The organism is Streptomyces sp. NPDC056160, from assembly GCF_042268205.1.
GTDB lineage: Bacteria > Actinomycetota > Actinomycetes > Streptomycetales > Streptomycetaceae > Streptomyces.
In genome coordinates this window covers 1-56196 of sequence record NZ_JBHJUW010000024.1, presented here as the reverse complement: position 1 = coordinate 56196, position 56196 = coordinate 1, and the positions used below count along the sequence as shown (strand labels likewise).

The 56196-nt window shown below is 74.1% G+C and carries 51 protein-coding genes and 1 pseudogene (1 of these 52 only partly in view); 24 read left to right on the top strand and 28 right to left on the bottom strand.

Annotation, left to right across the window (positions count from 1 at the left end; genetic code table 11):
• From ACFC02_RS11775 to ACFC02_RS11765, 3 genes and pseudogenes are all read left to right on the top strand, one after another.
• Positions 1-395, top strand: a pseudogene (locus ACFC02_RS11775) (hypothetical protein) (it extends 430 nt beyond the left edge of the window).
• A gap of 456 nt (positions 396-851) precedes the next feature.
• Entirely contained in the window at positions 852-1664 is an 813-nt protein-coding gene (locus ACFC02_RS11770; protein WP_376355483.1) for an SAM-dependent methyltransferase, read from the top strand.
• Positions 1661-3802, top strand: coding sequence for a putative bifunctional diguanylate cyclase/phosphodiesterase (locus tag ACFC02_RS11765; RefSeq protein ID WP_376355481.1), 2142 nt, complete (start codon positions 1661-1663; stop codon positions 3800-3802). Before ACFC02_RS11770 ends, ACFC02_RS11765 begins: the two co-directional genes overlap by 4 nt.
• A 160-nt stretch (positions 3803-3962) precedes the next feature.
• On the opposite strand, the gene ACFC02_RS11760 is transcribed toward ACFC02_RS11765, so the two are convergent.
• Positions 3963-4856, bottom strand: coding sequence for a LysR family transcriptional regulator (locus ACFC02_RS11760; protein ID WP_376355532.1), 894 nt, complete (start codon positions 4854-4856; stop codon positions 3963-3965).
• Positions 4857-5042: 186 nt separating this feature from the next.
• Between ACFC02_RS11760 and ACFC02_RS11755 the strand changes: the two genes are divergently transcribed.
• Complete coding sequence (locus tag ACFC02_RS11755) at positions 5043-5936, top strand: NAD(P)H-binding protein (protein ID WP_376355479.1); 894 nt, start codon at positions 5043-5045, stop codon at positions 5934-5936.
• A gap of 183 nt (positions 5937-6119) precedes the next feature.
• Here ACFC02_RS11755 and ACFC02_RS11750 read toward each other — a convergent pair whose 3' ends face one another.
• Entirely contained in the window at positions 6120-7007 is an 888-nt protein-coding gene (locus ACFC02_RS11750; RefSeq protein WP_376355477.1) for a LysR family transcriptional regulator, read from the bottom strand.
• A gap of 119 nt (positions 7008-7126) precedes the next feature.
• On the opposite strand from ACFC02_RS11750, the gene ACFC02_RS11745 reads away from it, so the two are divergent.
• From ACFC02_RS11745 to ACFC02_RS11725, 5 genes are all read left to right on the top strand, one after another.
• Complete coding sequence (locus ACFC02_RS11745; RefSeq protein ID WP_376355530.1) at positions 7127-7798, top strand: succinate dehydrogenase; 672 nt, start codon at positions 7127-7129, stop codon at positions 7796-7798.
• A gap of 1 nt (position 7799) precedes the next feature.
• Positions 7800-9746 (top strand): fumarate reductase/succinate dehydrogenase flavoprotein subunit, encoded by a 1947-nt coding sequence (locus ACFC02_RS11740; protein ID WP_376355475.1) that lies wholly within the window; start codon positions 7800-7802, stop codon positions 9744-9746.
• Positions 9743-10492 (top strand): succinate dehydrogenase/fumarate reductase iron-sulfur subunit, encoded by a 750-nt coding sequence (locus tag ACFC02_RS11735; protein ID WP_376355473.1) that lies wholly within the window; start codon positions 9743-9745, stop codon positions 10490-10492. Before ACFC02_RS11740 ends, ACFC02_RS11735 begins: the two co-directional genes overlap by 4 nt.
• A gap of 222 nt (positions 10493-10714) precedes the next feature.
• Positions 10715-11488 (top strand): GNAT family N-acetyltransferase, encoded by a 774-nt coding sequence (locus ACFC02_RS11730; protein ID WP_376355471.1) that lies wholly within the window; start codon positions 10715-10717, stop codon positions 11486-11488.
• On the top strand, positions 11485-12336 hold the full coding sequence (locus tag ACFC02_RS11725; RefSeq protein WP_376355469.1) for a lysophospholipid acyltransferase family protein: 852 nt from the start codon (positions 11485-11487) through the stop codon (positions 12334-12336). Before ACFC02_RS11730 ends, ACFC02_RS11725 begins: the two co-directional genes overlap by 4 nt.
• Here the strand turns inward: ACFC02_RS11725 and ACFC02_RS11720 are convergent.
• The 4 genes from ACFC02_RS11720 to ACFC02_RS11705 form a co-directional block, all read right to left on the bottom strand.
• The gene (locus ACFC02_RS11720; protein ID WP_376355467.1) at positions 12300-14069 is read right to left on the bottom strand and encodes a hypothetical protein; all 1770 of its coding nucleotides are present in this window, start codon (positions 14067-14069) and stop codon (positions 12300-12302) included. The genes ACFC02_RS11725 and ACFC02_RS11720 overlap by 37 nt on opposite strands.
• Before the next feature lie 130 nt (positions 14070-14199).
• The gene (locus ACFC02_RS11715) at positions 14200-16566 is read right to left on the bottom strand and encodes an ATP-binding cassette domain-containing protein (protein WP_376355466.1); all 2367 of its coding nucleotides are present in this window, start codon (positions 16564-16566) and stop codon (positions 14200-14202) included.
• Positions 16567-16655: 89 nt separating this feature from the next.
• The gene (locus ACFC02_RS11710; protein ID WP_376355464.1) at positions 16656-16850 is read right to left on the bottom strand and encodes a DUF397 domain-containing protein; all 195 of its coding nucleotides are present in this window, start codon (positions 16848-16850) and stop codon (positions 16656-16658) included.
• Positions 16847-17617: a Scr1 family TA system antitoxin-like transcriptional regulator gene (locus ACFC02_RS11705; RefSeq protein ID WP_376355462.1), complete on the bottom strand. Its 771-nt coding sequence runs from the start codon at positions 17615-17617 to the stop codon at positions 16847-16849. Before ACFC02_RS11705 ends, ACFC02_RS11710 begins: the two co-directional genes overlap by 4 nt.
• A 356-nt stretch (positions 17618-17973) precedes the next feature.
• On the opposite strand from ACFC02_RS11705, the gene ACFC02_RS11700 reads away from it, so the two are divergent.
• Positions 17974-18483 (top strand): hypothetical protein, encoded by a 510-nt coding sequence (locus tag ACFC02_RS11700; protein ID WP_376355460.1) that lies wholly within the window; start codon positions 17974-17976, stop codon positions 18481-18483.
• A gap of 130 nt (positions 18484-18613) precedes the next feature.
• On the opposite strand, the gene ACFC02_RS11695 is transcribed toward ACFC02_RS11700, so the two are convergent.
• The 3 genes from ACFC02_RS11695 to ACFC02_RS11685 are packed head-to-tail and all read right to left on the bottom strand — an operon-like array spanning position 18614 to position 21020.
• Positions 18614-19717: a MerR family transcriptional regulator gene (locus tag ACFC02_RS11695; RefSeq protein ID WP_376355458.1), complete on the bottom strand. Its 1104-nt coding sequence runs from the start codon at positions 19715-19717 to the stop codon at positions 18614-18616.
• A 33-nt stretch (positions 19718-19750) separates the two neighbouring features.
• Positions 19751-20749, bottom strand: coding sequence for an LLM class flavin-dependent oxidoreductase (locus ACFC02_RS11690; protein ID WP_376355456.1), 999 nt, complete (start codon positions 20747-20749; stop codon positions 19751-19753).
• Between the two features lie 37 nt (positions 20750-20786).
• Positions 20787-21020 carry a hypothetical protein gene (locus tag ACFC02_RS11685; RefSeq protein WP_360971511.1) on the bottom strand — a complete coding sequence of 78 codons (234 nt, stop codon included), beginning with the start codon at positions 21018-21020 and terminating at the stop codon, positions 20787-20789.
• 93 nt (positions 21021-21113) lie between these two features.
• Here ACFC02_RS11685 and ACFC02_RS11680 point away from each other — a divergent pair, with 93 nt between their 5' ends.
• A complete protein-coding gene (locus tag ACFC02_RS11680) occupies positions 21114-21605 on the top strand; it encodes a hypothetical protein (protein WP_376355453.1) in 492 nt (163 codons plus the stop codon).
• Positions 21606-21627: 22 nt separating this feature from the next.
• Here the strand turns inward: ACFC02_RS11680 and ACFC02_RS11675 are convergent, their stop codons facing one another.
• A complete protein-coding gene (locus tag ACFC02_RS11675) occupies positions 21628-21843 on the bottom strand; it encodes a dodecin (protein WP_037859267.1) in 216 nt (71 codons plus the stop codon).
• A 271-nt stretch (positions 21844-22114) separates the two neighbouring features.
• Here ACFC02_RS11675 and ACFC02_RS11670 point away from each other — a divergent pair, with 271 nt between their 5' ends.
• Positions 22115-23377: an extracellular solute-binding protein gene (locus ACFC02_RS11670; RefSeq protein WP_376355450.1), complete on the top strand. Its 1263-nt coding sequence runs from the start codon at positions 22115-22117 to the stop codon at positions 23375-23377.
• A 208-nt stretch (positions 23378-23585) separates the two neighbouring features.
• Here the strand turns inward: ACFC02_RS11670 and egtD are convergent, their stop codons facing one another.
• Genes egtD through egtA form a run of 4 tightly spaced genes read right to left on the bottom strand, consistent with a single transcriptional unit; the run spans position 23586 to position 28091 of the window.
• Positions 23586-24548 carry an L-histidine N(alpha)-methyltransferase gene (egtD, locus tag ACFC02_RS11665; RefSeq protein ID WP_376355448.1) on the bottom strand — a complete coding sequence of 321 codons (963 nt, stop codon included), beginning with the start codon at positions 24546-24548 and terminating at the stop codon, positions 23586-23588.
• Positions 24545-25420 (bottom strand): ergothioneine biosynthesis protein EgtC, encoded by an 876-nt coding sequence (egtC, locus tag ACFC02_RS11660; protein WP_376355446.1) that lies wholly within the window; start codon positions 25418-25420, stop codon positions 24545-24547. Before egtC ends, egtD begins: the two co-directional genes overlap by 4 nt.
• Complete coding sequence (gene egtB / locus ACFC02_RS11655; RefSeq protein ID WP_376355444.1) at positions 25420-26793, bottom strand: ergothioneine biosynthesis protein EgtB; 1374 nt, start codon at positions 26791-26793, stop codon at positions 25420-25422. Before egtB ends, egtC begins: the two co-directional genes overlap by 1 nt.
• Positions 26790-28091 (bottom strand): ergothioneine biosynthesis glutamate--cysteine ligase EgtA, encoded by a 1302-nt coding sequence (egtA, locus tag ACFC02_RS11650; RefSeq protein ID WP_376355442.1) that lies wholly within the window; start codon positions 28089-28091, stop codon positions 26790-26792. The genes egtB and egtA overlap by 4 nt, the downstream gene beginning before the upstream one ends.
• Before the next feature lie 315 nt (positions 28092-28406).
• Between egtA and ACFC02_RS11645 the strand changes: the two genes are divergently transcribed.
• Positions 28407-29213: a TIGR02452 family protein gene (locus ACFC02_RS11645; protein WP_376355440.1), complete on the top strand. Its 807-nt coding sequence runs from the start codon at positions 28407-28409 to the stop codon at positions 29211-29213.
• A 48-nt stretch (positions 29214-29261) separates the two neighbouring features.
• On the opposite strand, the gene ACFC02_RS11640 is transcribed toward ACFC02_RS11645, so the two are convergent.
• Complete coding sequence (locus ACFC02_RS11640; RefSeq protein ID WP_376355438.1) at positions 29262-29747, bottom strand: type II toxin-antitoxin system PemK/MazF family toxin; 486 nt, start codon at positions 29745-29747, stop codon at positions 29262-29264.
• A gap of 44 nt (positions 29748-29791) precedes the next feature.
• Positions 29792-30208, bottom strand: coding sequence for a cupin domain-containing protein (locus ACFC02_RS11635; RefSeq protein WP_376355436.1), 417 nt, complete (start codon positions 30206-30208; stop codon positions 29792-29794).
• 111 nt (positions 30209-30319) lie between these two features.
• Between ACFC02_RS11635 and ACFC02_RS11630 the strand changes: the two genes are divergently transcribed.
• The 3 genes from ACFC02_RS11630 (at position 30320) to ACFC02_RS11620 (ending at position 32150) form a co-directional block, all read left to right on the top strand.
• Positions 30320-31069: a helix-turn-helix transcriptional regulator gene (locus tag ACFC02_RS11630; RefSeq protein WP_376355434.1), complete on the top strand. Its 750-nt coding sequence runs from the start codon at positions 30320-30322 to the stop codon at positions 31067-31069.
• A 48-nt stretch (positions 31070-31117) separates the two neighbouring features.
• On the top strand, positions 31118-31555 hold the full coding sequence (locus ACFC02_RS11625) for a hypothetical protein (RefSeq protein WP_376355432.1): 438 nt from the start codon (positions 31118-31120) through the stop codon (positions 31553-31555).
• Between the two features lie 124 nt (positions 31556-31679).
• Positions 31680-32150: a CU044_2847 family protein gene (locus tag ACFC02_RS11620; protein ID WP_376355430.1), complete on the top strand. Its 471-nt coding sequence runs from the start codon at positions 31680-31682 to the stop codon at positions 32148-32150.
• On the opposite strand, the gene ACFC02_RS11615 is transcribed toward ACFC02_RS11620, so the two are convergent.
• Positions 32122-33606 carry a chloride channel protein gene (locus tag ACFC02_RS11615; protein WP_376355429.1) on the bottom strand — a complete coding sequence of 495 codons (1485 nt, stop codon included), beginning with the start codon at positions 33604-33606 and terminating at the stop codon, positions 32122-32124. The genes ACFC02_RS11620 and ACFC02_RS11615 overlap by 29 nt on opposite strands.
• Positions 33607-33977: 371 nt before the next feature.
• On the opposite strand from ACFC02_RS11615, the gene fxsA reads away from it, so the two are divergent.
• The 3 genes from fxsA to ACFC02_RS11600 are packed head-to-tail and all read left to right on the top strand — an operon-like array spanning position 33978 to position 36621.
• A complete protein-coding gene (gene fxsA / locus ACFC02_RS11610; RefSeq protein WP_360971472.1) occupies positions 33978-34157 on the top strand; it encodes an FxSxx-COOH cyclophane-containing RiPP peptide in 180 nt (59 codons plus the stop codon).
• A complete protein-coding gene (locus ACFC02_RS11605; protein ID WP_376355426.1) occupies positions 34154-35383 on the top strand; it encodes an FxsB family cyclophane-forming radical SAM/SPASM peptide maturase in 1230 nt (409 codons plus the stop codon). The genes fxsA and ACFC02_RS11605 overlap by 4 nt, the downstream gene beginning before the upstream one ends.
• Positions 35380-36621: an HEXXH motif-containing putative peptide modification protein gene (locus tag ACFC02_RS11600; RefSeq protein WP_376355424.1), complete on the top strand. Its 1242-nt coding sequence runs from the start codon at positions 35380-35382 to the stop codon at positions 36619-36621. The genes ACFC02_RS11605 and ACFC02_RS11600 overlap by 4 nt, the downstream gene beginning before the upstream one ends.
• 211 nt (positions 36622-36832) lie before the next feature.
• Here ACFC02_RS11600 and fxsT read toward each other — a convergent pair whose 3' ends face one another.
• From fxsT to ACFC02_RS11570, 6 genes are all read right to left on the bottom strand, one after another.
• On the bottom strand, positions 36833-41335 hold the full coding sequence (fxsT, locus tag ACFC02_RS11595) for an FxSxx-COOH system tetratricopeptide repeat protein (protein WP_376355422.1): 4503 nt from the start codon (positions 41333-41335) through the stop codon (positions 36833-36835).
• On the bottom strand, positions 41332-42408 hold the full coding sequence (locus tag ACFC02_RS11590) for an AAA family ATPase (RefSeq protein ID WP_376355420.1): 1077 nt from the start codon (positions 42406-42408) through the stop codon (positions 41332-41334). The genes fxsT and ACFC02_RS11590 overlap by 4 nt, the downstream gene beginning before the upstream one ends.
• Positions 42405-43910, bottom strand: a complete 1506-nt coding sequence (locus tag ACFC02_RS11585; protein WP_376355418.1) for a hypothetical protein — start codon at positions 43908-43910, stop codon at positions 42405-42407. Before ACFC02_RS11585 ends, ACFC02_RS11590 begins: the two co-directional genes overlap by 4 nt.
• Positions 43907-44833: a trypsin-like peptidase domain-containing protein gene (locus tag ACFC02_RS11580; protein ID WP_376355416.1), complete on the bottom strand. Its 927-nt coding sequence runs from the start codon at positions 44831-44833 to the stop codon at positions 43907-43909. The genes ACFC02_RS11585 and ACFC02_RS11580 overlap by 4 nt, the downstream gene beginning before the upstream one ends.
• A gap of 422 nt (positions 44834-45255) precedes the next feature.
• Complete coding sequence (locus ACFC02_RS11575) at positions 45256-46251, bottom strand: alpha/beta hydrolase (protein ID WP_376355414.1); 996 nt, start codon at positions 46249-46251, stop codon at positions 45256-45258.
• A gap of 149 nt (positions 46252-46400) precedes the next feature.
• Positions 46401-46964, bottom strand: coding sequence for an NAD(P)H-dependent oxidoreductase (locus ACFC02_RS11570; RefSeq protein WP_360962182.1), 564 nt, complete (start codon positions 46962-46964; stop codon positions 46401-46403).
• 117 nt (positions 46965-47081) lie between these two features.
• On the opposite strand from ACFC02_RS11570, the gene ACFC02_RS11565 reads away from it, so the two are divergent.
• A complete protein-coding gene (locus ACFC02_RS11565) occupies positions 47082-47744 on the top strand; it encodes a TetR/AcrR family transcriptional regulator (RefSeq protein ID WP_376355411.1) in 663 nt (220 codons plus the stop codon).
• Positions 47745-47823: 79 nt separating this feature from the next.
• Here ACFC02_RS11565 and ACFC02_RS11560 read toward each other — a convergent pair whose 3' ends face one another.
• The gene (locus ACFC02_RS11560) at positions 47824-48960 is read right to left on the bottom strand and encodes an FAD-dependent oxidoreductase (protein WP_376355528.1); all 1137 of its coding nucleotides are present in this window, start codon (positions 48958-48960) and stop codon (positions 47824-47826) included.
• A gap of 108 nt (positions 48961-49068) precedes the next feature.
• Positions 49069-49773 carry a TetR/AcrR family transcriptional regulator gene (locus tag ACFC02_RS11555; protein WP_376355409.1) on the bottom strand — a complete coding sequence of 235 codons (705 nt, stop codon included), beginning with the start codon at positions 49771-49773 and terminating at the stop codon, positions 49069-49071.
• Between the two features lie 198 nt (positions 49774-49971).
• On the opposite strand from ACFC02_RS11555, the gene ACFC02_RS11550 reads away from it, so the two are divergent.
• Positions 49972-51012, top strand: a complete 1041-nt coding sequence (locus ACFC02_RS11550; protein WP_376355407.1) for a LacI family DNA-binding transcriptional regulator — start codon at positions 49972-49974, stop codon at positions 51010-51012.
• A 294-nt stretch (positions 51013-51306) separates the two neighbouring features.
• On the opposite strand, the gene trxA is transcribed toward ACFC02_RS11550, so the two are convergent.
• Positions 51307-51693 carry a thioredoxin gene (trxA, locus tag ACFC02_RS11545; protein WP_376355405.1) on the bottom strand — a complete coding sequence of 129 codons (387 nt, stop codon included), beginning with the start codon at positions 51691-51693 and terminating at the stop codon, positions 51307-51309.
• 140 nt (positions 51694-51833) lie between these two features.
• Between trxA and ACFC02_RS11540 the strand changes: the two genes are divergently transcribed.
• Complete coding sequence (locus ACFC02_RS11540; RefSeq protein ID WP_376355403.1) at positions 51834-53264, top strand: dihydrolipoyl dehydrogenase family protein; 1431 nt, start codon at positions 51834-51836, stop codon at positions 53262-53264.
• A 159-nt stretch (positions 53265-53423) separates the two neighbouring features.
• Here ACFC02_RS11540 and ACFC02_RS11535 read toward each other — a convergent pair whose 3' ends face one another.
• Complete coding sequence (locus tag ACFC02_RS11535) at positions 53424-54074, bottom strand: peptide deformylase (RefSeq protein WP_376355401.1); 651 nt, start codon at positions 54072-54074, stop codon at positions 53424-53426.
• 64 nt (positions 54075-54138) lie between these two features.
• Here ACFC02_RS11535 and ACFC02_RS11530 point away from each other — a divergent pair, with 64 nt between their 5' ends.
• Complete coding sequence (locus ACFC02_RS11530) at positions 54139-54579, top strand: BlaI/MecI/CopY family transcriptional regulator (RefSeq protein ID WP_376355399.1); 441 nt, start codon at positions 54139-54141, stop codon at positions 54577-54579.
• Between the two features lie 32 nt (positions 54580-54611).
• Complete coding sequence (locus ACFC02_RS11525) at positions 54612-55541, top strand: M56 family metallopeptidase (RefSeq protein ID WP_376355397.1); 930 nt, start codon at positions 54612-54614, stop codon at positions 55539-55541.
• Positions 55542-55590: 49 nt separating this feature from the next.
• On the opposite strand, the gene ACFC02_RS11520 is transcribed toward ACFC02_RS11525, so the two are convergent.
• On the bottom strand, positions 55591-55956 hold the full coding sequence (locus tag ACFC02_RS11520) for a tetratricopeptide repeat protein (protein ID WP_376355395.1): 366 nt from the start codon (positions 55954-55956) through the stop codon (positions 55591-55593).
• Positions 55957-56196 lie beyond the last annotated feature (240 nt).

The window sequence follows — 56196 nt, the reverse complement described above, 5'->3', positions numbered from 1 at the left end:
CGACGGGAAGAGGGCCTCCCTGGCGAGCCTGCCGGGCCTCTGCGTGCGCAGGACCGGGCTGGGCGACAACGTCGTCGACCGGCACGGCATGAGCGTCTACCGCTTCCTGAAGGACGAGGCACGGCCGAAGTCCGTCTCGGCCTGCGCCGGAGCGTCCTCGAGAAGTGGCCGGCCGTGGCGCCGGTGCGGGCGGAGGACACCGAGGGCGTGGCGGGGAAGGGCCTGATGGGCTCCACCCGGCCGGACGGCGTCGAGCGGATGACCGTCGACTGCCGGCCGGTCTCCACCTATTCCGGCGACAAGGCGCCCGGTGACACCCACGGGCAGGGCGCGTCGGCGGCACGTGGTGCGCCGTGTCCCCCGACGGAAAGGCCGTCGGCGCGCCCAAGAAGTGACCGTACCGGCCGGAAAGCTGCCTGACCGCCCGGGAAGTGACCGTACCGGTCGGAAAGCTGCCTGACCGCACAGGAAGTTACCGTATCGGCCGGAAAGCGGCCTGACCGCCCAAGAAGTGACCGTACCGGCTGGAAAGCTGCCGTACCGCCCAGGAAGTCACCGTACCGGTCAGGATGCGGCCGTACCGGTCAGGAAGCGACGGCTCCGGCCGGCCCCGGCCGCCCCCTCCGCGCTTCACGGAGGGGCCGGTCCGGCGGGTGCCGGAGCACGCGCGCGGGAACTCTCCACCATGCCCGCACATCGGCGCAATCCACCGTGATGCGGGCGCCCGCCGGGCGCGTGCGCCGCAGGTGGTGACCGGGAACGGATGGTCAATTTCCGTTTCTGCTCGCCCCTTTGGCGGGCGATCAGTAGCCTCAGCTCGAACACCGGATCGCCTACGTTGTGGAGAGAAGATGGAGCGTCCCGCCTGGGCCCCACGGAGTATCGACATCTCGGTGCCGAGCGTCGCTCGGATCTACGACTACTACCTGGGCGGTTCGCACAACTTCGAGATCGACCGCGAAGCGGCCCGCAGGGCGATGGAGTTCATGCCGGGGCTGCCCAAGATCATGCAGGCGAACCGGGCGTTCATGCGCCGTGCCGTGCGTTTCGCGCTGGAGGAGGGCATCACCCAGTTCCTGGACGTCGGTTCCGGCATCCCGACCTTCGGCAACGTCCACGAGGTCGCCCAGAGTGCCCGCCCCGGCGCCCGCGTGGTCTACGTCGACCACGACCCGGTGGCCGTCACGCACAGCCAGTCCGTCCTCGCGGACAACGACGACGCGGACGTGGTCGCGGCGGACCTGCGCAAGCCCCATGAGATCCTCGCGAGCCCCCAGTTGCAGCGGCTGATCGACCTGAATCGGCCAGTGGCGCTGCTTCTCGTTGCCATACTTCACTTCGTGGAAGACACGGACGACCCGTACACCGCGGTCGCCGAGCTGCGCGACGCACTCGCGCCCGGCAGCCTGCTGATCCTCACGCATGCCTCGTACGAGGGAATCCCGTTGCCGCCAAAGCGGAGCGAGGGTGCGGTCGACGTATACAAGGGCATCCGCAATCCGCTGATCATGCGCTCGCGCGACGAGATCGCGCGGTTCTTCGAGGGGTACGACATGGTGGAACCCGGACTGGTGCCGATGGCGCGCTGGCGGCCTCAGACGGCGCCGGAGGACGAGGATCCTTATGCCTTCTCCGGTTTCGCCGGCGTGGGGCGTACGGCGTGATCACGCAGCCGGACGGGCCGGAGGACAGACTGCGCCGGCTGACGACGATCTGGAGCCGGGCGGTCTTCCCGGAGACCTCCACGTCGCTGACCCGCCCGGAGTTCGAGGAGCAACTGCTGCCGCTGGCCCGCCGGCTGAGCGGTGCACTGCGCGCCAGGGCCTTCGACGCGGCGGAGGGCGAGGCGGTCGGCGCCGCGCTGATCGGGGCGCACTGCACGGCGCCCGAGGCACTGAGCCGCTCCCTGGACTGCGTGGACGCCTACCTCGTGCTCTACTGCGGCGAGGACGGCGACCCGGAGGACCTGCGGGCCCGCTCCGCGCGGCTCCAGCACGCGATGGCCGCCGGGTTCGCGCGGGCGCTGCGCGAGCGCACGCTCAGCGAGCAGGAGGCCATCGCACAGGCCGCGCTGCGCGCCCAGGGCGTGGTCGCGCAGGCGCTGCACGCCAGCGAGGCCCGCTTCCGGGCCGTGTTCGAAGGCGCGGCCATAGGCATCGGGATCGCCGACCTGGACGGCAACGTCCTCCAGGTCAACGGCGCGCTGCTGCGCATGTTCGGCGGCTCCGAGCAGAACATGCGCGTGCGCAACGTCCGTGAGTGGACGCACGCCGACGACGCGCCGCAGATCTGGCGGCTGTACGAGGAACTGGTGCGCGGCGAGCGCGAGCACTACCACGTCGAGAAGGCCTTCAACCGCCCCGACGGCACGGTCCTGTGGACCAACCTGACCGTCTCCCTCCTCCGCGACCCCGACGGCAACCCCCAGTACCAGCTGGCCCTCATGGAGGACACCACCGAGCGGCGGCTGCTCAACCTGCGGCTGCGCTACGAGGCCACGCACGACGCGCTCACCGGCCTGCCCAACCGCACGCTGTTCTTCGAGCGCCTGGAGAAGGCGCTGGCCGCGGGCGAGGGCCGCCGCTTCGGCCTGTGCTACCTCGACCTGGACGGCTTCAAGACCATCAACGACAGCCTCGGCCACGCGGCCGGCGACCGGCTGCTGGTGGAGGTCGCCGACCGGCTCCAGGGGTGCGCGACCGCGCCCGGCGAGATGGTCGCCCGGCTCGGCGGAGACGAGTTCGTCGCGCTGACCACGCGCCCCGACAGCCGCAGCGAGGTCGACGACCTGGCCGCCCGCATCATGAACGCGCTGCTGGCCCCCGTCCGCATCGACGGGCGGGAGCTGACCGTGCGCGGCAGCATCGGGGTCGTCGAGGGCCCGGTGGGGGAGCGCAGCGCGGCGGAGGTGCTGCGCAGCGCCGACATCACCATGTACCGGGCCAAGTCGGCGGGCGGCAACCGCTTCGAGCTGGCCGACCCGGAGGCCGACGCCCGCGCGATCACCCGGCACGGGCTCACCACGGCGCTGCCCACCGCGCTCGACCGCGGCGAGTTCTTCATCGAGTACCAGCCACTGGTGCACCTCGGCGACGGCAGTGTGCGCGGGGCGGAGGCACTGGTGCGCTGGCTGCACCCGCAGCACGGCGTGCTCGGCCCCGACCGGTTCATCCCGCTCGCCGAGCACACCGGGCTGATCGTCCCGCTGGGCCGCTGGGTCATGGAGCAGTCGGTGCGCCAGGCCCGCGAGTGGCGGGAGTCGCACGGCGACGGAGCGGCCGGCCCGCTGCGCATCAACGTCAACCTCTCGCCGTGCCAGCTCACCCACCCCGGGCTCGTCCAGGACACCGTCGACATCCTGGAGCGCACGGGCGTGGCCCCGGACGCGCTGTGCCTGGAGGTGACCGAGTCTGCGCTGATCGGCGCGGACGACGACCTGCTCAAACCGCTGCGCAGGCTCGCCGAGATGGGCGTCGACATCGCCCTGGACGACTTCGGCACCGGCTACTCCAACCTGGCCAACCTGCGGCGGCTGCCGGTGAGCGTGCTGAAACTGGACCGCTCCTTCACCCAGGGCATGCAGCAGTTCCCGGCCGACCCCGTCGACCTCAAGATCGTCGAGGGGATCGTCGCCCTGGCCCACAGCCTGGACCTCGCCGTCACGGTGGAGGGCGTGGAGACCGGCGCTCAGGCGGAACAGCTGCGGATACTGGGCTGCGACACGGCCCAGGGCTGGTACTACGCCCGCCCCGGCCCGCCGGACCGGCTGCACGAACTGGCCCTCGCGGACGCGACGGGTTGACGAGCGGGGCGAGGGCCCGGACCGGCCCTCGCCGTCATCGCCGTACGGGTCGCGCGCGTGCCGCGCCGCCGGAGCGCAGGTCCGCGGGCGCTCCAAAGGGGGCTGCGGGACCCGGGCCTCGCGCGCTGTACCTGTACGGTCCGCTCGGTGCCGGTCGCCCTCACAACCCGACGGGGTGGACCCCGGCGGCCGGTGCCGGCTCGGCCCCGGCCTGAGCGGCGCCCAGGGCCGCGGCCAGGTCGGTGGCGATCCGGACGAGCGCGGCGGTGGCCGTCGAGCGTGACTGCTGCGGCCAGGCGATCGTCATCACGGCCGGGGGCGCGTCGGTGACGGGGCGGTAGGCGACGCCGGGGCGCGGGTAGCGCCGGGTCACGGAGGCCGGCAGGACGGCGAACAGTTCGCCGAGGCCCACCCGGGTCAGCAACTGGGCGAGATCCTGGCCGTGGCGCCGGGAGCCGTCGATGAAGCGGTCGAGGTCCCCGTCGCGCCGTCCCAGGCCCAGGTCGTCCAGCGTGAGACGGGTGCGGGCGGCGAGCGGGTGGCCGGCGGCCACGGCCGCCACCCGCTCCTCGGTGGCCAGCGGCTCGCCGTCCAGGCCGGTGCGGTCGTACGGCTCGTGGGCGAAGGCCACGTCGGCCTCGCCGCGCCGCAGCAGCACCGGGGCCTCCCCCAGGCCGCACAGGCGGACGGTGACCGGCACGGCGGCGGGGTCGGCGGCGAAGCGCTCCAGGACCGGCTCCAGCAGTCCGGCGTCGCCGTCCGCCTTCATCGCCAGGACCAGCCCGGCCTGCGGCGCGGCGGCTCGCTGGGCCCGGCGTCCGGCCGCCTGCAACGCGTCCAGCGCGATCCGTGCCTCCTTGAGCAGCACCTCGCCGGGCGGGGTCAGCGCGACGCTGTGCGTGGTCCGCTCGAACAGGGTGACGCCGAGATCCGCCTCCAGACGGCGGACGGCACGCGACAGGGGCGGCGGCGAGATACCCAGGCGCTCGGCGGCGCGGGCGAAGTTGAGTTCCTCGGCGACCGCGACGAAATAGCGCAGCGGACGGGACTCCACGGCTCCCGCGGCGCCCACGGCGTCCAGGGCTCTCATGGCATCCGGAGCTTCCACGACTCCCCCCCGATCGGTATTGCCCCCAGGGTAACAACCGAGAGCGGATCGGTCCTTCAGTTGCGGGGGCCCCGGGCGCAGGATCGAGCGAGTTCCTTCCTTCTCTCGTTCCTCCCATTTCCTGGAGTGTCCGTGATCGTCGTCACCACCCCGACCGGCCAGATCGGCCGGCAGCTCCTCGACCGCCTCCTCGACGCCCCGGACGCCGGACCGCTCAGGGTGATCGCCCGCGACCCCGCACGCCTCGCGCCGGCGGCGCGGGACCGCATCGAGGTGTTCCAGGGCTCGCACAGCGACCCCGACGTGCTCGGGGCGGCCTGCGCGGACGCCGACCGGGTGTTCTGGCTGGTGCCCCCGTCACCGGTCACCGACAGCGTCGCGGGCCACTTCCGCGCCTTCACCGAGCCGTTGTGCGAGGTGATCGAGGCGCGGGGCGTCCAGCGTGTGGTCGCCGTCTCCACCCTGGGCCGCAAGGTCGCCGAGAACGCCGGGCAGATCTCGGCGTCCCTGGCCATGGACGAGCAGATCATGGCCACCGGCGTTCACTACCGGGCGCTGTGCCCGCCGTTCCTCATGGAGAACCTGCTGGGACAGGCGCCCTCGATCCGGGACAGCGGCGTGTTCCGCATGGCGTCCGACACCGCACACGCCCACGTCCTGCGCACCTGCGCCACCGCCGACATCGCCGCCACGGCGGCCCGGCTGCTGCTCGCGGACTCCTGGACCGGGCAGGAGGACGTCCCCCTGGTGGGCCCCGACGCGCTGACACCCGAAGGCATGGCCGAGGTGGTGTCGCTGGTGCTGGGCCGGCCCGTCCGGACGGAGCGGGTCGGCATCGAGGACTACCGGAGGGCACTGCTGGGCCGCGGCGCGAGCGAGGCCGTGGCGCAGGGCATGGCCGACATGACGCGCGCCATCGATGAGCAGGGCTTCTACGGTGCCGCCGCCCCGAGCACCCCCGAGACCGCGCCCACCGCCTTCCGCCAGTGGTGCGAGGAGGTGCTCAAGCCCGCCGTCCTCGGCTGAACCCGGCCGGCCGACCGTGCACCGTCCAGGCCGCCCGGGGTCAGCCCCGGGCGGCCTGCCGCAGCAACCCCGCGTCCCCGGCTCACCGCTCCCGCACCGCTCCCCGGCCCGCCCCTCGCACTGCTTGCGCACAGTCCTGGCCCGCCCGCCGCACCGCTCCCGCACCGTCCCGTACCGCCCGGCTCACCGCTCCAGCAGCATCCGCTGCAGCTCCCTGGCCGCCCTGGGCGGAGCCACGTCGCTGCGGTGGGCCAGCGCGATCGTGCGGTGCAGGCCGGGGCGGGCCAGCGGGGTGACGCGCAGGCCGCGCCCGGAGCGGGCGGCGACCATGCGCGGGACGACCGCGACGCCCAAGCCGGCCCGTACGAAGCCCAGCACGGCGTCCATCTCGCCGCCCTCGACGGCGAAGTCCGGCTCGAAGCCCTCGGCGCGGCACGCGGCGACCGTCAGCTCCCTGAGGTCGTAGCCGTGCCGGAACATCACGAGCCGCGCCCCCTCCAGGTCCGCGATGCGCACCGTCCGCCGCCCCGGAGCGCCGGGCGGATCGGCCTCCGGCGAGGACACCACGACCAGGTCCTCGCGCAGCAGCTCCACCGTGGTCAGCGCGGGGGAGGGGGTGGGCAGCGGCAGCACGACCAGCGCCAGGTCCAGGGCGCCGCGCGCCAGCTCCCGTACCAGGTCGTGCGAGCCGCTCTCCTCCACCAGCAACCGGATGCCGGGATAGCGGTCGTGGAAGGCGCGCAGCACGTCCGGCAGCAGGCCCGTGCACAGGCTGGGCGTCGCCCCCAGCCGCACGCGGCCGCTGCGCAGCTGCACCAGCTCCTGCACCTCGTGGCGGGCCGTGTCCGCGTCGGCGAGGATCCGCCGGGCCAGCGGCAGCAGCGCCTCGCCCGCGTCGGTGAGCGTGATGTTGCCCCGCGCCCGCTGGAACAGGTCGGCGCCCAGCTCCCGCTCCAGCGCCTTGATCTGCTGGGAGAGCGAGGGCTGGGCGACGTGGACCAGGTCGGCGGCCCGGGTGAAGTGCCGCGTCTCGGCGACCGCCACGAAGTACTGGAGCTGCTGGAACTGCATGCAGCCACGATAGCCTTTCCCTATCGAAACGAGCCGTACCATGTCTTGGACCGATGGGCCTCCACGGCTCTAGCGTCATGGCCATGGCTCTGGCAACGCGGACGGACCGACGGCCGTCCATGGCGCGCACGGTGTGGCACTCGACCGTCGGCAAGAAGACCGTGATGGCGGTCAGCGGCCTGATCATGCTGCTGTACCTGGTCGCCCACATGATCGGAAACCTGAAGATCTACTTCGGGGCGGGGGAGTTCAACCACTACGCGCACTGGCTGCGCACGGTGGGCGAACCGTTCATGCACTACGAGTGGACGCTCTGGCTCATCCGGGTCGTCCTCGTCGTCGCCGTGGTCGCCCACGCGGTCTCGGCGTACCAGCTCAGCCGCCGCGACATCAGGGCCCGCCCGGCCAAGTACGTGCACGCCCGGCCCCGGGCGAGCTACGCCACCCGCACCATGCGCTGGGGCGGGATCATCCTCGGCCTGTTCATCGTCTGGCACATCCTGGACCTGACCACCGGCACCGTGCACTCCGGCGGCTTCCAGCAGGGCCACCCGTACCAGAACGTCGTGGACACCTTCTCGACCTGGTACGGCGACGTGATCTACATCGTCGCGATGCTGGCGCTCGGCCTGCACATCAGGCACGGCTTCTGGAGCGCCGCCCAGACCCTCGGCGTCGGCAGCCGGCGGCGCGACCGCGCCCTGAAGACCGTCGCCGACATCCTCGCAGTGCTGCTCACCGCCGGCTTCATCGCCGTGCCCGTGGGCGTGATGACCGGAGTGGTGAGCTGACATGACCTACGCCGACTACACGACCGGCGAGCCGGTCTCCGACACCAAGGCGCCCTCCGGCCCCGTCGAGGAACGCTGGGACAAGCGCCGCTTCGAGGCCAAGCTGGTCAACCCGGCCAACCGGCGCAGGCAGCGGATCATCGTCGTGGGCACCGGCCTCGCGGGCGGCTCCGCCGGCGCCACGCTGGCCGAACAGGGCTACCACGTCGTCCAGTTCTGCTACCAGGACTCCCCGCGCCGCGCGCACTCCATCGCCGCGCAGGGCGGCATCAACGCCGCCAAGAACTACCGCAACGACGGCGACTCGATCCACCGCCTCTTCTACGACACCGTCAAGGGCGGCGACTTCCGCTCCCGCGAGTCCAACGTGCGCCGCCTGGCCCAGATCTCGGTGGAGATCATCGACCAGTGCGTGGCCCAGGGCGTCCCCTTCGCCCGCGAGTACGGCGGCCTGCTCGACACCCGCTCCTTCGGCGGCGTCCAGGTCTCCCGCACCTTCTACGCCCGCGGCCAGACGGGCCAGCAGCTCCTGCTCGGTGCCTACCAGGCGCTGTCCCGGCAGATCGCCGCCGGGAACATCGAGATGCACCCGCGCACCGAGATGCTCGACCTGATCGTCGTGGACGGCCGGGCCCGCGGCATCGTGGCCCGCGACCTGATCACCGGGAAGATCGACACGTACTTCGCCGACGCCGTCGTCCTCGCCTCCGGCGGCTACGGCAACGTCTTCTACCTGTCGACCAACGCCATGAACTCCAACGCGACCGCCATCTGGCGGGCGCACCGGCGCGGCGCCCATTTCGCCAACCCCTGCTTCACCCAGATCCACCCCACCTGCATCCCGCGCACCGGCGACCACCAGTCCAAGCTGACGCTGATGAGCGAGTCACTGCGCAACGACGGCCGCATCTGGGTGCCGAGGGCCAAGGGCGACACCCGCCCGCCGAACGAGATCCCCGAGGACGAGCGCGACTACTACCTGGAGCGCATCTACCCGTCCTTCGGCAACCTCGTCCCGCGCGACATCGCCTCCCGCGCCGCGAAGAACGTGTGCGACGAGGGCAGGGGAGTGGGCCCCGGCGGCCAGGGCGTCTACCTCGACTTCGCGGACGCCATCGCGCGGATGGGCCGCCGGAAGGTCGAGGAGAAGTACGGCAACCTCTTCGACATGTACGAGCGGATCACCGCGGAGAACCCGTACGAGGTGCCCATGCGGATCTACCCCGCCGTGCACTACACGATGGGCGGCCTGTGGGTCGACTACGACCTCCAGACCACCGTCCCCGGCCTGTTCGCCATCGGCGAGGCCAACTTCTCCGACCACGGCGCCAACCGCCTCGGCGCCTCCGCGCTCATGCAGGGCCTGGCCGACGGCTACTTCGTCCTGCCGGCCACCATCAACGACTACCTGGCCCGCCATCCCCACAAGGACGAGGTGAGCGCCGACCACCCCGTCGTCCAGGAGGTGCTCGCCGAGACCGAGGACCGGCTCCACCTGCTCCTCGCCGTCGACGGCGACCGCACCCCCGACTCCTTCCACCGGGAACTGGGCGAACTCCTGTGGGAGCTGTGCGGCATGGCCCGCACCGAGTCCGGACTGCGCAAGGCGCTGGAGCGCATCCCGCAGATCCGCGAGGAGTTCTGGCGGCGGATCAAGGTGCCCGGCACCGGCGAGGAGTTCAACCAGTCGCTGGAGAAGGCCAACCGCATCGTCGACTACCTCGAACTGGCCGAGCTGATGTGCCTGGACGCCCTGCACCGCGCCGAGTCCTGCGGCGGCCACTTCCGCGAGGAGTCCCAGACCCCCGACGGCGAGGCCGCCCGCAGGGACGACGAGTTCGGCTACGCCGCCGCCTGGGAGTTCACCAGCACGGGCGAGGCCCCCATCCTGCACAAGGAAGACCTGGTCTTCGAGTACGTCCACCCCACCCAGCGGAGCTACGCATGAAGCTCACCCTGCGCGTCTGGCGGCAGAAGAACGCCGACGCCGACGGCACCATGTCCACCTACCAGGTGGACGGCATCTCGCCCGACATGTCCTTCCTGGAGATGCTGGACGTCCTCAACGAACAGCTCATCCTCGCCGGCGATGACCCCGTCGCCTTCGACCACGACTGCCGCGAGGGCATCTGCGGCGCGTGCAGCCTGGTCATCAACGGCGACGCGCACGGCCCCGAGCGCACCACCACCTGCCAGCTGCACATGCGGTCCTTCAGCGACGGCGACACCATCGACATCGAACCGTGGCGGGCCGCCGCCTTCCCGGTGGTCAAGGACCTGGTCGTCGACCGCTCGGCCTTCGACCGCATCATCCAGGCCGGCGGCTACATCTCCGCCCCCACCGGCGCCGCGCCCGAGGCCCATGCCACGCCTGTACCGAAGCCCGATGCGGACTTCGCCTTCGAGCACGCCGAGTGCATCGGCTGCGGCGCCTGCGTCGCCGCCTGCCCCAACGGCGCGGCGATGCTCTTCACCTCCGCCAAGATCAACCACCTCAACGTCCTGCCGCAGGGCGCGCCCGAGCGCGAGACCCGGGTCCTCGACATGGTCGCCCAGATGGACGAGGAGGGCTTCGGCGGCTGCACCCTGACCGGGGAGTGCGCCACCGCCTGCCCCAAGGGCATCCCGCTCGTGTCGATCACCGGCATGAACAAGGAGTGGCTGCGCGCCACCCGCAAGGCGGCCAGGAGGTAGGCCCGAAAGACGTTCGCCGAGGGGGCGGACGGGCGGGGCCGGGAGTGGTGCTCATCCCCGGCCCCGTCTGCTTGCCGTGCGGCACGCCGTTCAACGAGACCACATCCGCGCTCCTGCCACCGGTCACGCGCAGGCCAACCGGCATCGGAAGAACAGGACCGGCAGCCGGGACCGCCCGGCCGCCCGCACCGCCGAGCCCGGCCCGCGACCACGGAGGCAGCCATGACCGGCGTCAGCGCACTCGACCGCCCCCCGCAGCCCACGGCACCCACCCGCTACACCCTCACCCTCGCCCGCGACGAGGCCGACGTACGCGCGGCGCAGCGCCTGCGCCACGACGTCTTCGCCGCCGAGTTGGGCGCCTCGCTCACCACCCCCGAGCCGGGCCACGACATCGACGCGTTCGACGCCTACTGCGACCACCTGCTCGTGCACGACACCGTGACCGGCGGGATCGTCGGCACCTACCGGCTGCTGCCCCCGGAGCGCGCCGCGATCGCCGGACGGCTGTACGCGGAGGGCGAGTTCGACCTGAGCGCGCTCTCCGCGATCCGGTCCGCTCTGGTCGAGGTCGGCCGCTCCTGCGTGCACCCCGACCACCGCGACGGCGCCGTCATCGGCCTCATCTGGGCCGGCATCGCCCGCTACATGGCCGACCGGGGCCACGCGTGGCTCGCCGGCTGCTGCTCCGTGCCGCTCGCCGACGGCGGTGCCCTGGCCACCGCCACCTGGCAGCGGGTGGACGCCCGGCACCTGGCACCGGCCGAGTACCGGGTACGCCCCCTGCTGCCCTGGACGCCGGGTGGCGGCGCCCCCGCCGCCCGCGGTGAACTGCCCGCCCTGCTGCGCGGCTACCTCCGGCTGGGCGCCTGGGTGTGCGGCGAACCCGCCCACGACCCCGACTTCGGCGTCGCGGACTTCTACGTCCTGCTGCCGATGCGCCGGGTCGACCCGCGCTACCTGCGGCACTTCCTCGCGCTCGCACCGGCCTCATGAGCGGCCGGCTGCCCGGCGCGCCCTGCACCCCGCGGACGTGCGTGGACCCCACGGCGCCGATGGCCGCCGTACCGAGGGCCGTCCTGCGGCTCATGGCGGTCGCCGTCCTGGTGCTCGGCGGGATCGCGCTGTCGCCGCTGGGCGGGCGGATCCCGGCCGGCTGGGTCGGACGCTGGTGCCGGGCGATCGCGCGGGCGGCGGGCGTGCGGGTGCGGATCTCGGGCACGGCCGCGCCCACCGGCGGCCTGCTGCTGGTGGCCAACCACATCTCGTGGCTGGACGTCCCGCTGCTGGCCGCCGTGCGCCCGGCCCGGATGCTCGCCAAGTCGGAGGTCCGCCGGTGGCCGCTCGCGGGCCCGCTCGCCGCGCGCGGCGGCGCCCTGTTCATCGAACGGGACCGGCTGCGGGCCCTGCCCGGCACCGTCGCGCACCTCGCCGAGACGCTGCGCGCGGGCGCCGCGGTCGCGGCCTTCCCCGAGGGCAGCACCTGGTGCGGGCGCGGCCGGGGCCGTTTCCACCGGGCCGTCTTCCAGGCCGCCCTCGACGCGGACGTACCGGTGCAGCCCGTCACCATCCGCTACCGCCGCGCCGGAGGAGCGATCAGCACCGCGCCCGCCTTCGTCGGCGAGGACACGCTGGCGGCCTCCCTGTGGCGGGTGGTGCGGGCCCGCGGCCTGGTCGCCGAGGTCGCGGTGCGCCCGGTCATCGCGCCGGGCAGCCACCACGACCGGCGGGCACTGGCCGGGGCCGCGGAGCCGGCCTGGGCCGCCGGCCCCTGCCGGACGTACGACGCCTCCGGTGCGGTGCCGCCTCAGATGCGCCGGACCGTGTGCAGCGAGCGGGCGTAGGTGCCCGTGCCGTCCAGCAGGGAGGCACCGCCGAGGTCGGACATGGTGGGCCCGTCGACGGTCTTGCGACTGGACAGGAAACGGCGCCTGCCGTCCGCGTCCGTACCCAGGTGGATCCCGACGTGGTCGACGGTCACGACCTGCCCGGCGGGGTCGTCGTCGCCCGAGTCGGCGTTGAACAGCACCAGGTCGCCGGGCTGGAGCTGGGCGGCGGCGGGCGGCGCGGTGCCGTCGGTGCGGTCGACGAGGACCCCGGGCGCGTGGTCGGCGATGTCGCGGGACTTGCGCGGTATCCGCTCCCCGGAGGTGTCCGCCCCCGCCGCCATCGGCACGCCCATGTGGTAGCCGTAGACCATGCGCGTGTAGCCCGAGCAGTCCAGGTTGCCCACCTGCTTGCTCGACGGGCCCGTGTAGGCGCCGTCGGGGAAGGTCCAGCCGACGTTCATGTACTCGTGGAAGTCGGCGCCCTCGTAGCGGTAGCCGTGCGGGTCCAGGTAGCCGTAACCGGCCTCGCCCAGCACCTGCTTGCCCCGTGCGGGGCCGTCCCCGGCGGTGACCGCGGGCGCCCCGGCCAGGAACATGGCGGCGTACGCGAGGACGTCCGGCGCGGTGGACCCGGCCCAGCCGCGCACGGTCTGTTCCAGTTCCGCCGTCCAGGTCCCGTCGAAGGGCTGCGGCAGCACCCGCACCCAGTCGCCGTGGGTCACGCTCGGCGGTGCGGCCCAGTTCGCGGCGTCCACCTGGAAACGGCTCACCATCAACTTGACCGGCAGGTTCGTACAGCCCTTGTTGGCCAGGGCGCGCAGTCCCACCCGGCCCTTGCCGAAGGTCGTGTCGGTGACGTCCACGGCCCACGCGGACGGTTCCGCGGCGTCCGCCCGCCAGGCCTTGGCCCGGATCCTGGCCCCCTCGCGGCGCACCCGGACCGCCCAGTCGGTGCCCGCCGGGCTGCCGGTCGCCGCTGTGACGGCCGGGGCGAGCTGGGTGACCGTGTCGGCGACCTCCTTCTCCACCCGCAGCTCCACCGCGCCGGTGGTCAGGAAGGACAGCCGGGCCCGGTAGTTGTTGTGGGTGTCCTGGTAGCCGAAGGACAGCGCGTAGGAACAGGCCTGTCCGGTGGGCACCTTGTCGAACCGGGCCACGGACCGCACGTCGACGTCGGTGATCTCGTCGTCGCGCAGGCTCGCGTGGCGGCTGGCGTAGTCGGTGCTCAGCGCGATCACACCGGTGCCGGGCACGACCGAGTAGTCCGTGGCGTCGGGGCCGAGCGTGGACCAGCTGCCGCCGCCAGGCGAGGTTCCCCAGTAGGCGCGCTGCTCCGCCGGCAGCGACGTGTCCGGCAGCGTGCGCCCGAAGTCCTCCACGAAAGGCCGCTTGTTCTCGGCGAAGGTTCTTCGCGGGCCCGGCAGCAGTACGGTGCGGGCTCCGTGCGTCAGCAGCGCGACCCGTCTGCCCTGGGAGGTGACCTCCGTACGGGCCGGTGTCCCGGGGAGCACGGCGGTGGTGAGCGGGGCGGTGAGCGTCACCGGGGTGAACCAGGAGGCGTCCAGCGGCGGCAGGGTCACCGAGGAACGGGCCGAGGTCAGGCCGGGCGGTGCGGGCAGCGGGTCCACGGCCGCTCCCGCGGCGCCGGCGGCGGCACGGGCGGGAGCGGCGGCCAGGGCGCCCAGGGGCACGGCGGCGGCGGAGGCGGCGAGCGCGGTCAGCAGACCGCGACGGGAGGTGTGTGTCATGTCCACCATGATCGGGCACGGCACGGCGGCCGGACCCGCCAGTCCCGCCGGACCCGCCGGACCCGCCAGTCCCGCCGATCCGGCCACTCGTCCCGAATACGCGACGGACAGTGCCACTTGAGGCGGCCGATCACGTACGGTCCGCGGCCCCGGGCGGCGCCCCCGCACCGGCCGCCCGGGCCAGGTACGGCGCCGTGGCGCTGCCCTGCGCCCCGGCCACCTGCGCCGGCGTCCCCGCCGCCACGATCCGGCCGCCCGCGTCGCCGCCGCCCGGACCGAGGTCGATGACCCAGTCCGCGTCCGCGACGACGGCCATGTCGTGCTCGACGACGACCACCGTGTGCCCGGCGTCCACCAGACCGTGCAACTGCCGCATCAGCACCTCGACATCGGCCGGGTGCAGTCCCGTCGTCGGCTCGTCCAGGAGGTAGAGGGTGTGCCCCCGGCGACCGCGCTGCAGCTCGCTCGCGAGCTTGATGCGCTGCGCCTCACCGCCCGACAGCTCGGTGGCGGGCTGCCCCAGCCGCAGGTAGCCCAGCCCGACGTCGAGCAGGGTGTTCAGGCTGCGGGCGACGGGCGGGGTGTCGGCGAAGAACTGAGCCGCGCTCTCCACCGTCAGGTCCAGCACCTCGGCGATCGTGCGACCCCGGTACGTCACGCGGAGCGTCTCGGGGTTGTACCGGGCGCCGCCGCAGTCCGGGCACGGCGCGTACGTGCTCGGCAGGAACAGCAGTTCCACGCTCACGAACCCCTCGCCCTGACAGGTCTCGCAGCGCCCCCCGGCCACGTTGAACGAGAACCGCCCCACCCCGTACCCGAGTTCACGGGCCGCCTCCGTACCCGCGAACACCTTCCGCACGACGTCGAACAGGCCGGTGTAGGTCGCCAGGTTGGAGCGCGGGGTGCGCCCGATCGGCCGCTGGTCCACCGACACCAGCCGCCCGACGCCGGGCAGTTCCTCCGTGATCTCGCCGATCAGCGTCGACTTGCCTGACCCCGAGACTCCGGTGACGGCGGTGAGCACACCCAGCGGGAAGCCGGCCGTCACCGCACGCAGGTTGTGCCGGGTGACCGGCCCCACGGTCACCCAGTCGCGCGGCTGCCGCATCGGGCGCCGGGACTCGGCGCGCCCGCCGAACAGGAACCGTGCCGTGGCCGACCCGGCCACCTCCGCCAGCCCGGCCACCGGCCCGCTGTGCAGCACCCGGCCCCCGTGCTCCCCGGCCAGCGGCCCCACGTCCACGACCCAGTCCGCGCCGCGTACCACGTCCAGGTGATGCTCCACCACGAACAACGAGTTGCCCGCGTCCTTGAGCCGCTGCAACACCGTGAGCAGTGCCTCGGTGTCCGCCGGGTGCAGGCCCGCCGACGGCTCGTCGAGCACGTACACCACCCCGAACAGCCCCGACCGCAGCTGCGTGGCCAGCCGCAGCCGCTGCAGTTCCCCCGCCGAGAGGGTGGGCGTGGACCGGTCGAGGGAGAGGTAGCCGAGACCCAGCTCGACGACCGGCCCGATTCGGGACCTCAGGTCGTCGGTGAGCAGCCGGGCCGCCTCGGAGACGGCCCCCCGGAGCGTGCCGGCCAGCTCGGAAAGCGGCAGCGCGGCCAACTCGGCGATGGTGCGCCCCGCGAAGGTGACGGCGAGCGCCTCGGGCCGCAGCCTGCTGCCACCGCAGGCCGGGCAGGGCGCCGAGGTGAGGAAGCGCTCCGCCTTCGCGCGCAGCGCCGGACTCTTCGACTCGGCGAACGTCTTCATCACATACCGCCGGGCGCTCATGTACGTGCCCTGGTACGGCCGTTGGATCCGGTCGGCGTCCCGCACCGGATGCACGGTCACCACCGGCTGCTCGTCCGTGAACAGGATCCACTCCCGCTGCTCGGCGGGCAGCTCCCGCCAGGGCCGGTCCACGTCATGACCGAGCGCGTCCAGGACGTCCCGCAGGTTCTTGCCCTGCCAGGCCCCCGGCCACGCCGCGATCGCCCCCTCGCGCACGGACAGGGACGGATCGGGAACCAGCAGCTCCTCGCTCGTCCGGTGCACCCGCCCCAGCCCGTGGCACTCCGGGCAGGCCCCGGCCGCCGTGTTCGGCGAGAAGGCGTCCGAGTCCAGCCGCTCGGCACCCGGCGGATAGTCACCGGCCCGCGAGAACAGCATCCGCAGCGAGTTGGACAGGTTCGTCACGGTGCCCACCGACGACCGCGAGGTCGGCGCCGATCGCCGCTGCTGCAGCGACACGGCGGGCGGCAGCCCGCTGATCTCCCCGACCTTCGGCGCGCCCACCTGATGGATCAGCCTGCGCGCGTACGGCGCCACCGACTCGAAGTACCGCCGCTGCGCCTCCGCGTAGATCGTCCCGAACGCCAGCGACGACTTCCCCGACCCCGACACCCCGGTGAACACCACCAGCGCGTCCCGCGGCACATCGACGTCCACCCCTTGGAGATTGTGCTCGCGGGCCCCGCGGACGCGGACGTACTGATCATGGGGGCTGTGCATGGCGGGGCTCCGGCATGGAGAGGCGACAGGACGGGCTCAAACCCCGCAATTCTACGCGAACACCTCAGACCTCACCGGTCAGACGCCCTCTACTCCCCGGCGAGCGCCACGAACGCCGCCCACTCACCACGACCGACCCGCAGCACCGGCCCGCGGCCCGCGGCCTTGGTGTCCCGCACGTACACGACACCCAGACCGGCGGCCACCTCGACACAGTCGCCGCCGTTCGTTCCGCTGTAACTGCTCTTGAACCAATCCAGTCCAGCGTGCTGGTCGGTGCTCATAGCTCCCCTGCCATGCGCTCGATGAGACGAGAGGACTCCTCGGTGCTGAGGGCCTGCGTGCGCAGCATCCCATACCGCAGCCAGAATTCGCTGACCTCGTCCTCATCGGACCTGACGGACACCAGGCCCTGCGCATCGACGTAGACGTGCCGCCCACGGTCCATCGACTCCAGCAGCACCATGGGCCCGTTGAGTCCACTGTGGACACCTCGTGCGGCCGGCATCACCTGAAGCTCGATGTTGCGGAACCGCGCACTCGCCAGCAGGTGCTCCAACTGCCGGCGCATGACTGCGGTGCTGCCCACGAATCGTCGCAGTGCGCCTTCCTCCACGATGAACACGAAGACCACCGGCGGGTTCTTACGGGACAGCATCGCCTGACGGGCGAGTCGAGCCGCCACACGTTGCTCGACGACCTCCTCGTCGAGGGGCGGGAAGTGAGCTTCGAGGAGTGCCTGCGCGTAAGCCTCGGTCTGCAACAGGCCAGGAATGAGCAGGGGATCGTAGGAGAACCTGCTCAACGCCTCGACCTCCAGGAGCGCTACGTTCTGGAAGAACCGCGGCAACTTCGCCCGATCCACCTCGCCCTGCAACGCCTCCAGGACCCCGCCCGCCCCCAGCACCCGCTCCGCCGCCGCAGTGAACGCGGCCTTCGCGGGCCGCCGCCCCTGCTCCACCGAGGCGACCTGCTCCAGCGAGTACCCGATGGCCTCACCGAGCTGCTGCTGGCTCAGCCCCGCCCGCTTCCGCAGGTACTGCAACAACACTCCGTAGGCCGGCCCACACCCCCGGCAGGTCGGACCGCATGTCCTTCGTTCCCACTCCGCGATCGCTGCGCGCACCCCGTACCGCCTTCAAGCTCCCACACCCTTCCCTGCCCACGCCGCGCCCGTCGCCCGGGCCATGCCCAACGCGCCCCGCGGAAAGGGAGACACGGCATGTGATCCGTACGGCAGCCGTACAAGCCCCGTACAACCACGACCGAATCGTGCGGGGCCGCGCGCGGTGGCGACCCCGGTGCGCGATCACACCACCGTGCGCCCTGTCGCGGAGGGATGCCGGAAATATCAGATGGGCAGTGACTCAGGCGTAACTCAACCCCGTACGAGAGGATCGACTGCTCATGAGTCGACGTATGGCCCGTCCCGCCGCACTCGCCGCCTCCGCCGCGCTGCTGACCGGGGGCCTGCTGGCGGCGGCCGTTCCCACCGCCACCGCCGCACCGGCCAAGTACTCGCAGTCGGCGGCCGAGAAGGCGCTGAAGCGGGCGGGCGTCACGTGGGTGTCGTCGGGCAGGTGCAGCAACCGGAAGAACGGCAGGTGCACTTCGTTCGAACAGATCAACAGGAGCACGGTCGCCGGGGTGATCGACTTCAAGAAGACGAGCAAGTGCGCGGTGACCATCACCGCCGGCACGGAGAAGGGGCACGCCTCCGGCACATACAGCCACTGGAACGGCTACAAGGTCGACATCAAGCTGTCGTCGTGCGTGAACTCCTACATCACCCACAAGTTGAAGTACGTGGGTGAGCGCAAGGGCGACCGCGCGAAACAGTACAAGTCGCCGTCGGGCAACATCTACGCCCGCGAGGGCTCGCACTGGGACGTCACGTACTACCGCGGCAGCCGCTGACACGGCCCGGCGGCGGAGCCGGTGCCACCACCGGCCCCGCCCCGGCATGCAGTAGGGCGAGCAACTGCACCGGAAGAGCAGGCAGTAGCACGAAGCGGCAGGGGGCCTCCTGCGCCGCCCCCGGCGAGAGTCAGTCGTCCAGCCGGACCGGCATCAGCAGGGAGAACGTGTCCTCGTCGTCGGGGCGGCGGATCACGAGGGGGGCCGTGGGGGCGCTGAATTCCAGGAGCAGTTCGTCCCGGGCGCCGGCGGTGAGGGCGTGGAGCAGGAACTCGCGGTTGAAGGCGATGCGTTCGCGGGCGTCCTCGGTGTCCTCGGCGTCCTTGCAGAGGGACACCTTGCCGTCGTCCGTCATGCCGAGCACGCTGAGGTCGTAGGCCACGCCGTCCTGTTCGCGGACCTCGCTCCCGTGGACCGGGCCGGTCTCCAGCGCCTTCCGGAAGTCCGCCACGTCGACGACGGCGCGACGCCCCGCGGGCAGGTCGACGAGGCGGCGGTAGTCGGGGAAGTCGTGCTCGAGGCACTGGCCTGCCGTCTGGCGGTCGCCCGTCTCCAGCGTCAGGCGGCCCGCGTCCACGGCGAGGTGGGCGGGTTCGTCGCCGCCGAGCAGCGCCCGCATCGCGTCCACGAGCGGGAGGGGTGCGATGACCTGCGTGCGGGGGCCTTCGTGACCGGTGGTGCGTGCCTGCGCGACAGCCATCCGGTAGCGGTCGGTGGCCACGACGCGGAGCGTCGCGCCCTCGATGTCGAACAGGACTCCGCAGAGCATCGGCAGCTCCGGGTCGGTGCCGGCCGCGAAGCGGACCGCGTCCAGCGCGGCGGCCAGGTCCGGCGCGGGAAGGGCCAGCCGGACGGTGGTGGTGCGCGGCGAGGTCATCGGGTTCTCCCGGTGGTCGAGTTGGGTCCGGAGCGCGGAGAACTCGCTGCGTGCGTCGGACAGGCCTGCTTCGAGGCGGCGCAGGTGCGTCTGCAGCAGACCCCGCACCAGGTCCGTGTCGGCGCTGGACCAGCCGGCCAGCACCAGGCGGATGTCGGCGAGCGGCATGCCGGCCCGGCGCAACCGGGCCAGCACGGCGGCCTCGGCATACTGCTCGGCGGCGTACCAGCGGTAGCCGCTCACCGGGTCCACCCAGGCGGGGACCAGCACGCCGGCACGGTCGTAGAACCGCAGCGCGCTCACGCTCAGCCCACTGGTGCGGGCCATCTCCCCGATGCTGTACATGTCGTTCTCCACACGAGGACCTTCATGCCTCGACCATGTCGAGGGTCAAGCCCGCAAGAGTCCCGCCAGCCGACGGTACGAGTCGAGCAGCGCCTCGCGGTCGTACGTGCTCGTGGTGACCAGTACCTCTTGGGCGCCCGTCTCCTTCAGTACCGTCTCCAGCTCGTCCTCGACCTGGTCCGCCGTGCCGGCGAGGTGCCCGGTCAGACCGGTCTCGTAGTAGCCGCGCTCCTTGGCGGTCATCCGGGCTGCCTCGACGCGTTCGGCGGGCGGCAGGGGCGGGAACGTCCCGTGGGTGCGGGCGTGGGCCATCGACCAGGCCTCCGGGAGCAGGAGCCGGCGGGCATCCGCTTCGGTGGCGGCCACCGCGATCGCGCCGGAGATGACGACGTACGGCTCCGGCGCCCAGGGGGAGGGGCGGAAGTCGGTGCGGTAGCGGTCGATGCCGCGCAGCATCTTCTCGCGGTCGCGCAGGTCGCCGATGACCATGGGCAGGCCCGCGCGGGCGGCGATCCCGGCGCCCTCGCCCATGGCCAGCACGAACGGCGGCACCCGCAGACCCTCGGCGGGCCGGGCGTGCGCCCCCGTCGCGGACGTGCCCTCGAACCAGCCGAGCAGTTCAACCAACTGGGCCGCGAAGTCCTCCGCGTCGTCCTTGTCGCGGCCCAGCGCCCGGCGTACGCCGTCCGTGAAGCCGACGGAACGGCCGAGGCCCATGTCGACGCGGCCGGGGTACAGCGACTCCAGGACGCCGAACTGTTCGGCGACGACCAGGGGGCGGTGGTTGGGGAGCATCACCCCGCCGGTGCCGACCCGGATCGTGCGGGTCGCGGCGGCCACGGCGGCGGCCAGGACGGTCGGCGCGGAACCGGCGACGCCCGGCACGCCGTGGTGCTCCGAGACCCAGAACCGGTGGTAGCCGAGCCGCTCCGCCTCCTGCGCCAGGCGCACGGTGTCCCGCAGGGCCTCGGCGGCCGGACGGCCCTCCCGGGTGCGGGAGCGGTCCAGGACGGAGAAACGGGTGGACTCGATCAGGGCATTCACATTCGGTTCAACGCGGCAGAGCGCCCGTGATTCCCGCTCAGCCGGGCGGGGCTCCAGGCTCCGGGCCCCAGTACTCCGGACCGACCCCGCGCCAGTCGATCAGCGGGGAGACCGAGACCTCCACGGGGTCGACGTCGAGACCGGCACGGCGCAGGAACTCGGCGACGTCCGCGACGCTGTACGCCAGCCCCAGGATCTCGCCGTTGACACGGACGCGCCGCCCGCCCGTGGGGGAGGGCGGGTGCACGGTCACGGGCAGTGCTCCGGACATGTACCCAGCATCGGGTGCGAGGCGCGGGCCCGCATCCGGACCGGTCCGTCCGACCCCTCCACGTTCCGCCGGGAAGACCCTAGGGTGAACGGCGTGACGGACACCAGCAAGCGGCCCCTGGCCGTGTTCGACCTGGACAACACCCTCGCCGACACGGCGCACCGGCAGCGCTTCCTGCAGCGGCGGCCCCGGGACTGGGACGCCTTCTTCGCCGCCGCGACCGAGGACCCGCCGATCGCCGAGGGCGTGCGGCTGGCCCGGGACAGCGCGGACGAGTGCGAGGTCGTCTACCTCACCGGACGGCCCGAGCGGTGCCGCCGGGACACGCTCGACTGGCTCGCCGCCCACGGACTGCCCGAAGGGGACCTCCACATGCGGCGTGACGACGACCGCAGGCCCGCCCGCAGCACCAAGCTGGAGATCCTGCGGCGGCTGGCCCGGGACCGGGAGATCCGGGTGCTCGTGGACGACGACGAACTGGTGTGCCAGGACGCCGAACAGGCGGGTTTCCGGGTCCAGCTCGCCCGGTGGACGGCTCCCTCGGCCGAGCTGGCGGACGCGCAGGAGCGGGAGGGGCGGACCTGAGACCGGGTGTGGGGCCTCGGCCTCAGCCCGCCTCCTCGATCCGGAAGCCGACCTTCAGGCCCACCTGGTAGTGCTCGATCTGCCCGTTCTCGATCTGGCCCCTGACCTGCGTGACCTCGAACCAGTCCAGGTTGCGCACGGTCTGCGAGGCGCGGGTGATGGCGTTGCGGATGGCGTCGTCGACCCCCTGGTGCGAACTGCCGACGATCTCGGTGACCCGGTAAACGTGGTCGGTCATGATGCGGGTGCTCCTTACGCGGGCGACGCCGGCGGTGGCGCCGGACGGCGGGGACGTCACGTCGGGCGGTGACACTCCGTGAGAGGGGCGTCACACCTCACTCCACGGTGCCGCATACGGCGCCCGCGCGCGAGATGTGTGCGGATCGTGACCCTGCGGACACTTGACCTGCGCATTGGTCCATACCAAAATCCCAGACGCCCGTACGAGCCCGCTGCTCGGCCCCCCACGTCGGGATCTTTCCTGTGCACCTGACAGAACTGGACCCCTCGTGAGACGTCGCTTCCTCGCCCTCGTCTGTGTGCCCGCCGCGCTGGCCAGCGCCTGCGGAGCGCTGCCCGGCAGCAGTTCCGGCGGACGGCAGACCGTCACCGTCTGGCTGATGAAGGACAGCGCGTCGCAGGACTTCCTGCGCCGCTTCACGGAGGACTTCGAGCACACCCACAAGGACCTGCGCCTCGACATCCGCATCCAGGAATGGACCGGCATCGGCCCCAAGGTGCAGGCCGCCCTCTCGGGCGACGGGAAGGGCGGCCCCGACGTCGTCGAGGTCGGCAACACCCAGGTCGCCCAGTACGTCGAGGGCGGCCGGCTGACCAACCTGACCCTGGAGTCGATGCGGGACTGGGGCATGCAGCAGTGGGTGCCGGGCCTGGCCGAGCCGGGACAGGACAACTCCGCCCAGTACGGCATCCCCTGGTACGCCGCCAACCGCGTCGTCGTCTACCGCAAGGACCTGTTCGAGAAGGCCGGCATCAAGGCGCCGCCGCGCACCCGCGCCGAGTGGCTCGCCGACACCGAGAAGCTCGACACCGGCGGCAACCAGGGCATCTACCTGGCCGGACAGGACTGGTACACGCTCTCCGGCTTCATCTGGGACGAGGGCGGCGACCTCGCCAAGGAGAACTCCAACGTCTGGAAGGGCACCCTGGCCACCGCGGCCGCCCTGCGCGGCATGGACTTCTACCAGCGGCTGCAGAAGCTCGGCGACGGGCCCGTCGGCGCCGACGAGGAACACCCGCCGCAGGCCGGGGTGTTCGCCGCGGGCAAGGTGGCGCAGATCGTGGCCGTGCCGGGGGTCGCCCAGGCCGTCGTGCAGAAGAACCCCGCCCTCAAGGGCAAGTTGGGCTTCTTCGCGGTGCCGGGCAAGAGCGCGGGCCGGCCGGGCACCGTCTTCACCGGCGGCTCCGATCTCATCGTGCCGCGCAACACCGGTGACCGGGACGCGGCCGTCGCGGTCGTCGCCGCACTCACCGGCGCCAAGTGGGACACCGAGCTGGCCCGCACCATGAACTACGTCCCCAACAAGACGACGCTCGCCTCCGCGGTCGCCGGCGAGGAGGGAGTCGCGGCCATGGCGGCGGGCGCCGCGCACGGCCGAGCGACCCCCAGCACCCCGCAGTGGGCCGCGGTGGAGGCCGACAACCCGATCAAGCGGTACATGACGAAGGTGCTCAGCGGCGGCGACCCGCGTACCGAGGCGTGCCGCGCCTCCCAGCGGATCACCGAACAACTGGCGCCCGGCCTGGGCTGATCGCCGGGCCCGCCCGGGGCCGCCGGCAGGTCCGCCCGCCCGGGATCGCACGCCCGGGACCGCCCGCCCGGGACCGCCCGCCCGGGGCGGCCCGGCCGGGACCGGTCGGCCCGCCCCGAGCGCACGAGGCCCGACGCACGGCACGCTCGGCGCAGGACACTCTCACCGGTCGGCACGCTCAGCGCAGGTCACCCTCAGCGTGCGCCGCTCACCGCACCACGCTGAGCGACAGCGCGAAGCGGCCCTCGCGGTCGGTCCACCACCGGGTCAGGTCCAGCCCCGCGGCGGCCAGTTCGGCGCTCACCCCCTCCCGGCGGAACTTCGCCGAGACCTCGGTGCGCATCTCCTCGCCCGCCGCGAAGTCGACGGCGAGGTCGAGGGCGGGCACCTTCACGGTCTGCGCGGTGCGGGAGCGCAGCCGCATCTCGATCCATTCCTCCTCGGGGTTCCACAGCGCCACGTGGTCGAAGGCGTCCGGGTCGAAGTCGGCGCCCAGTTCGCGGTCGACGACCGCCAGCACGTTCTTGTTGAACGCGGCGGTCACCCCGGCCGCGTCGTCGTACGCCCGTACCAGCACCGCCTCGTCCTTGACCAGGTCCGTGCCGAGGAGCAGCGCGTCGCCGGGGGAGAGCAGCGCGCGCACGCCCGCCAGGAACGCCGCGCGTTCGGCGGGCAGCAGGTTGCCGACGGTGCCGCCGAGGAACGCCAGCAGCCTCGGGCCGGGGGTGCCGGGCAGGGTGAGCCCGGCGGTGAAGTCGGCGATCAGCGCGTGCACGGTCAGCCCGGGGCGTTCGGCGGCCAGCGCCCGCCCGGCCTGGCGCAGCGCGCTCTCGCTGACGTCGACGGGGACGTAGGTGTGCAGGCCGGTGAGGGCGTCGAGCAGGTAGCGGGTCTTCTCCGAGGAGCCGGAGCCCAGCTCGACCAGGGTGCGGGCGGGCAGGGCTGCGGCGATCTCGCCCGCCCGGCCGGCGAGGATCTCGCGCTCGGCGCGGGTCGGGTAGTACTCGGGGAGTCCGGTGATCCGCTCGAACAGGTCACTGCCGTGCGCGTCGTAGAACCACTTCGGCGGCAGCGCCTTCGGATCGCTGGTCAGGCCGTGCTGGACGTCGGCGCGCAGTGCGGCCGCCGTGGCGTCCTCGGGCAGGATGCGGGTGACGTGGAACGGGCTCACGTACGGGGCTCCTCGGCTCGGGCGGACGCCAGGTCCCCGGCGGGGTCGCCGAGGCCGGGGTCCTTGAGGCTGGGGTCCTGGAGAACGGGGTCGTGGTCGTGGCTGCCGGGGTCCTTGAGGCTGAGGTCCTTGAGCGGGGTCAGCAGGACGTCCGTGCGGTGCGCCGCCAGCAGCGTGTGGTCGGGCACCTGGCACCAGCGCGCATCGTCGTCGTACGGCTCGGAGGCCACCACCACCGACCCGTGCCCGGGTTCGGCGAGGTACCAGAGGCTGTCGCCCCAGGCGGTCGCCGTGATCGTCTCGCCGTCGGTGAGCAGCAGGTTGAGCCGGGAGCCGGGCGCCGCCCCGGCCACCTCGAGGACGGTGTCGGCGAGGGCCTGGGCGGGTGCGTCGCCCGCGCGCAGCCGGGCCAGCACCAGCGCCCACACCAGCGCGGAGTCGTTGCGGGCCTCCAGCGCCAGCAGGTCCTGGGGCGGCAGCGTCCGGGCGGCCCCGGCGAGCGAGCCCGGCCAGCCGGTCACGGCGCCGTTGTGGCTGAACAGCCACCGGCCCGCGGCGAACGGTGCCGCCGCGGCCTCCGCGTCCGCGCCCGCCAGGGTCGCGTCGCGCACCGCCGCCAGCAGCGCCGTGCTCCGCACGACCCGGGCGAGGTCGGCGAAGGACAGGTCCGCCCAGATCGGCCCGGCCCGGCGGTAGCGGGCCGGCACGGGGTCGCCGGCGGCGTACCAGCCGACCCCGAAACCGTCGGCGTTGACCGTGCCGTACCGCTGCCGGCGGGGCGCCCACGACTGGCGGTACAGGCCGTGCGGCGGCTCGACGAGGGCCCGGCCGAGCGGCTCCTCGGGGCCCAGCCGGGCCAGGTGACGGCACATCAGTACTCTCCCGGCCGGGCGGAGCGGGCGGTGCGGAAACCGGAGAAGATCTGTCGCCGGACGGGGTAGTCCCAGTTGCGGAAGGTGCCCCGGCAGGCCACCGGGTCCACGGCGAACGAGCCGCCGCGCAGCACCTTGTGCTCCGGCCCGAAGAACACCTCCGAGTACTCCTTGTACGGGAACGCGGCGAACCCCGGGTAGGGCAGGAAGTCGCTCGCCGTCCACTCCCACACGTCACCGATCAACTGACTTACGCCGAGGGGCGATTCACCGGCCGGGTAGCTGCCTGCCGGGGCCGGGCGCAGGTGCCGCTGGCCGAGGTTGGCGTGCTCCGGCGCCGGGTCCGCGTCCCCCCACGGGTAGCGGGCCGAGCGGCCGGTGGCCGGGTCGTGCCGCGCCGCCTTCTCCCACTCGGCCTCGGTGGGCAGCCGCCGCCCCGCCCAGCGGGCGTAGGCGTCGGCCTCGTACCAGCACACGTGCAGGACCGGCTCGTCGGGCGGTACGGCCTCGGTGGCGCCGAAGTGCCGGCGCAGCCACTGTCCCCCGTCGCGGCGCCAGAACAGCGGGGCGGTGATGCCGTGCCGCCTGATGTGGGTCCAGCCGTCCGGCGCCCACCAGCGTGCCTCGTCGTACCCGCCGTCCTCGATGAACGCCAGGTAGGCAGCGTTGGTGACCGCGGTGGTGTCGATCCAGAACGGCGCCACCTCCCGCACGTGCGCGGGCCGTTCGTTGTCCAGCGCCCACGGCTCGGTGGAGGTCCCCATGGTGAACGGGCCGCCGGGCACGAGGACTTCGGGCGGCCCGGTGAACGGGGGCGCCGGCTGCGGGTCGGGCGCGGTCAGGGCCCGCGGGCCCCGGCGCAGCTGATGGGTGATCAGCATCGTCTCGTCGTGCTGCTGTTCGTGCTGCGCGATCATCCCGAAGGCGAAGCCCGCCTCGGTCAGCCGGGTCCCGTGGAAGTCGGCGGCCTCCAGCAGGTCCAGCACCCGGCCGCGCACCTCCGACGCGTACGCGCGGGCCTCGGCGGGCGCCAGCAGCGGCAGGGAGGGGCGTTCGGAGCGCGGGTGCTCGAAGGCGTCGTAGAGGCTGTCGATCTCGGGGCGCATCGCCTCCCGTCCGGCGACCGTGCGCAGCAGCCACAGCTCCTCCTGGTTGCCGATGTGCGCGAGGTCCCACACCAGCGGCGACATCAGGGGGGAGTGCTGCGCGGTCAGGTCGGGCTCCTCCACGCAGCCGGTCAGCAGCGTGGTGCGGTCCCGGGCGGTGGTGAGCGAGGTCAGGGCACGGGCGCGCAGCGCCTCGGGGTCGGTCCCGGCGCCGGGCGTCGGACCGGGCGCCGCGTGGGGGGCGGGGTCGAGCGCGGGGTCGGTCATGAGCGGAGGTCCTTCCCGTGGGTGCGGCGGTCCCGGCCGTCCAGTCGGTCGAGCAGGTCGTCGGCGGGGCAGCGGCCCCTGCGGACGTAGCGGTCCAGGTACGTCGTGACGGCGTCCGTGACCGCGGGGGCGGCCCCGAGCCGCGGCAGGGCCGCCAGGGCGGCCTCGAAGCAGGTGACGGCCGCCTCGCGCAGCTCCGGGTCGGCGAGCCCGGAGCGGGCCGCGTCGACCCACAGCGGGTTGTGCGGCGCGGGCCTGCCCAGCGCCCGCTCGGCGAGCGGCTTGACGGTCCGGTACGCGCTCTCCGCGGCCTCCGGGTCGTCGAAGAGCGCCGCCGTCACCGCGAGCGGCACGATCCATCCGTCGTCGCCGGGCTGCGCGTCGATCATGCGCAGTTCGAGATGGCCGCGCGGCCTGACGGGCGGGAAGAGGGTGGTGAGGTGGTAGTCGAGGTCCTCCCTGGTCGGCGGCCTGGGCCGGCCGGAGCGTATCCAGTCACGGAAGGTCAGGCCCTCGGGGACGTGCCACGGCCCGTCGTCGCGCCGCACGCACATCACCGGCGCGTCCAGCACGTGCCGGGCCCAGGCGGTGCGGGGGGAGCCGTCGAGCGGGGGAGCGCCCGCCCGCCCCGGGCCGATCTGCGTCCACAGCAGTTGCCGGGTGGAGCGCCATCCGGTGCGCCGTCGGCCGAGCAGCGGGGAGTTGGCGAACGCGGCCACCAGGACCGCGCCCAGCTGGTGTGCGAGCCACCAGCGCCGCACGTGGCCGAGCGGTCCCGGCTCCTCGTGGCCGGCGTCCAGGCACACCTGCACGGAGGCCGAGGTGCACATCATGTGCCGGCCGGCCGGGCCGCCCCGGTCCAGGCAGGCCTCCAGGGCGTCGTAGCGCCGCTCGCGCAGGAACCGCCGGGGAGTGTGCCAGGGATCGTGGCCGAGACCGACCAGACGCAGGTCGTCGGCGGCCAGTACGGCACGGACGCGGTCGAGGTCCGCGGAGACGGTGCCGACACACTCCGTCAGGGAGGCGGCGGGCGGCGAGCTGAGTTCCAGCTGGCCGCCGGGTTCGACGGTGAGCGCCGATCCCAGGGGCACGGTCCGCAGGGCGGCGTAGGCCGCTTCGAGACGTTCGGGGGTCACGGGGAGCCGCGGCGAACGCAGCTCGTGGACCAGCCATTCCACTTCCACGCCGATGGTGCGGGGCGGTCCGGTCTTGAAGCAGATGCCGCTGACCAGCGCCTCGACCTCGGCTTCGGAGACGGCGGTACGGGGCTCCGTACAGCCACTTGCCGAATCGGACATGTCGGGATCCTCCTGAGATTCCACCATGCCACCGGCCCGGGATCGATGGTCCGGGACGGTGTCGCACCGTCCCACCCAAGTCCCTGCGACCGATTCGCACAAGGGTGCAGAACGGGACAATCGTGCCCTGGAATCTCAGTTTCCGCGATGTTTCCCGACGCTTCACGGCGTTCCCCGCAGGCCGCGCGGCACCGTTCGGCACCTGTCGGACGGGGAAATCCCGTTGCACCGGGGGTCCCGGATCGCTCACGATGCGTACATGAACACGGGGGACGCCGCGCGGGGCGCGGTCGTGGCGCTCGCGGGGGTGGCGCCATGAGCGCGCGCCTGCGCGGCATCGCACAGCAGACCGAGCAGATCGTCATGGCCGGGGCCTACCGGCGGGGCGACGGCGGCGAGGTGCGCCTGGCCGCGGCCGTCGGTGCCGCCCGCGCGGGCACGCGCGTGCACGGGCCCGGCCCGGTCTCCGTGCCGCCGTGGGTACCGGCCGGGACGACCGTCGAGGTCACGGGCGAGAGCAGCCTGGCCGCGGCCCGGCGGCTCACCGGCCCGGTGGCCGTCCTGAACTTCGCCTCGGCGCGCAATCCCGGGGGCGGCTACCTCAACGGCGCGCAGGCCCAGGAGGAGGCCCTGTGCCGCGCCTCCGCGCTCCACACGTGCCTGCTCGGAGCCAGGGAGTTCTACGACCATCACCGGACGCACCGGGATCCGTTCTACTCCGATCGGGTGATCCACTCGCCGGCCGTGCCCGTTTTCCGCGACGACCGCGGCGGGCTGCTGGACGAGCCGTACACCGCCGGCTTCCTGACCGCCGCCGCCCCGAACGCCGGGGTGGTCCTGCGTGACACACCCGAGCGGGCGGACCGGCTCCCGGGCGCCCTGGCCGTCCGCGCCGAGCGGGTGCTGGAGACGGCCGCGGCGCACGGCTACCGGCGGCTGGTGCTGGGGGCCTGGGGGTGCGGGGTGTTCCGCAACGACCCCGCGCAGGTGGCGGCGGCATTCCGGGCGCTGCTGGGGCCCGGCGGGCGGTTCGCGGACGCGTTCGAGTGCGTGGTGTTCGGTGTGCTCGACCGTACGCCGGGCAGCGCCGTCCGGGCCGCGTTCGCGCGGGCGTTCGCCTGAGGCGAGAGTACGGCGGAGGTGGCTCCGCCGCGCCCTGGGCCTCCGGCGTCAGGTCCAGCCGTACCGCTCCCGCAGCCGTCGCACCACCGAGTCGAACCGCATCCGGTCCAGCGCGCACGCCTCGCGCCGCATGCCGTCCTCGTGCAGCCGCAGCACCCGGTCGACGGCCACCCAGGACTCGCGCCCGGCCCGGTCCCAGGGGCCGCTGCCGATCCCGACCCACTCGCGGTCCCGGTCATGCGCCTTGCTGGACAACTGGACGGCGAGCAGCGTCCCCGCGCTCTCCCGGGCCACCACGAGCACCGGACGGTCCTTGCCCCGGCCGTCGTTCTCCTCGAAGGGCACCCACGTCCAGACGATCTCCCCGGGGTCCGGGTCGCCGTCGTGCGCCGGCGCGTACTCGGTGCGCACCCGGCCGACCTCGTGCGGGTCTGCCTCCGTCGTGGCGGCGGGGCCGAAACGGCCGGGAACGAGGGGCGCGTCGGACGAGCCGGCCGTGCCGGAGGCGTCGGGTTCATCGGTGAAGGCAGTCACGCAGGCACCCTAGTGGTGCCGTCGAGAGCGGAGCCGGCCGGCCGTCAGGAGCCTTCCGTGCGCGACCGGATCCGCATGCCGGGACGGCGCCGGTGCACGGTCAGGTAGACGAGCCCGTCGGGGCCCGCCCCGATACTGCGCGTGGAGCCGTGCGGCAGCCAGACCGTCGCGCCCTCGGCCAGGTCCCGGGGCTCCTCCTGCGGGCCCGCGCCGAGCGTGCCGCCGCCGCGGACGACGTACACCAGCACGTCCAGGTCGGGTTCGGCGTGCGGCGCGACCCGCGCGCCCGGGGCGAGACGCACGAGATTGGCGTCGAGCTGACGTCCGCTCTCCGCCAGCTTCCACAGCACGGCCGCCGCTGCCGGCGGGTCCTCGGCCAGGGACCGGGCGTCGCACAGGACGCGCGGCCCGGGCGGCCCGGCCCCCTCGGGACCGGTGTCGTGCGCGGCGGACGACACCATGGTGCACCCCTCTCCCTGCGGCTTCGATACATCGCCTACGATTGTTCCATGTTCGACCGGTGAAAAATCACCGCAGGTGGGAGGGGGTGCGCCCGGGTGCCCGAGAGGCGGGTGGGTGAACGTCGGCGCGAGGTGCTGGACGTGCTGCGCTCGGCCCCCGTTCCCCTGGGTGCGGCGGAGACCGCCGAGCAGATCGGCGTGCACCCCAACACCGTGCGCTTCCACCTGGACGCCCTGGTGGCCGAGGGGCTGGCCGAGCGGCGCACCGAGGCCCCCGACGGCTCGGGCCGCCGCCGCCCGGGTCCGGGACGCCCGCGCACCGTGTACGCCGCCCGGCCCGGCATGGACCGCGGTGGCGCACGCGGCTACCGCCTGCTGGCGCGGATGCTGCTCGGCGAGCCGGCCTCCCGCGGCCCCGAGGCCCGGGACGCCGCCGTCGAGACGGGCCGGGCCTGGGGCCGCCGCCTCGCGAAGCCCCTCCTGCCCGAGCCGCCCGAGCCGTCCGGTTCGCCCGTCCCGCCGGTTCCGCCCCTCCCGCCTGAGCCGTCCGGGCCGGGGCCGACGGCTGCCGATTCGGCGGACCGGCTGGTCGCCCTGCTCGACGACCTCGGTTTCGACCCGGCCCCCGAGGGGCGCGACCGGGGCGGACCGCCGGAACGGATCCGGCTGCGGCACTGCCCCTTCCTGGAACTGGCCGAGGAGCACGGCCAGGTGGTGTGCCCGCTCCATCTGGGGCTGATGCAGGGCGCGTTGACGGAGCTGGGCGCCCCGCTGACCGTGAGCGGCCTGGAGCCCTTCGCCACCCCCGGCTCCTGCCTGGCGCACCTGGCCGCCCACCCGGCCGTGACGTCCGCCGTATGACGTGAACAGACCCGGGCCCGTCGGCCCGGGTGGAAAGGCAGCACATCGATGAACACCCCCTCGGCGGCCACGGCGAGCGCGGTCACCTTCGTCTGGCTCGGCATGGTGCTGGGCATCTCCTTCCTGGAGGCGCCCCTGAAGTTCCGTGCGCCGGGCGTGACCATCCCCATCGGCCTGGGTATCGGCCGTATGGTCTTCCGGGCGCTGAACCTGGTGGAGGCCGCGCTTGCGGTCGTGGTGATCGTCGCGGTGGCCGTGGGCGGCGCCCCGGTCCCGGTCATCGCCCTGACGGCGGCCGTCGCCGTGCTCCTGCTGGTGCAACTGCTCTTCGTCCGCCCCCGGCTGAACCGCAGGTCCGACCGGGTCCTGTCCGGCGCGGAGCCGGTGGACGGCCCGCGTTCGCACGACCATCTGGTCTACGTGGCCCTGGAGACCGTCAAGGTCGGGGTCCTGATCGCGCTGGGGATCGCCCTGCTGACGGTGTGAGCCGGCCCGCGCGCGACTGCCGCCGACGCTTCGGGCGGGCCAGCGGCGGGTAGGGGCTCGCACTGGCGGCCTGGACGACACGGCCCAGAAGGGACGTGGGCAGGGCCCGGCGGAGGGGGAGCCGATGAGCGGCGAACTGGTGCGGTTCGACCTGGGCGAGGGGTCGGCCGGAGTGTACGTCGAGATGGCCGACGACGATCCCGGGGTGGAGCGCGCCCGGCGGCGCGGCGGCGGGACCCGGGCGGAACCGGTGGACGGGTTCGAGTCCGGTCTCGATCAGATCCGCGATGTCGCGGGCCGTACCCTGCGGCGGATCACGGCCATGCCGGCCCCGCCGTCCACGGTCGAGCTGGAGTTCGGGGTGAAGTTCAGTGTGGAGGCGGGCGCGGTCATCGCCCGCACGGGTGTCGAGGGCCACGTGAAGGTCAAGGTGGTCTGGGAGAAGAGCACCCCCGGACAGCAACACCAGCAGGACGACGACGAGGACGGGGATGACGACGACGGGGGCGCCGGAGCGGGTGCTGCGGGGCCGGGCGCGGGCGCCGGTGGGGGTCAGGCGCCCGGTGTCAGTGCGCCATCGGATCCGTCGACTTGACCGGCACGGAGTCCGCCACGGGATCCGCCACCGGATCCGCCTCGGGTGGCTCCCGGCGCACGGGAGCCACCACCGTGCGCTGCGTCTGCGCCGTCACGCCCACCACAGGCACCGGTTCCTTCACCAGGTCCGGCACGTCCCCGACCCGCTCCAGCTGGCTTCGGTACAGCGTCGTGCCGCCGGTCACGGCCTGCGCGCACAGCACGGCGAGGATGCCGGGTCCCAGCAGCGCGGCGTCCCCGAGCATCTCCGCCACCATCACCAGCACCCCGAGCGGCGCGTTGGCCACCGAACCCAGACAGGCCGCCATGCCCACCGCCACCGGCACCAGCGGACTGTGCGGGGCGATGCCCAGCGGCTCGGCGAGCCGCCACAGCGAGGCACCCACACCGGCGCCCACCACCATGCCGGGCCCGAAGATGCCGCCGGAACCGCCCGAACCGACCGTCAGCGCCGTACCGGCGATCTTCGCCAGGGGCAGCACCAGGACCACGGCCAGCGGCAGGTCCAGCAGCACCTGCCGCTGCGTCACCGCCTCCATGAGCCCGTAACCGGTGCCCAGCACGCCCGGTACCAGGAGTCCGAGCCCGCCCACGAGCAGCGCCCCGACCGTCGGCGCCGCGATCCGGGACAGCAGCCCGCGCGCGCGTGCCTCCACCCGCAGGTGCACCGCGTAGAAGCAGGCCGTGTACAGCCGTCCGGCACCGCCCGCCACCACACCCACCACGGCCACCAGGGCGAACCCGCCCACGCCGCCCACCGCCTGCCCCGCGTGGTGGCCCAGCACGGGGGTGAACCCGAAGCAGGCGCCGAACATCAGCCAGCCCGAGACGGAGGCGATCAGCGCCTTCGGCAGCACCCGCGCGTCCATGCCGCGCCGGTGCAGCATCTCCGCCCCGAGCAGTGCCCCGCCGAACGGTGCCCGGAAGATCGCGCCCACCCCCGAGGCGAGTCCGATCACCAGCGCGGTCTTGGCCTGCTCCCGCGACATGCCGGTGCGCCGGGCGATGACGGAGCCGAACGCCGCCGAGATCTGCGCCGCCGGCCCCTCCGTGCCGCCCGAGCCGCCCGAGCCCAGCGTCAGGGCCGACGCCACGAGTTTGACCACCGTCACGCGGCCCCGCATGCCCGTCGGGTCGTGGTGGGCCGCCGCGATGGCCGCGTCCGTGCCGTGGCCGCGCGCCTCGGGGGCCAGCCACAGGGCGAAGACGGTGGCGGCCAGGGCGCCGCCGCCGGCCACCAGGGGCACGAGCCAGGGCCGGTCGGAGGCCTCCAGCTCCAGGAATCCGCCCTCCGCCGTCGTGCGGTAGGGCCGGTAACCGGCCACTGATTCCAGCAGCCAGCCGGTGCACAGGTGGAGCAGTCCGAACAGCGCCGCCGCGCCCAGCCCGGCCACGGCGCCGATGAGCACGGCGGGCACGACCCAGCGCGCCTGCGAGTCGTCCGCGCCGTCCACGGGCAGGAGCCGAGCGGTCAGAGACCGTAAGGACCAGCGCCGTGCACGTTCCTCCGTACCATGCGCCCCCGCTTTCACCCGCATACTCCCGCCACCCGACAGCGTCCCCCTCGGCAAGGGTGACGGGAGACCGGTCGCAAGGTCAACCTCGCAGCTCCGAACGGGGGATGACGGATCATCAGCGTACTGACACCCCATCGCACAACCGTCCAATACACCCCAGCGGAACCGGTCGGTCACGCCCGAATCACGGGCTGACCTGCCCACGTTCCTCTGGTTATCCTCAAAGTCGGATCAACGGACAGTCAGCAGGCGGTGGCGACAGGGGGCTGAGGCCGATGCCGAGCGGGGCCGGTGAGCGTACGGCGGACATGCCGGATCTGACAGGGCTGCCCCTGGAGGACATTCTGGAGGGCACCGACTCGGCGCTGTCCGCGGCACTGCGCCGCGTCCTGGGCCACCTGGCGGGCGAGGAAGCGCCGGTGGCCGCCTACGATTCCGGAGGCGACACCGCCGAGGGGCCGCGCCGGCTCACCACCCCCGCCCCGTGACCCCGGCCGACCGCGCCCCGCACGGCCGCTGGCCCGACGACCTCCTCGACGTCGCCGCCCTGCGCGCCGCCGGGACCCGCCCCCTGCCCTTCCGGGAGTTCGTCGTCAAGGTGCACAGCCGCTGCAACCTCGCCTGCACGTACTGCTACGTCTACGAAGCCGAGGACCAGCACTGGCGGGCCCAGCCGCACACCATGTCCCCGGACACGGCCGCACAGGTGTGCCACCGGATCGCCGAACACGCCGCGCAGCACCGCCCCGAGTCCGTGCGCGTCATCCTCCACGGCGGCGAACCACTGCTCGCCGGAACCGGCCTGCTGCGCGCCATCGCCCGGACCCTGCGCGCCGGGCTCCCGGCCGGGACCACGGCCGAAGTCGTCGTCCAGACCAACGGCCTCCTCCTCGACGACGCCGTGCTGCGCCTGTGCCACGAGGAGGACGTCAAGATCGCCGTCAGTCTCGACGGCACCGCCCGCACCCACGACCGCGCCCGCCGCGACCGCGCCGGACGAGGCAGCCACGCCCGGGTCGCCGCCGCCCTGCGCCGCCTCGCCGCCCCCGAGCACCGCGACGTGTGGGCCGGCCTCCTGTGCACCGTCGACGTCACCGCCGACCCGCTCGTCACCTACGAGCACCTGCTGTCGTACGACCCGCCCGCGCTCCGCCTCCTGCTGCCGCTGGGCAACTGGACGGCCCGCCCGCCGGGCCGCACCGCCGACCCCGCCCACACCCCCTACGGCCAGTGGCTCGCCACCGTCTTCGACCGCTGGTACGGCACCCCCGGACCACCGGTGCGCATCGCGTTCTTCGAGTCGGTCCTCGACCTCCTGCTCGGCGGCGTCACCCGCACCGAGACCATCGGCGGCGCCCCCTGCCAGCTCGCCGTGGTGGACACGGACGGCGCCCTCACCCTCTCCGACCAGCTCAAGTCCGCCTACGAGGGAGCCGACCGCAGCGGCCTCGACGTCCACCGCCACCCCTTCGACGCGCTCCTGGACCACCCCGGAGTCGTGGCCCGCCAGCTCGACGCCCGCGCCCTGGCGCCGCCCTGCCGCGCCTGCCCGGTCGGCGCCGTCTGCGGCGGCGGCCACTACCCGCACCGCTACCGCGCGGACAACGGCTACCTCAACCCCTCCGTGTACTGCCCCGACCTGATGGCACTGATCCGGCACGTGGCCGACGTCCTGCGCGCCGACCTCGCCCGAGCCGCCGGGGCCCGCCGTTGACGCACGACCACCGGGCCGCCGCGCCCGCACCCCCGCTGACCCTGCCCCCCGGCCTGTGGCGCCGGCTCGCGCGCGGCACACCGGACCCCGCCACCGTGCGCCTGCTGCGCACCGCCCGCGCGAGCCGCAACCTCCTGCTGCTGCGCGCCCTGAACGACGACCCGCGCGGCGGCCCCCTCCGCGACCGCGCCCTCGCCGTCCTGACCGCCGTACGGCACCGCTCGCCCGCCGTCCTCGACGCGCTGATCACCGACCCCGCCGCCGGAACCCTGCTCGCCGGGGCGGTACGGGAGGGCAGGCCCGACACGGTCGCCGCCCTCGCCGCGGCCGCCGGGCACCGCGCCCGCCTCCCCTTCCGCCTGGACGTCCCGGTCCACGACGGCGCCCTCCACCTGCCCGGACTCGGCCACGCCGCCCTCGCCCCCGACACGAGCACCGCGCGCGTCGCACGCGGCCCGCACGGCACCACCGTGACCGCCCTCGGCCGCCGGACCACCGTCCCCGCCGCCCTCACCGTCACCGTTCCGGACACTCGGCACGCAACCGCGCCCGGCTGGACCCCACTGCCGCACCTCACCCTCCCGGGCCCCGGCCCACGGCTGCGCATACGCCTCGACACGCACGCCTCCCTGAACGGCCCGGGCCCGCCGCCACCGCCCGAACCCGCTCGGTGGCGGGCCCGGCTCGGCGCGGCCTGGCAGCACCTCGCCGCCCGCCACCCCGAGCGGGCCGACGCGGTACGCGGCACCGTCCGCGCCGTCGTCCCGCTCGGCCCGCTCGCCCCGGGGGTCCCCGCCGGGGCGCCCGGCCGCTGGCTGAGCGCCTCCTTCAGCGACGCCTTCGGCCTGGTGGCGCTCGCCCCGCTGGACGACCCCGCCGAACTCGCCGCCGCACTCGTCCACGAGACCCAGCACTCCCTGCTCTACGCGCTGCAGGACCTCACCCGGCTGCTCCACGCGCCGCCCGGCGCGCGCGGCCACGCCCCCTGGAGCGGGCGGTCCCGGCCGCCCTCGGCCCTGCTCCAGGGCGCCTCGGCGTTTCTCGTGACGGCCGCGTTCTGGCGCACCGAGGCCGCCCTGGGCGACCCGGCCGCCCGCGCCCCGTACGAACGGTGGCGGCGCACCGCCCGGCTGGCCGCCGGCGAACTGGAGCGCGGCGCCTGGCTCACCGGGAACGGCCACCTGCTCCTGCACGCCCTGCGGGACGTCCTCGCCGAATGGGAGGCAGCACCGCTCTGAGAGCTGCGAACAAAAGTGGGCCCCGGCTGGCGGCGCCCGGCACGCGCCCTCGCCGCGTTGCCGAAAGGCCCTGGTAGCTCCGCTACAAGGACCTCCCGGCGCCTTGCGATCGCACGCACCGGACACCGCCCGCTGATCGGAACCCACTTTTGTTCGCAGCTCTGACCCCGGCGCGGCCGGACGTCGTCCGGCACCGCCGGCCCGGGGAGCGTCAGATCGGCGGCGGCTCGATGTCGCACTCCGCGCGGACCCCGGCCGCGGCGCCACGGCTCTCGGGATGATCCGGGCCGAGGGTCGCCAGATAGCGCCGCCGCACCGACGTCAGCAGCTCCTCGCCGGCCTCGGTGTCGCCCGTGGCCGCCATGTCCAGGGCCACGTTCGTCAGCGCGGCCAGCGTCGCCGGGTGGCGGTCGCCGTAGCGGGCCTCCAGGGCGCGGGCGCACTCCTCGCCCAGTGTCCGCGCCGCCTCCGGCTCGCCCCCCTGGGCCAGGTCGGTGGCGAGGTTGACCCGGGCCAGCAGCAGCCAGGGGTGGTCGTCCGGGAGGGCCGCGGCCAGCACGGCCACCGTCTCCTCGTCGACCCGGCGGGCCTCCGCGTGCTGGTGCGAGGCGCGCAGCGCGGCCCCGTGGTCGACACCGGCCGCGCCCGTCAGCGGATGCCCCGGGCCCAGCACGGACCGGTAGCGGTGCAGCGCGTCGGCGCTGTGCTCGCGCGCCCCCTCGGCGTCCCCGGTCAGCCTGAGGTCGTTGGAGATGTTCGTCAGCGCGGCCAGCGTGTCGACGTGGTCCGGGCCGAACAGCGTCCGGTACAGCTCCAGCGCCTCCCGGGCCAGGGCGAGCCCCTGTTCGAAGTCACCGGCCTTGCGGCACGTCACCGAGAAGTTCTTGATGGCGCGCGCGGTGTGCGGATGCCGGTCGCCGTACTGCTCGCGGTAGCGGGCCACCGTGCTGCTCTGCAGGATCATCGCGTCCGCGTACCGGCCGCACTCGCGCATGTCGCGCGCCACGTTGTTGATGGAGAAGAGCGTGGAGCGGGCGGTGGGGCCGAGGATCTCCAGCCGGGCGTCGTGGATGCGTTCGTCGAGGGCCAGCGCCTCCTCGTACAGGCCGTTGACGCGCAGGCTCACGCTGTAGTTGTGCCCGACGGTCAGGACGTGCGGACTGCGCGCGCCGTGCGTTTGGACGCTGCGGTCGTAGGCGTCGCGGTCCAGGGCCAGCGCGTCGGGGAAGCGGCCCGCCGCCCGCAGGTCCGCGGCGGTGGCCCCGGCCACGGTCAGGGTGAACTCGTGGTCGTCGCCCAGGGTGGCGCGGAGCCGGGCGAGCACGTCCTCGTTGATCCGCTGCGACTCCTCGAACTCGGCCAGCTGCCAGTGCGCGCTGGCCTGCTGCCGGCGCGCCCACAGCGTCTGCACGTGGTCCGGGCCCAGCGTCGTCCGCCAGATGCCGGCGACCTTCCCGGCCAGTTGCGCCGCGCCCCGGAAGTCACCGCGCGCGATCACGTAACCGAGGATGCTCAGCGCGGTGTCCCGGGCCTCGCCGTCCCCGCAGTCCAGCAGCCCGGACGGTTCGAGGTGGGGCAGGATGTCGGCGTAGTTGCGCCAGTTCTCCGGGCGCTGGGAGTCCCCCGGGTCGTGCGCGGCGATGATCTCGTGGACCAGGTGCCGCAGCCGGGTGGCCTCGTCCTGCGACAGCTCGTCCCGCAGGACGCCGCTGAGCAGCCGGTGCACCTGGAGCGTGCCGGTGGCGGCGTTGACGCTCAGCAGCGAGAACTGGTTGATGGCCCGGATCGCCCGGCCCCGGGCCAGTTCGTCGCGGGCGACCGGGGCGAGGTCGTCGGGCAGGTTCAGCAGCCGCGCGTCGCGCAGGAACGACTGGGCGACGGGCTCGGGGCCGAAGAAGGCCAGCAGCCGCAGCAGTTCGAGGGCCTGCGGGTTCTGCGCGCGCAGCAGGTCCACCGAGGCCCGCCAGGTCGCCGCGACCGGCCGGACGCCCGACGACGGCGGTTCCGCCAGCAACTCCTGCCGGCGGTGTTCGAGCAGTTCCAGGTAGGCGCCGGTCCCGATGCCCGACTGGGCCTGCGCCGCCACCGAGTGCTCCAGCGCCAGCGGCAGGTCGCCCAGCGACTCGGCGAGCCGCTCGGCCTCCTCCTGGCTGGCCCACGGCGTGCGCTGGCGCAGGAAACCGATGCTCTCCTGCCGGGAGAACACGTCGACGTGCAGCGCGTGCACCCGGTCGGCCCAGCCGGTGTGCCGGGACGTCACCAGGACGTGCCCGGCGCCCTGCGCCACCCCGAGCAGCGACGGGATGTAGGGGACGACGTCCTCGGGCGCCCCCGCGTTGTCCATCACGAGCAGCCAGCGGCGGAACGGCTCACCGGTCGACATCGCCGCCAGGACACGGTCCACCGGGTCGCCGGGGCCCTCGGCCGCCGGGCCGAAGTCCGGTACCAGGGAGGCGAGCTGCTGGCGGATCACCGCGGGCTGCTCGGCGTCGATCCACCAGATCCGCTCGTACTCGGTGTGGTGCCGGTGCACGTACTCCACGGCCAGCCGGGTCTTGCCGACCCCGCCCATCCCGTACAGGGCGTACGGCAGGACGGCCACCTGGTCGCCCGAGTTCAGCAGGGCCCGCAGCCTGTCCAGCTCCTCCTCCCGGCCGGTGAAGTAGGAGGCCTGGGGCAGCGGCATGGTCCGCGGCAGCCGGGCCGGCCGGGGGGCCCCGGCCGCCGGCGTGTGGGTGCTCCCCACGGGCGGGCCGGGCCGCTCGACGCCGGTGGCCGGTGGCGTCGTACGGGAAGGGGCGGGGTCCATCGACACGTCCTCCATGCGCTGAGCCGGTTCCTCGGGAGGTGGAGTGGCGGGCGGTCCGGCCGCGCCGGATGGTGCGGACCGACGTCCGCTGTCCTCCCCACCCGCGGGCCCGCCCAAAGACGAATGCGCCCGTGCGCGGGCCAGTGCGCCTCCGTAGGCCGGTCCGAGCGCGGCCAGGGCGGGTGCCGCCGCCGAGAGCAGTTCGTGGTCGGCCGGTCCGAGCGCGGCCGCGTCCAGGTCGGCGGGCGCGGCCACCAGCGTGCCCAGCAGCCCCGACCGCGCGCCCATGGCCCGCCCGGCGATCTGCGACACCTCCTGGAGGGTGCGCAGGGTCTCGGTGCGCCCGAGGCCGTACAGCAACCGGTCGCGCACGCCCTCCAGGAACTCCAGGCGCGGGCCGTCGCCCTGCGGACCGTCGCCGTGCGGGCCGCTGTCCGCCGCGAGCAGGCCGCCGAGCAGGATCTCCGCGAACGGCAGCGGTCCGGCCGCCCGGCCCAGCAGACGCTGCACCGCCCCGACCACCTCAGGCCGCAGCGGGACCATCGCCAGTTGCGCGGCGAGCCGGCGCGCCTGCGGGGAGGCGTGCCGCAGGAAACGCCGTACCGCCTGCTCCGGGGAGACCGGCCGGGGCCGGTGCTCCGGGGCGAGCGGCGGCAGGCACTGCGGTGCCAGGCCCTGCTCGTCCACCAGCAGGGCCGCCACGTCGCTGTGCGCGGGGGCCTCACCCGCGACCATGCGCGCCCAGCCCGCGAACCAGGGGGCCTCCATCTCGAGCACCGGCACGGGCAGCGCACCCGGACGCACCCAGCGCGCGCCGCTGCGCAGGAGCAGCAGCGCGTTCGGCAGCCCCGGCGCGAGGGCACGCACCCGGACGTCCCGGGGCACCGCCTCGCACAGGTCCCACAGGCGGCTGGGCAGCGGCTGGAGCACCGCGACGGGCGCGTGCCGCGCCCAGTGGTGCAGCAGCCGGGGCACGCTGCCGGACGCCCAGGCGTCACCCACGCAGTCGCTCATCAGCAGGACCAGCCGCCGCCCCTGCGGGTGGAACAGCTCACCCGGGGCGCGCGCGGGACCGCCCTGGTGCGAGCGCAGCCGTGCCGCCTTCCCGCCGCGGGTGTCCAGCCACCACACCCGTACGTCGGCGAACGCGCCCTGCCGGCGCAGCAGTTCGGCGAACCGGTCCGCGACCCCCTGCCACACCGACATCGACACGCTCTGCTCGACGACGAGCGCGACCTCGAACCAGCGGTCCGGCACGTCCGCCAGTACGGGACTCCACCGGCCCAGCTCCGCCGACCTGATCGCGGTCCGCTCGTCGTCCAGGGTGAACCGGCGGCGCGAGCGGACCCGCCGGTTGAGCGGACGCAGGGCGCGGGCCAGGCGGAGCGGGTCCCGCAGGACACCCGGGCGGGTGTCGGCGTCGAACAGGGCCACGGCGCCCACCGGAGACCCCATGTCGGTCAGCGGCCCCCGGGAGAGGCGTCCGAGCCGCGCCTCGCTGCCGTCACCGTCACCGTGCGCGTCACGGCGCGCCCGCGCCGCCTGCGTCGCGGGCCGGAGCGGTGGGCCGTCCGGTCCGGCACCGGCGGGCTGCCCCTCGGAGGAAGGAGCGGGCGGCGCCGGGGGAGGGCCGGTGGACGGCGGGACCGGTGCGGGGGTGCGCGCCTGCGGTGAGGTGCCGTCGAGCGAGGAGTCCTCGGCCCCGGACGCCCTGCCCGCCCCGGAGGCGGCCTCCGCCCCCGCGGTAGCCCGCTCGCCGTCGTCCGCCCCCGCGGCGCTCGCGGGCCCGCGCCCCGGCCCGGCCCGGTCCGGCCACGGGCCGCCGTCCGTCCCGATGCGCTCCGTCAGCCAGATGGCCTCCGCCCATTCGCGCGCCGACGGCGACCGGCCCGCCAGACCGGTCATGGCGAGGCGTCCGTAGCCAGGCTGCGCCACAGCGCCGCCCGCAACTGCGTCCAGGACGCCTCGTCGGCGTCGGCGGCGCCGTTGGTGAGCATGTGCACGGTGTTCAGGAGCTGGTCCGCCGCGAGCGAACCGTCCCCGCGCTCCTGGAGGAACGAGCGGATCAGCTCCGCCGTCCGCGGGTCCCCGCCGGCACCGAAGTGCGCCTCGACCATCGCGGCCAGCCGGGCCTCGTCCGGAGCGGCGAGCTCCACCTCGAGGCAGCGGCGGCGGAAGGCGGGCGAGAAGGCACGCTCGCCGTTGCTGGTGATCACCACCACCGGGAACTCCGAACAGCGCACCCGCCCGTCGCGCACCACGACCGGCAGGCCGTGGTCGGCCGTGCCGACGCTCGCCTCACGCCGGGACTGGCCCAGTCGCTCCAGCTCCCGGATACGGAACTCGCCCTCCTCGAAGATGTGCAGCAGGTCGTTGGGCAGGTCGATGTCGCTCTTGTCCAGCTCGTCGACGAGCAGCACCCGGGGCCGCTTCCACGGCAGCAGCGCGGTGCCCAGCGGGCCGAGCGTCAGATAGCGGCCCACGTCGGGCAGCGGCTCGCGCTTGAGCCCGGGGCCCGCCCCCACGGGCGCGTCCTGCACCCTGCCGATCGCGTCGTAGTCGTACAGGCCGTCGCGCAGCGTCGTACGGCTGACCACCGGCCACCACAGCACCCGGCCCAGACCCAGCTCCGCGGCGATCTGATGGGCCAGACTGGACTTGCCCGTGCCGGGCTGCCCGGTGACCAGCAGCGGACGGCGCAGCTGGATCGCGGCGTTGATGACATCGACGACGGCGTGGTCCAGAGTGCCCGCGCGGCGCGAGCCGAGTTTGCGCTCGACGTCCCAGTGGTCGCCCGGGTCGGGGATGTCCAGCGGCGGGCTGTCGGTGCCCGGCCTGAAGCGCCGCCAGGGCGGCGGGGCGGGCAGCGGGGGCAGCGGTTCGGACGGCACGTGCTGCGCGCCGTTGTCCCGGAACACCCACCAGGCGGGAGGACGGGGCTGCCGTGCCTCACGCTGATCGGTCGTCTCCCCGGTCATGGATGGCCACCCCCGGTCCGCGGATGCCCGAGCGCGGCCTCCGCCCCCTCCAGTCCGTCCTGGCTGTCCCACACTAGGGTGACGTGGCGATGCAGGTCCAGCGTCACCGCCGACCCGCCCCCGCCCGGATTGACGCCCCGCAGATGTCGTACCCGGTCGGGCAGCCCGTCCAACCTCCCGGCCAGCAGATTCCACAACTGGGGCCGGGCGTCGGCGTGGTGGCCCTGGCGGCGCAGCGCGACGATGGCGGGAATGCCCACCTCCAGCAGGACGTAGACCGGGTCCGCCGCCAGATCGCCGTCGTACGCCGGAGGGTCGAGCAGTACGTAGCAGAACGGCGTCTGCCCGTCGCGCAGTTCGCTCAGCAGGTCGTACGGCGCAGGGGCGCGGCCGTGCGCGACGTACTGTACGGCCGGTGCCTCGAAGACGCCCTCGGGGTGGGCTTCCAGCCACGCGAGACGGCGGTGCAGCGCGGGCCACCAGTACCTCTTGTGGAACCGGTCGCGGCTGCGCACCAGCACCGTGTGGTCGGCGCCGATCGGGCGGGGCACCGAACCGGCCGGCCGGACCGGGAACTGGTCGACGTCCAGCCACAGCAGCGGCCGGGGCAGCAGGAACTCCACCCTCAGTCCGGCGCTCAGTTCCCCGAGCCGTTCCAGCGCGCTCTGGTGCAGTGCGGCGACGGTCTCCTCGAGCGCGGCCCGGGAGGCCGCCCGGCAGTCGGCGAGCAGGGTGGGCGGTCCCGGGTCGGGGGCCAGCAGCCAGCCCCGGACGTGGTACTCGTCGGGCGCCGCCGGGTGCGCCACGATCTCCACGAGCAGCCGGTACGGTTCGGCCGGGCGTCCCACGCGGGTCCGCTCCCGGGAGCGGACCCGGCGCAGCAGCTCCGGCGGACAGCCGATGCGGTGCGCCACCTTGTCGTTCCACGCCTGCAACTCGACTGCCGGAGAACGCTGTTGACCCGCCGCGACGGCCTCGACGAAGCAGAGCAGCGGGTGCGCCTCGTCCGGCAGGACGAGGGCGTCCTCCAGCGCGTCGAGCAGGTCCGCGACCGCCTCCTCCCCGGTGCTGTCGTCCGTCGCGGGCCGCGGCAGGAAGGGCAGGAAGCGCAGTGCGAGCGGACCGAGGGGCGTGGCGGCGGACCGCTGTGCGAGCAGGGCGCACAACTCCTCCCGCTCGGCGGCCGTGAGCAGCCGCTCCGGGTACAGCCGCAGGTACATGTGCTCGACGGCCGCCCACGCCAGGGTCCCCGTACGCCCGCTGCCCAGCCGGTCCAGGTAGAACCGCAGCCCCTCCGGATAGGCGTCGCAGGCGCGCAGCGTCGCGTAGAGGTCCTCGCGCACCATGCCGGAGTGTTCGGTGTCCACCGGCCCGAACCGTTCGGCGAACGCCTCGGCGGCGCGTCGCAGCGGCAGCGGGTGCACGAGTCCGGGGATGCGCGCTATACGGCCGGCCAGTTCCCAGAACAGGTCGGTGCGCGGTGTGTCGCCGGTTCCGGTCACGGCGTCGGCCCCGCGTCGCCGCGCAGCCGCAGGACCACGCGTTCGAACTCCCGCATCGGCAGCGAGCCCCGCTCGTACCAGCGCAGCGCGGCGGCGAGCCGGTCGATGCCGTCCGCGTACTGCAGGCACAGCGCCACGACCCCGCGCACGTCCTCCACCAGGACCGGCGACCGCTCGGCGAGGTCGAAGATCTCGTCCCCGGCGTCCCGCAGCACGCTCTCGCGGCGCTGCGGGTCGCGCATGCTGGGCACCCTCACCAGCGCGGTGGTCAGTTCCCGGTCGGCGCCGCGCGGCCAGGCGGGCCCGGGCGCGGGCTCGCCGAGCACCGCGTCGGCCAGCAGCGGGCAGTAGCGCACCACGGCCTCGACGGGGATCATCCACGCGGTACGGGACCCGGCCGGGCGGCGCACGGCGACGACGATGCCGATGACACCCCCGTCCCCGTCGACGACGCCCGCCCCGCTGTAGCCGCCCTGCACCCGCCCGTCGGCGCCCTCCGGGCTGTCCAGCTGGATCCAGTCCGGGCTCAGCCCGCCCGCGCCGAGCAGCCGCGCGGCGACCCAGACGCCGGGGGAGGCGGCCGAGGACTGGCCGAAGACCCGTACGGCCCGCTCCCGTACGGGACCGCACGGGCGCAGCCGGGCCGGGACGCAGTCGGAGGGCGGCGGGCCGTCCAGTTCCAGGACCGCGACGTCCGCGCGCTCCTGGTCGGGCGGCGCCCAGCCCTGCGGCAGCACCGAGGCGTACGACACCTCGCCGGTCAGGGAACCCGGGTGGTCGACGGCGACACTCTGCCCGCCGGGGGACTCATGTCCGGTCAACTCCAGTGCGCCCTGCACGACATGAGCACACGTCAGCACCCGCCCCCCGTCCACCAGAACACCCGATCCCACCGGTGTGTTGTCCGCGCCGAGAATCCGCACACGCCATGAGTCCTCGATCGACTGCGACACCACGCGCCCCGTTCGCTCCGCCTTTGCACGATGTTGACAGACAACCGCTGCCGGTAACAGTTATGTGCCCGAATCCGGTGAAGAGGGGGCTTCGAGCCGGGCACGGGCGGTGACAGGTACGGGCGGGTCCGGCGCGGCCGCGTTGTTCCACCCCCGCGGCAGGGGAAACCCTGCCGCGTCAGGGGAAGCCGCCTCGCGCGCGACGGGCCGTGCGCGTCCGGCGGGGCCGGGGGCGGTGCGACAGGCACCGCGGGCACGACGAGTGCGACGGGTGCGGCAGGTACGACAACTGCGACGGGTGCGAGGGGCCCCGGCGGGCGCGGCGGGTACGGGCCCGGGCGGCGGTGGGTGAACGGGAGCCGGCCGGCGGAAGGCGGCCGGCCGGTTCCGCCTCACCCTTGCGCGAGCAGCCTGCGCAGCCAGTCCAGGCGGGCGGCCTGCGCCGACCGGGTCAGGGCCGCTTGCGGGGCGAGAGCGTCGAAGCCGTGGAAGCCGCCCGGCCAGACGTGGAGTTCCGCGACGCCCCCGGCCCGCCAGATCCGCGAGGCGTAGGCGACGACCTCGTCGCGGAAGGTCTCCGCGGAGCCGACGTCGAGGAAGGCCGGGGGCAGACCGGCAAGGTCCTCGGCGCGGGCCGGCGCGGCGTAGGGCGACACCCGCGGGCCGCCGCGCCGGTCGCCCAGCAGCGCCGACCACCCCGTGTCGTTGGCGGTGCGGTCCCAGAGGCCGGCGCCCGCCATCTGATGGGCGGACGCGGTGTCGTTGCGGTCGTCGAGCATGGGGGACAGCAGCATCTGCGCGCAGGGACGCGGGATCGTGCGCCGGCCCGCGCGGTCCCGTAGGAGCAGGGCCGCCGCGGCGGTGAGGCCGCCGCCCGCGCTCGCGCCCACCATCACGATCCGCTTTGGATCGCCGCCCAGTTCCCCGGCGTGCTCCGCCGTCCAGAGCAGACCCGCGTACACGTCCTCCACGGGCGCGGGATGCGGATGCTCAGGTGCCAGCCGGTAGGCGACGGACACCACGACCGCGTCCAGTTCCTTCGCCCAGCCCAGCGCCATGTCGACACCGACCCTGTGGTCGCCGAGGACCATGCCTCCGCCGTGCGCGTAGTACAGGACGGGCCGCGCGGTGCCGGGCGCAGCAGCCGTGGGGCGGCAGACCAGCAGGGAGACATCGGGTGCGCCCGGGGGGCCGGGAACCGTCCGGTCCGCCACCTCGAAGGCGCCGCCCAGCGTCAGGTCCAGCGCGGCCAGCAGTTCCGAGGCCGCGTCCTCGTCCCGCCGGGCGGCGGCGATGTCCGCCGGCGTGAGCCCGGGCCGGGCCAGCTCCCCGGCCTCCTCCAGCGCGGCGGCCAGTTCCGGGTCGAAGGGGGGCGGGACCGGGTTCATGACGTCTCCTTGCCGGGGCGTGCTACGTGTACGGCGGCTCGCCCGTTCGTGGACGCGCCGCCCTCCGTGTACCCGCCCGGGCCGGGCCCCCCGACAAGGAGGGCCGGAGCCGTGACCCGGCTCCGGCCCTCCCCGGTGGTCCGCCTCGCTCAGGCGGCGATGACCTCGTCGGCGTGGCCGCGCAGACGGGCGACGACCTCGGTCAGCTGGCCGGCGACCTCGGCGTCGTCCGCCGGGTGGGTCTCGGTGAAGCGCGTCACGGAGCCGGGGATGGACAGCTTGATGTCCTCGATCACCTTGCCGCCGGCGATGCCCACGGCCTTGCGGGTGTCGTCGTGCGCCCACACGCCGCCGTACTGGCCGAGCGCGGTGCCGATGACGGCGACCGGCTTGCCGCCGAAGGCGCCCGCGCCGTAGGGGCGCGACAGCCAGTCGATGGCGTTCTTCAGGACGGCCGGGATGGTGCCGTTGTACTCGGGGGAGAAGAGCAGGAAGGCGTCGGCGGCCTGGGCGGCCTCACGCAGCTTGACGGCGGCGGCCGGCGCGCTGCCCTCGACGTCGAGGTCCTCGTTGTAGAAGGGGACGTCGGCCAGGCCCTCGAAGACCTGGACCTCGGCGCCCTCCGGGGCGAGCTTCGCGGCAGCCTCGGCGAGCTGACGGTTGTGCGAGCCGGCGCGCAGGCTGCCGACGAGCGCGAGGATGCGAACAGACATGGGGGACTCCAAGGGGTGAAACACTGCCGTAATCATCCGGACCGAGGTCCGTTTAATTTTCTACCAGGTTAACCGGACCGCGGTCCAGTTTTGTTCCGGATGCTTTACGCTGTCTTCATGTCCAGCGCTCTGCCGCCCTTCCCCACGCCTCAAGAGCCCCAAGACAAGCCGATGTTGCTCGAACTGGGCGCCGGTTCGGACGAACCCTGCCTGCGTGCGGACGCGGCGCGCAACCGCGCCCGGCTGCTGGACGCCGCGGCCCGCCTGGTGGCGGAGCACGGCGCGGCCGGAGTCACGATGGAGGCGGTGGCGGCGGCCGCCCAGGTGGGCAAGGGGACCGTCTTCCGCCGCTTCGGCGACCGCACCGGCCTGCTGACGGCCCTGCTGGACCACTCCGAGAAGAAGTTCCAGGCGTCCTTCCTGAGCGGCCCCGCCCCCCTCGGCCCGGGCGCGCCGCCCGTCGAGCGGCTGCGGGCCTTCGGCTGCGCCGCGCTGCGCCGCGCCGCCGACGACCTGGAACTGCAACTCGCCGCCGAACCGTGTCCCGACCGCCGTTTCCTCGTACCGGCCCGCCGGGTGCGCCAGGCCCATGTGGTGATGCTGCTGCGCCAGGCGGTTCCCGAAGCGGACGTCGAACTCCTCGCGCAGGCGCTGATGGGCTACCTGGAAGCCGCGCTGATCCACCACCTCACCCGGCAGTGCCAGATGCCGATGGACCGGCTCCAGGCCGGCTGGTACGACCTCGTCGAGCGACTGACCAGCACTCGGCAGCCCAGCTGAGTCCGCCCCCCGCCCAAGGGCCACGACCGGCGACCCGGCCGTGGCCGTGGTGCCGAGCCGCGGTCCCGAGCCGGGGTGCTCAGTCGTGGGCCGTGAACATCTCCAGGAGCCCCACAGGCGCGTCCTCGCGGAACAGCAGAGCCGCGCTGCGCGCCGACTCCGCCGCCGACGCCGCGCTGCGCGGGAACAGCCGCTCCTCGTACGCGCTCAGCGCGGCCTCGACGTCATCGGGCCGGGCGGCGAGGAATCCGGCCAGTTCGGCGCCGTCGAGCATGGCCAGGTTGGCGCCCTCGCCCGCGAACGGCGACATCAGATGCGCGGCGTCGCCCAGCAGCGTCACCCCGGGCACGCGGTCCCAGCGGTGGCCCACGGGCAGTGCGTGGATACGGCGGGGCACCAGCGGTCCGTCGGCATCGGTGACCAGTGACCGCAGGCTCTTGTCCCAGCCGTCGAAGTGTTCGAGAACACGTTCCTTGGCCGCCTCCGTGTCGGTGAAGTCGATGCCGTCCAGCCACTCCTCGGCCGCCTCGACGGCCGCGTACACGTGCAGGCTGCCGTCCGTCTCGCGGTGCGCGAGGAAGCCCCGGCCCGCCCCCAGCGCGAAGAAGAACCCGCCCCCCACCACCTCGGCGGCGACCGGGTGGCGCAGATCGGCCTCCAGGAGGTCCGCCTCGACGAACGACACACCGGTGTAGGCGGGCCGCGCAGCGGAGAGGAGGGGACGCACCCGCGACCACGCCCCGTCCGCGCCGACCAGCAGGTCCGTGGTGAACACCGTGCCGTCGGCGAGCGTCACCTCGTGCCGGCCGCCGCCCAGCGGGCGTGCCCCGGTGACCTTCGCGCCCCAGCGGACGGTGTCCTCGGGCAGCGAGCCGAGCAGCAGGTCGCGCAGGTCGCCCCGGTCGATCTCGGGCCGGCCCCCGCTGCCGTCGTCCGGCTCGTCCAGCCGGACCACGGCGTGCCGGTCCAGCACCCGCGTGGCCTGGCCGCCGGGCAGCACCAGTTCGCGGAACCGGTCGTACAGTCCGGCGGCCCGCAGGGCCACCTGGCCGGAGTCCTCGTGGATGTCGAGCATGCCGCCCTGGGCGCGCTCGGCGGGGGAGGCGTCGAGGTCGAAGACCGCCGCCTCGATGTCATGCGCCCGCAGCACGCGGGCCAGCGTGAGGCCGCCGAGTCCGGCGCCGATCACGGCGATGGGGTGGTGGGACTGCGTCATGGACACGGGAGTGCTCCTCGGTCGGTGCGGGGGAGGGCGATCACAGCAGCAAGGGGGACGTGTTCCGGCCGGCCTGTCAGCCGGTCGGCTGGTCGGTCAGCCTTCCGATCACTCGGCCGGCCGGGCGGGGACCGCAGTGCGCTCGATGCCGTTGATCAGGGTCCGGATGTGCCAGGAAAGGCGCTCCTCGGGGGTGCCGGACAGCAGGGGGCCGGCGAGGGCGGCGATGTGCGGGTGGGTGCGGTCCGAGGCGCCGTGCAGCGCCCGGGTGAGGGCGTCCCACTCGGCCTGTCCCCCGGCCGGTCGCTCGTGCGCGGAGTGCTCGGCCGCCGTGGCCGTGGCGTGCTGCAGCAGCAGGTCGACGCCCCACGCCGCCTGCGCGGGTGGCACACCGCCCTCGTCGAGCAGGCCGAGCAGCGTCTCGATGAGGTTCAGGTAGTGCGGGCCGCTGGGCCGGGCCGTGAGCGCCGAGCGGGCGAGACCCGGGTGGCCGTGGAGCATCGCGGTGTACGCCGTGAGTACCTGCTCCAGTCGCTCGCGCCAGTCGCCCGTGCTCCGCCGGGGGGCCGCCTCGACCGTCCCCAGCAGCTCGTCCAGGACGGCCGCGTGCAGTTCGGCGGTGTTGCGGACGTACACGTACAGGGAGGCCGGTCCGGTGTCGAGTTCCTGGGCCAGGCGCCGCATGGTCACCTTCTCCAGCCCTTCGGCGCGCAGTACGGCGAGGGCGGCGGCGACGATGCCCTCCTTGGTCAGGGCGGGCTTGGCCGGGCGTTCGCGACGGCTGCGTGCGGAAGCGCTGGAGCGTGCTGTCATGCCCCGACTGTAACGAACGCGTTCGTCACGAACAAGTTCGTAGCGAATCTGTTCGTGGCGGACGTGTTCGCCGCGTACGCGTTTTCCGTGGGCCCCGGGTCCGGTACGCGTTTGTCCATGGGTCCGCAACCGGGCCCGGCCGGGTTGCTTCCCCCGCACGACCGGTCCCTGTCCGCTTCTGCCAAGATGCGGTACGTCATGGTGCAGATACCGAAACCCGCCGCGCCCGCATCGACGCCCGCACCGCCGGACTCCGCCCCCACGAGTGCCGAGGTGGCCCGTCTGGCGGGTGTCTCGCGGGCGACCGTCTCCTACGTCCTGAACAACGCCGGCGCCGTACGGATCAGCGAGGCCACCCGGCTGCGGGTACGCGCGGCCGCCGAGGAACTCGGGTACGTGCCCCACGCCGCCGCGCGCAGCCTGCGCGCGGGGCACAGCCGCATCGTCCTGATGCCCGCACCGGCCGTCCCCGTGGGGCCGCTGCTGGGCGGGTTCGTAAGCGAACTCCAAGGGGCGCTGGGCCGCCTCGACTACACCGTCGTGCAGCACGGCAGCATCGGCCTGCGCGGGGAAGAGGCCGCCCGGGCCTGGGCCGAGTTACGGCCGGTCGCCGTCCTGGTGCCCGGCTTCGGGATCGGCCCCGAGGGAGTCGCCGTGCTCCGGCGCTCCGGCACCCGCGCCGTCGTCACCCTGGGCCCCGAAGCCGTCGAGGGCGCCCACGCCCTGCTCATGGACCACCACAGCGTCGGCCACAGCGCGGGCGCCCACCTGTACGCCCGCGGCCGCCGCCGCATCGGCGTGGTCGTGCCCGAGGAACGCGGCCTCGACGTGTTCTCCGGACCGCGCCTTGAGGGCGTACGCCGGGCCCTGCACGGCACCGACGCCACCGTCACCGAACTGCCCCTGGGCTACGACGAGGAGTCCGCGGCCCGTCTCGCCGCCCGCTGGCGCCCGCTCGGCCTGGACGGGGTCTTCGCCTACAACGACGAGTACGCCATGCTCCTGATGCGCGCCCTGCAGGACGAGGGCCTGCGCATCCCCGAGGAGGCGGCCGTCATCGGCGCCGACGACCTGATGCTGGGAAGACTGCTGCGGCCCCGGCTGAGCACCGTGCACATCGACCTGCCCGCGGGCCGCGACCTGGCCGCCCTGGTCGACCGCGCCGTACGCGATCCCGGCGGCGCACCCGAGCGGCACACGGTACTGGGCGCGACGGTGATCCACCGCGAGTCCAGCTGACCCGGCCGGCGACGGCAGCCCACGGCCGACACCGAAGGCGGGGAGACGACGCACACCGGCCGCAGCCGACGGCAGTCCCCCGGCGGCCGGCGCCCGCCAACGGCGTCCGACGACGAGACGACTGAGTCATACGGCGAGACGACGAGACGACTGAGTCGTACGGCGAGACGACGGGACGACGGCGTCGGACAAGGAGACGACGGCGTCGGACAACGGCGGCGGGGCCCCTCCCGCACCGGGATGGGGCCCCGCCCGCCGTCTTGCGTCGTGCTCGCCGGACGACTTCGCCCGCGCCTACTCGCCCGCCTGCCCCGCCTGCGCCTGCTGCTCGGCGACCGCCTTGCGGACCTCGTCCATGTCCAGCTTGCGGGCCTGGCCGATCACATCCGCCAGAGCCGCCTCGGGCAGCGCGCCCGGCTGCGCGAACACGGCCACCTGGTCACGGACGATCATCAGCGTGGGGATGGACTGGATCCCGAAGGCCGCCGCCAGCTCCGGCTGCGCCTCCGTGTCCACCTTGCCGAACACCAGGTCCGGGTTGTCGGTGGCCGCCTTCTCGTAGACGGGCGCGAACGAACGGCACGGCCCGCACCAGGAAGCCCAGAAGTCGATGAGAACGAACTCGTTCTCCGTGACCGTCTGGTCGAAGTTCTCCTTGGTGAGCTCCACGGTGCTGCTCATGGCGTGATCCCTCTTCCTGGTGTCGGGTTGGGCCGTCCGCACAACACGGCCGACCCTACGGGCTATTCCGCGCGCGCAACGCACTGTTCCGCGCGCGTACCCGTGTGGCCTGCGGGCACACCACCCACCACACTGGGCCCATGACGGAAACGGAAACCATCACGTACGACGTCGTCGTGCTCGGCGCCGGGCCGGTCGGCGAGAACGTCGCCGACCGCACCCGCGCGGCAGGCCTGACCACCGCCATCGTGGAGAGCGAACTCGTCGGCGGTGAGTGCTCGTACTGGGCCTGCATGCCGAGCAAGGCCCTGCTGCGCCCGGTCATCGCCCGCGCCGACGCCCGCCGCCTGCCCGGGCTGAGCCAGGCCGTCCAGGGACCGCTGGACGTCGGCGCGGTCCTCGCCCGCCGGGACGAGTACACCTCGCACTGGCACGACGACGGCCAGGTCGGATGGCTGGAGGGCATCGGAGCGGACCTCCACCGCGGCCACGGCCGCCTCGCGGGCCCGCGCACCGTGACGGTCACCGGTCCGGACGGCGCGCGCACGACGCTGACCGCCCGGCACGCCGTCGCCGTGTGCACCGGGACCGGCGCCCGACTGCCCGACCTGCCCGGTCTCGACGAGGTCAGGCCGTGGACCAGCCGTGAGGCGACCAGCGCCGAGAAGGTGCCGGGGCGGCTGACCGTGGTCGGCGGCGGTGTCGTCGCCACCGAGATGGCCACCGTCTTCCAGGCCCTCGGCTCCCAGGTCACGGTGCTGGTGCGCGGCGACGGGCTGCTGCCCCGCATGGAACCCTTCGCCGGTGAACTCGTCGCCGACGCGCTCACCGAGGCGGGCGCCGACGTGCGCACCGGTACCTCCGTGCAGTCCGTGAGCCGTAAGGACGGCACGGTCGTCGCCGTCACCGGCACCGGCGAGCGCATCGAGGCCGACGAGATCCTGTTCGCCACCGGGCGCACCCCGCGCACCGACGACATCGGCCTGGAGACCGTCGGTCTGGAGCCGGGCTCCTGGCTCACGGTCGACGACACCCTGCGGGTCGAGGGCACCGACTGGCTGTACGCGTGCGGCGACGTCAACCACCGCGCCCTCCTCACCCACCAGGGCAAGTACCAGGCCCGGATCGCGGGCGACACGATCGGCGCCCGGGCCACGGGCACCGCCGCCGGCGCACCCGAGCCGTGGGGCCCGCACGCCGCCACCGCCGACCACGACGCCGTCCCCCAGGTCGTCTTCACCGACCCCGAGGCCGCCGCCGTCGGGCTCTCCCTCGCGGAGGCCGAACAGGCCGGGCACCGGGTCCGCGCCGTCGACGTCGACATGTCGTCGGTCGCCGGTGCCGGGCTGTACGGCGAGGGGTACCGGGGCCGCGCCCGCATGGTGGTCGACCTCGACGAGGGGATCCTGCGCGGCGTCACCTTCGTCGGCCCCGGCGTCGGCGAACTGCTCCACTCGGCGACCGTCGCCGTCGCCGGCCGCGTCCCCGTCGACCGGCTGTGGCACGCGGTCCCGTCGTACCCGACGATCAGCGAGGTGTGGCTGCGCCTGCTGGAGGCGTACCGGGGCTGAAGCGGTCTCCGCCGACGCGGTCACCGATCCTGCGCGGTCACCGAGCCTGCACGCTCACCGATCCTGCGCGGCCGCCGACGCCCGGTGCACGGCCACCGACGCCGGGTGCGGCGGGGGTCACTGATCAGGACCAGGGAAGTCGGTGACCCGCCCGCCGGCTCACTGACGCGGCAACGCGAAACCGAGGGCGCGCGCGGCCTCCTCGGGCGTCGGCTGCGCCCAGCGCGCCGCCATCGCCTCGTTGGAGGCCAGCGAACGCAACTCGGCGCGGTCGAGGTACAGGGCGCCGTCGAGGTGATCGGTCTCGTGCTGCACGATACGAGCGGGCCAGCCGGTGAACACCTCGTCCACCGCGCGCCCCTCCTCGTCCCGCGCACGCAGCCGCACGGTGGTGTGCCGGGCCACCACAGCCTGCCAGCCCGGCACGCTCAGGCATCCCTCGAAGAACGCGGCCCGCTCCGTGCCGACCGCTTCGTACGACGGATTGACCAGCACCCGGTACGGCAGGGGCACCCGGCCGCGCGCCAGCCGCACCTCCTCGGGCACCGGCGCCGGGTCCTCCACGACCGCGATCCGCAGAGCCACACCCACCTGCGGCGCGGCCAGGCCCACGCCCGGCGCCGCCCGCATGGTGACGCGCAGGGCCGCCACGAACCGGGCCAGCAGCGCGGGGTCCAGCTGGCCGTCGAACGGTTCGGCGGCGCGCCGCAGCACCGGATCACCGGCCGCGACGACGGGCAACGGGCCGCCTGCCGACAGAAGTTCCTCGACCCGCTCGGCGAGGGGGGTGCGCGCACTGGGAGAAGCCATCGCGCCAGCATGCCACGGAGTGAAGTAGCGTGGTCCGACACGCCGACGCCGGAGGGAGACGGACATGGCGCCGCAAGACCGGCGGACCCGGCGCGGGCAGGGGGAACTGGAGGGCCAGGTCCTCGGCGCGCTGCGCGAGGCGGACGGCCCGGTGACCGCGGCCTGGGTGCAGGAGCGCCTCGGCGGCGACCTCGCCTACACCACCGTCGTCACCATCCTGACCCGGCTGCTCGCCAAGGACGTGGTCGCCCGGGAGCGCCGTGGCCGCTCGTTCGCCTGGACGCCGACGGCCGACGTGGCCCGGCTCGCGGCCCTCAGGATGCGCCGGCTCCTGGACGGCGAGCGGGACCGCGAGGCCGTCCTCGCCAGCTTCGTCACCGCACTGCCGCCCGGCGACGAGCAGGTCCTGCGCGCGCTGCTGGAGACGGCGGACGAGGACGAGGGGAACGGGAAGAGCGATGCGGGCGGCGACAGGGGAGAGGGCGGAACAGGAGAGAGGGCGTAGAGGGCGGAAACGGCAGAAAGGACTGACACCTCATGGGGGTCTTCGTCTTCCTGCCGCTCGTACTGCCGCTGACCGCCTGGCCGGTCGCCCGGCTGGCCGAACTCCACCTGCACCCCCGCACCGCCACCCGGCTCCTGACCGCCGTCGCCGTCGTGATGGCCACGTGCAGCACGCTCTGCCTCGTGCTCCTCATGGTCGTCGGCACCGCGCAACTTCCCGGCAACCCGCTGCCGGACGGCTGGTCCGACCCCGAGGTCAGAGCCGCCGTCCCGCACGACGGGTTCGCGGGCCGCGCGGCGATCCCCGCGCTGGGAGCGGTGACGGCTGCCTGCGCCCGCACCCTCTGGCGCCACCGGCGGGTCACCCGGCGCGCACGGCGGGCCCTGGCCGGCCTGCGCGGCTCCACGGTCGTCGTGCTCCCCGACGACACGCCGTACGCGTACGCGCTGCCCGGCGCCCCCGGACGGATCGTGGTCACCACGGCCCTGCTCGACGGGCTCGCGCCGGCCGAACGGCGCGCCCTCTTCGCGCACGAGCGCGCCCACTTGGCCGCCCGGCACCACCGCCATCTGCTCGCCGTCCACCTGGCGGCACGCGCCAACCCGTTCCTGCGCCCGCTGCGCTCCGCCGTCGCCTACACCGCCGAGCGCTGGGCCGACGAGGAGGCGGCCCGCGCGGTCGGCGACCGGCGCACGGTGGCACGGGCCATCGGCCGGGCGGCGCTGCTGTCGGCCGCCGCACCCGCGCCCACGCTCGCCGCCCTGGCCGCCACCGGGCCGGTCCCGCGCCGGGTGGCGGCGCTGCTGGCGCCCGCGCCCGCCGTACGGGACTGGCCGTCGGTGTTCACGGCGCCCGGCGCCGCGGCGTGGGGGGCCGCCGTCGGCGCGGTGGTGTCGGCGATGTCCTCGGCGAACTCCGCCGTCACTCTCTTCCTGGTCCTCCAGGCGGCGACCCCGCTGTAGCGCCCGAGGCGGATGCGGGGCCCTGGAGGGATGTCAGCGCTCCGGCCCCTCAAAACTCCTCCGACTCCTCCGACTCGTGGAACTCGCCCGCGAGGGCCGAGGCGATCCGCAGCTGGGCGGCTGCCTCCGCGTCCCGTCCCTGACGCTGGAGGGTACGGCCGAGCATCAGCCGGGCGTAGTGCTCCACCGGGTCACGTTCGACGACGATGCGCAACTCGTGCTCGGCTCGGCGCAGTTGGGCCGAGTGGTAGTAGGCGCGTGCCAGCATCAGGCGCGGCCCGGTCTGCTCGGGCGCCTCCTCGACGAGCCCGGTCAGGACGCGCGCGGCACCGGCGTAGTCCCGGGCGTCGAAGAACATCCGCGCGCGGTCCCAGCGCTCCGCCGGGGCCCCGTGGTCGTAGTACGTGGTGTTCACTCGTGACCTCCTTCGACGCCGTCAACCCGGCACACTGGTTGAAAATTCCATTACTTTCCGGGACTGGTCGCGCCACCAGGGTCCGAGCGCGCCGGACGCACTGACGCAACCGCCCGCCCGCACTAGGTTGGGCGGCATGAGCAACCTAGTGTCCCGAGTCTTGGGAGGACTGCATATCTAGGATTTGGGGTTCGGTAGGCGGTTCAGGTAGCCGGCGAGGCGTTCGAGGATCTCGTCGGC

Coding starts and splice junctions, on each gene's coding strand:
- ACFC02_RS11770 (WP_376355483.1), top strand. CDS start 852: ATGGAGCGTCCCGCCTGGGCCCCACGGAGTATCGACATCTCGGTGCCG.
- ACFC02_RS11750 (WP_376355477.1), bottom strand. CDS start 7,007: ATGCAGTTCCAGCAGCTCCAGTACTTCGTGGCGGTCGCCGAGACGCGG.
- ACFC02_RS11745 (WP_376355530.1), top strand. CDS start 7,127: ATGGCGCGCACGGTGTGGCACTCGACCGTCGGCAAGAAGACCGTGATG.
- ACFC02_RS11740 (WP_376355475.1), top strand. CDS start 7,800: ATGACCTACGCCGACTACACGACCGGCGAGCCGGTCTCCGACACCAAG.
- ACFC02_RS11735 (WP_376355473.1), top strand. CDS start 9,743: ATGAAGCTCACCCTGCGCGTCTGGCGGCAGAAGAACGCCGACGCCGAC.
- ACFC02_RS11730 (WP_376355471.1), top strand. CDS start 10,715: ATGACCGGCGTCAGCGCACTCGACCGCCCCCCGCAGCCCACGGCACCC.
- ACFC02_RS11725 (WP_376355469.1), top strand. CDS start 11,485: ATGAGCGGCCGGCTGCCCGGCGCGCCCTGCACCCCGCGGACGTGCGTG.
- ACFC02_RS11720 (WP_376355467.1), bottom strand. CDS start 14,069: ATGACACACACCTCCCGTCGCGGTCTGCTGACCGCGCTCGCCGCCTCC.
- ACFC02_RS11715 (WP_376355466.1), bottom strand. CDS start 16,566: ATGCACAGCCCCCATGATCAGTACGTCCGCGTCCGCGGGGCCCGCGAG.
- ACFC02_RS11710 (WP_376355464.1), bottom strand. CDS start 16,850: ATGAGCACCGACCAGCACGCTGGACTGGATTGGTTCAAGAGCAGTTAC.
- ACFC02_RS11700 (WP_376355460.1), top strand. CDS start 17,974: ATGAGTCGACGTATGGCCCGTCCCGCCGCACTCGCCGCCTCCGCCGCG.
- ACFC02_RS11685 (WP_360971511.1), bottom strand. CDS start 21,020: ATGTCCGGAGCACTGCCCGTGACCGTGCACCCGCCCTCCCCCACGGGC.
- ACFC02_RS11675 (WP_037859267.1), bottom strand. CDS start 21,843: ATGACCGACCACGTTTACCGGGTCACCGAGATCGTCGGCAGTTCGCAC.
- egtC (WP_376355446.1), bottom strand. CDS start 25,420: ATGTGCCGTCACCTGGCCCGGCTGGGCCCCGAGGAGCCGCTCGGCCGG.
- egtB (WP_376355444.1), bottom strand. CDS start 26,793: ATGACCGACCCCGCGCTCGACCCCGCCCCCCACGCGGCGCCCGGTCCG.
- egtA (WP_376355442.1), bottom strand. CDS start 28,091: ATGTCCGATTCGGCAAGTGGCTGTACGGAGCCCCGTACCGCCGTCTCC.
- ACFC02_RS11645 (WP_376355440.1), top strand. CDS start 28,407: ATGAGCGCGCGCCTGCGCGGCATCGCACAGCAGACCGAGCAGATCGTC.
- ACFC02_RS11635 (WP_376355436.1), bottom strand. CDS start 30,208: ATGGTGTCGTCCGCCGCGCACGACACCGGTCCCGAGGGGGCCGGGCCG.
- ACFC02_RS11625 (WP_376355432.1), top strand. CDS start 31,118: ATGAACACCCCCTCGGCGGCCACGGCGAGCGCGGTCACCTTCGTCTGG.
- ACFC02_RS11620 (WP_376355430.1), top strand. CDS start 31,680: ATGAGCGGCGAACTGGTGCGGTTCGACCTGGGCGAGGGGTCGGCCGGA.
- fxsA (WP_360971472.1), top strand. CDS start 33,978: ATGCCGGATCTGACAGGGCTGCCCCTGGAGGACATTCTGGAGGGCACC.
- fxsT (WP_376355422.1), bottom strand. CDS start 41,335: ATGACCGGTCTGGCGGGCCGGTCGCCGTCGGCGCGCGAATGGGCGGAG.
- ACFC02_RS11590 (WP_376355420.1), bottom strand. CDS start 42,408: ATGACCGGGGAGACGACCGATCAGCGTGAGGCACGGCAGCCCCGTCCT.
- ACFC02_RS11575 (WP_376355414.1), bottom strand. CDS start 46,251: ATGAACCCGGTCCCGCCCCCCTTCGACCCGGAACTGGCCGCCGCGCTG.
- ACFC02_RS11570 (WP_360962182.1), bottom strand. CDS start 46,964: ATGTCTGTTCGCATCCTCGCGCTCGTCGGCAGCCTGCGCGCCGGCTCG.
- ACFC02_RS11565 (WP_376355411.1), top strand. CDS start 47,082: ATGTCCAGCGCTCTGCCGCCCTTCCCCACGCCTCAAGAGCCCCAAGAC.
- ACFC02_RS11560 (WP_376355528.1), bottom strand. CDS start 48,960: ATGACGCAGTCCCACCACCCCATCGCCGTGATCGGCGCCGGACTCGGC.
- ACFC02_RS11555 (WP_376355409.1), bottom strand. CDS start 49,773: ATGACAGCACGCTCCAGCGCTTCCGCACGCAGCCGTCGCGAACGCCCG.
- ACFC02_RS11550 (WP_376355407.1), top strand. CDS start 49,972: ATGGTGCAGATACCGAAACCCGCCGCGCCCGCATCGACGCCCGCACCG.
- trxA (WP_376355405.1), bottom strand. CDS start 51,693: ATGAGCAGCACCGTGGAGCTCACCAAGGAGAACTTCGACCAGACGGTC.
- ACFC02_RS11540 (WP_376355403.1), top strand. CDS start 51,834: ATGACGGAAACGGAAACCATCACGTACGACGTCGTCGTGCTCGGCGCC.
- ACFC02_RS11535 (WP_376355401.1), bottom strand. CDS start 54,074: ATGGCTTCTCCCAGTGCGCGCACCCCCCTCGCCGAGCGGGTCGAGGAA.
- ACFC02_RS11530 (WP_376355399.1), top strand. CDS start 54,139: ATGGCGCCGCAAGACCGGCGGACCCGGCGCGGGCAGGGGGAACTGGAG.
- ACFC02_RS11525 (WP_376355397.1), top strand. CDS start 54,612: ATGGGGGTCTTCGTCTTCCTGCCGCTCGTACTGCCGCTGACCGCCTGG.